The 52,084-nt window shown below is 63.4% G+C and carries 41 protein-coding genes; 13 read left to right on the forward strand and 28 right to left on the reverse strand.

Features of this window, described 5'->3' with window-relative positions; translation table 11 throughout:
• The 4 genes from CA951_RS31075 to CA951_RS31090 form a co-directional block, all read right to left on the reverse strand.
• A partial coding sequence (locus CA951_RS31075; RefSeq protein ID WP_143543128.1) for an aldehyde dehydrogenase family protein occupies positions 1 to 819 on the reverse strand: 819 nt, incomplete at its 3' end.
• 5 nt (positions 820 to 824) lie between these two features.
• Entirely contained in the window at positions 825 to 1,568 is a 744-nt protein-coding gene (locus tag CA951_RS31080; protein ID WP_087560530.1) for a class II aldolase/adducin family protein, read from the reverse strand.
• A 26-nt stretch (positions 1,569 to 1,594) separates the two neighbouring features.
• On the reverse strand, positions 1,595 to 3,376 hold the full coding sequence (locus CA951_RS31085; protein WP_087560531.1) for a thiamine pyrophosphate-binding protein: 1,782 nt from the start codon (positions 3,374 to 3,376) through the stop codon (positions 1,595 to 1,597).
• Between the two features lie 9 nt (positions 3,377 to 3,385).
• Positions 3,386 to 4,777 carry an SLC13 family permease gene (locus tag CA951_RS31090; protein WP_087560532.1) on the reverse strand — a complete coding sequence of 464 codons (1,392 nt, stop codon included), beginning with the start codon at positions 4,775 to 4,777 and terminating at the stop codon, positions 3,386 to 3,388.
• A 671-nt stretch (positions 4,778 to 5,448) separates the two neighbouring features.
• On the opposite strand from CA951_RS31090, the gene CA951_RS31095 reads away from it, so the two are divergent.
• Both CA951_RS31095 and CA951_RS31100 read left to right on the forward strand, forming a co-directional pair.
• Positions 5,449 to 5,772, forward strand: a complete 324-nt coding sequence (locus CA951_RS31095; protein ID WP_087560533.1) for a transposase — start codon at positions 5,449 to 5,451, stop codon at positions 5,770 to 5,772.
• Complete coding sequence (locus tag CA951_RS31100; RefSeq protein ID WP_087560534.1) at positions 5,772 to 6,689, forward strand: IS3 family transposase; 918 nt, start codon at positions 5,772 to 5,774, stop codon at positions 6,687 to 6,689. Before CA951_RS31095 ends, CA951_RS31100 begins: the two co-directional genes overlap by 1 nt.
• Before the next feature lie 49 nt (positions 6,690 to 6,738).
• On the opposite strand, the gene CA951_RS31105 is transcribed toward CA951_RS31100, so the two are convergent.
• The 4 genes from CA951_RS31105 to CA951_RS31120 all read right to left on the reverse strand — a co-directional run bounded on the left by CA951_RS31105 (position 6,739) and on the right by CA951_RS31120 (position 9,533).
• A complete protein-coding gene (locus CA951_RS31105; RefSeq protein ID WP_179220376.1) occupies positions 6,739 to 6,966 on the reverse strand; it encodes a DUF2510 domain-containing protein in 228 nt (75 codons plus the stop codon).
• A 321-nt stretch (positions 6,967 to 7,287) separates the two neighbouring features.
• A complete protein-coding gene (locus CA951_RS31110; RefSeq protein WP_256974159.1) occupies positions 7,288 to 7,566 on the reverse strand; it encodes a hypothetical protein in 279 nt (92 codons plus the stop codon).
• Positions 7,567 to 7,893: 327 nt separating this feature from the next.
• Positions 7,894 to 8,661 carry a hypothetical protein gene (locus tag CA951_RS31115; RefSeq protein WP_087560537.1) on the reverse strand — a complete coding sequence of 256 codons (768 nt, stop codon included), beginning with the start codon at positions 8,659 to 8,661 and terminating at the stop codon, positions 7,894 to 7,896.
• Positions 8,662 to 9,137: 476 nt separating this feature from the next.
• Positions 9,138 to 9,533, reverse strand: coding sequence for a hypothetical protein (locus tag CA951_RS31120; RefSeq protein ID WP_143543120.1), 396 nt, complete (start codon positions 9,531 to 9,533; stop codon positions 9,138 to 9,140).
• A gap of 641 nt (positions 9,534 to 10,174) precedes the next feature.
• On the opposite strand from CA951_RS31120, the gene CA951_RS31125 reads away from it, so the two are divergent.
• Positions 10,175 to 10,699, forward strand: coding sequence for a hypothetical protein (locus tag CA951_RS31125; protein WP_143543121.1), 525 nt, complete (start codon positions 10,175 to 10,177; stop codon positions 10,697 to 10,699).
• A gap of 355 nt (positions 10,700 to 11,054) precedes the next feature.
• Here CA951_RS31125 and CA951_RS31130 read toward each other — a convergent pair whose 3' ends face one another.
• Both CA951_RS31130 and CA951_RS31135 read right to left on the reverse strand, forming a co-directional pair.
• Complete coding sequence (locus tag CA951_RS31130) at positions 11,055 to 11,453, reverse strand: hypothetical protein (protein ID WP_087560540.1); 399 nt, start codon at positions 11,451 to 11,453, stop codon at positions 11,055 to 11,057.
• A 155-nt stretch (positions 11,454 to 11,608) separates the two neighbouring features.
• Positions 11,609 to 12,259 (reverse strand): hypothetical protein, encoded by a 651-nt coding sequence (locus CA951_RS31135; RefSeq protein WP_087560541.1) that lies wholly within the window; start codon positions 12,257 to 12,259, stop codon positions 11,609 to 11,611.
• 529 nt (positions 12,260 to 12,788) lie between these two features.
• Between CA951_RS31135 and CA951_RS31140 the strand changes: the two genes are divergently transcribed.
• Positions 12,789 to 13,463: a hypothetical protein gene (locus CA951_RS31140; RefSeq protein ID WP_143543122.1), complete on the forward strand. Its 675-nt coding sequence runs from the start codon at positions 12,789 to 12,791 to the stop codon at positions 13,461 to 13,463.
• Between the two features lie 118 nt (positions 13,464 to 13,581).
• Here CA951_RS31140 and CA951_RS31145 read toward each other — a convergent pair whose 3' ends face one another.
• Both CA951_RS31145 and CA951_RS31150 read right to left on the reverse strand, forming a co-directional pair.
• Positions 13,582 to 14,484, reverse strand: a complete 903-nt coding sequence (locus tag CA951_RS31145) for a nucleotidyl transferase AbiEii/AbiGii toxin family protein (RefSeq protein ID WP_087560543.1) — start codon at positions 14,482 to 14,484, stop codon at positions 13,582 to 13,584.
• A complete protein-coding gene (locus tag CA951_RS31150; protein ID WP_218780539.1) occupies positions 14,481 to 15,428 on the reverse strand; it encodes a type IV toxin-antitoxin system AbiEi family antitoxin domain-containing protein in 948 nt (315 codons plus the stop codon). The genes CA951_RS31145 and CA951_RS31150 overlap by 4 nt, the downstream gene beginning before the upstream one ends.
• 605 nt (positions 15,429 to 16,033) lie before the next feature.
• On the opposite strand from CA951_RS31150, the gene CA951_RS31160 reads away from it, so the two are divergent.
• Positions 16,034 to 17,746, forward strand: a complete 1,713-nt coding sequence (locus CA951_RS31160) for a hypothetical protein (RefSeq protein WP_256974160.1) — start codon at positions 16,034 to 16,036, stop codon at positions 17,744 to 17,746.
• 236 nt (positions 17,747 to 17,982) lie between these two features.
• Here the strand turns inward: CA951_RS31160 and CA951_RS31165 are convergent, their stop codons facing one another.
• The 8 genes from CA951_RS31165 to CA951_RS31195 all read right to left on the reverse strand — a co-directional run bounded on the left by CA951_RS31165 (position 17,983) and on the right by CA951_RS31195 (position 27,419).
• On the reverse strand, positions 17,983 to 18,810 hold the full coding sequence (locus CA951_RS31165) for a helix-turn-helix transcriptional regulator (protein ID WP_143543123.1): 828 nt from the start codon (positions 18,808 to 18,810) through the stop codon (positions 17,983 to 17,985).
• A gap of 241 nt (positions 18,811 to 19,051) precedes the next feature.
• Positions 19,052 to 20,224, reverse strand: coding sequence for a Wadjet anti-phage system protein JetD domain-containing protein (locus tag CA951_RS31170; RefSeq protein WP_087560546.1), 1,173 nt, complete (start codon positions 20,222 to 20,224; stop codon positions 19,052 to 19,054).
• On the reverse strand, positions 20,221 to 23,655 hold the full coding sequence (locus CA951_RS31175; RefSeq protein WP_087560547.1) for an ATP-binding protein: 3,435 nt from the start codon (positions 23,653 to 23,655) through the stop codon (positions 20,221 to 20,223). Before CA951_RS31175 ends, CA951_RS31170 begins: the two co-directional genes overlap by 4 nt.
• Complete coding sequence (locus tag CA951_RS31180) at positions 23,642 to 24,430, reverse strand: DUF4194 domain-containing protein (protein ID WP_087560548.1); 789 nt, start codon at positions 24,428 to 24,430, stop codon at positions 23,642 to 23,644. The genes CA951_RS31175 and CA951_RS31180 overlap by 14 nt, the downstream gene beginning before the upstream one ends.
• Complete coding sequence (locus CA951_RS31185) at positions 24,427 to 25,956, reverse strand: DUF3375 family protein (RefSeq protein ID WP_087560549.1); 1,530 nt, start codon at positions 25,954 to 25,956, stop codon at positions 24,427 to 24,429. Before CA951_RS31185 ends, CA951_RS31180 begins: the two co-directional genes overlap by 4 nt.
• 406 nt (positions 25,957 to 26,362) lie before the next feature.
• Entirely contained in the window at positions 26,363 to 26,536 is a 174-nt protein-coding gene (locus CA951_RS43580; protein WP_179220377.1) for a hypothetical protein, read from the reverse strand.
• A 9-nt stretch (positions 26,537 to 26,545) separates the two neighbouring features.
• The gene (locus tag CA951_RS31190) at positions 26,546 to 27,010 is read right to left on the reverse strand and encodes a cupin domain-containing protein (protein ID WP_087560568.1); all 465 of its coding nucleotides are present in this window, start codon (positions 27,008 to 27,010) and stop codon (positions 26,546 to 26,548) included.
• A 73-nt stretch (positions 27,011 to 27,083) separates the two neighbouring features.
• Entirely contained in the window at positions 27,084 to 27,419 is a 336-nt protein-coding gene (locus CA951_RS31195; protein WP_087560550.1) for a hypothetical protein, read from the reverse strand.
• 458 nt (positions 27,420 to 27,877) lie between these two features.
• Here CA951_RS31195 and CA951_RS31200 point away from each other — a divergent pair, with 458 nt between their 5' ends.
• Positions 27,878 to 28,957 (forward strand): hypothetical protein, encoded by a 1,080-nt coding sequence (locus tag CA951_RS31200; protein ID WP_087560551.1) that lies wholly within the window; start codon positions 27,878 to 27,880, stop codon positions 28,955 to 28,957.
• Positions 28,954 to 30,105, forward strand: a complete 1,152-nt coding sequence (locus CA951_RS31205) for a hypothetical protein (RefSeq protein ID WP_087560552.1) — start codon at positions 28,954 to 28,956, stop codon at positions 30,103 to 30,105. The genes CA951_RS31200 and CA951_RS31205 overlap by 4 nt, the downstream gene beginning before the upstream one ends.
• A 625-nt stretch (positions 30,106 to 30,730) precedes the next feature.
• Here the strand turns inward: CA951_RS31205 and CA951_RS31215 are convergent.
• From CA951_RS31215 to CA951_RS43010, 7 genes are all read right to left on the reverse strand, one after another.
• Positions 30,731 to 32,518 (reverse strand): ATP-dependent endonuclease, encoded by a 1,788-nt coding sequence (locus CA951_RS31215; RefSeq protein WP_087560554.1) that lies wholly within the window; start codon positions 32,516 to 32,518, stop codon positions 30,731 to 30,733.
• Positions 32,519 to 32,657: 139 nt separating this feature from the next.
• Positions 32,658 to 32,876 carry a KTSC domain-containing protein gene (locus tag CA951_RS31220; RefSeq protein ID WP_087560555.1) on the reverse strand — a complete coding sequence of 73 codons (219 nt, stop codon included), beginning with the start codon at positions 32,874 to 32,876 and terminating at the stop codon, positions 32,658 to 32,660.
• Positions 32,877 to 33,065: 189 nt separating this feature from the next.
• Entirely contained in the window at positions 33,066 to 33,818 is a 753-nt protein-coding gene (locus CA951_RS31225) for a TatD family hydrolase (protein ID WP_087560556.1), read from the reverse strand.
• Positions 33,815 to 34,969, reverse strand: coding sequence for a queuosine biosynthesis protein queC (locus tag CA951_RS31230; RefSeq protein ID WP_256974161.1), 1,155 nt, complete (start codon positions 34,967 to 34,969; stop codon positions 33,815 to 33,817). The genes CA951_RS31225 and CA951_RS31230 overlap by 4 nt, the downstream gene beginning before the upstream one ends.
• Positions 34,970 to 35,106: 137 nt before the next feature.
• On the reverse strand, positions 35,107 to 35,619 hold the full coding sequence (locus CA951_RS31235; RefSeq protein WP_143543125.1) for a hypothetical protein: 513 nt from the start codon (positions 35,617 to 35,619) through the stop codon (positions 35,107 to 35,109).
• Between the two features lie 320 nt (positions 35,620 to 35,939).
• Positions 35,940 to 37,661: a P-loop NTPase fold protein gene (locus CA951_RS31240; protein ID WP_087560558.1), complete on the reverse strand. Its 1,722-nt coding sequence runs from the start codon at positions 37,659 to 37,661 to the stop codon at positions 35,940 to 35,942.
• Between the two features lie 1,519 nt (positions 37,662 to 39,180).
• On the reverse strand, positions 39,181 to 39,408 hold the full coding sequence (locus CA951_RS43010; protein ID WP_143543126.1) for a hypothetical protein: 228 nt from the start codon (positions 39,406 to 39,408) through the stop codon (positions 39,181 to 39,183).
• A gap of 316 nt (positions 39,409 to 39,724) precedes the next feature.
• Between CA951_RS43010 and CA951_RS31250 the strand changes: the two genes are divergently transcribed.
• The 6 genes from CA951_RS31250 (at position 39,725) to CA951_RS31275 (ending at position 50,426) form a co-directional block, all read left to right on the forward strand.
• Positions 39,725 to 40,972 (forward strand): helix-turn-helix domain-containing protein, encoded by a 1,248-nt coding sequence (locus tag CA951_RS31250; protein WP_087560560.1) that lies wholly within the window; start codon positions 39,725 to 39,727, stop codon positions 40,970 to 40,972.
• A gap of 599 nt (positions 40,973 to 41,571) precedes the next feature.
• The gene (locus CA951_RS31255) at positions 41,572 to 42,702 is read left to right on the forward strand and encodes a hypothetical protein (protein ID WP_143543127.1); all 1,131 of its coding nucleotides are present in this window, start codon (positions 41,572 to 41,574) and stop codon (positions 42,700 to 42,702) included.
• Between the two features lie 1,064 nt (positions 42,703 to 43,766).
• On the forward strand, positions 43,767 to 45,221 hold the full coding sequence (locus CA951_RS31260) for a DUF3375 domain-containing protein (protein WP_087560570.1): 1,455 nt from the start codon (positions 43,767 to 43,769) through the stop codon (positions 45,219 to 45,221).
• Positions 45,221 to 45,820, forward strand: coding sequence for a DUF4194 domain-containing protein (locus tag CA951_RS31265; protein WP_087560562.1), 600 nt, complete (start codon positions 45,221 to 45,223; stop codon positions 45,818 to 45,820). Before CA951_RS31260 ends, CA951_RS31265 begins: the two co-directional genes overlap by 1 nt.
• Positions 45,820 to 49,227, forward strand: a complete 3,408-nt coding sequence (locus CA951_RS31270; protein WP_087560563.1) for an ATP-binding protein — start codon at positions 45,820 to 45,822, stop codon at positions 49,225 to 49,227. Before CA951_RS31265 ends, CA951_RS31270 begins: the two co-directional genes overlap by 1 nt.
• Entirely contained in the window at positions 49,224 to 50,426 is a 1,203-nt protein-coding gene (locus CA951_RS31275) for a Wadjet anti-phage system protein JetD domain-containing protein (protein ID WP_087560564.1), read from the forward strand. The genes CA951_RS31270 and CA951_RS31275 overlap by 4 nt, the downstream gene beginning before the upstream one ends.
• Before the next feature lie 368 nt (positions 50,427 to 50,794).
• On the opposite strand, the gene CA951_RS43585 is transcribed toward CA951_RS31275, so the two are convergent.
• Positions 50,795 to 50,950: a hypothetical protein gene (locus CA951_RS43585; RefSeq protein ID WP_179220379.1), complete on the reverse strand. Its 156-nt coding sequence runs from the start codon at positions 50,948 to 50,950 to the stop codon at positions 50,795 to 50,797.
• Positions 50,951 to 52,084: the final 1,134 nt, after the last annotated feature.

Consider the following 52,084-nt stretch of genomic DNA (forward strand, 5'->3'; position numbering starts at 1 on the left):
GAATACGACCATGGCGTTCTTGCCGCCGAGTTCGAGAGTCACATTCTTGACGCCGGTTTCTGCTGCTGCACGTTGGATTGCCCTCCCCGTGTTCTCGGAGCCGATGAAGCCGATCCGTCTGACCGCGGGGTGACGAACTAGTCTGTCCGGCACGCCGGGTCCGTTACCGACGACGATATTGAGCACACCCGACGGGAACAGGTCCCGAGCGAGTTCACCAAGTCGCAGCGTCGACAGCGGCCCTGCTTCCGGTGGTTTGATCACACAGGTGTTTCCCGCGATCAGTGGTGCTGCGATTCGACAGGCAAACATCAGTGGGTGGTTGAAGGGGAAGATTTTCGCCACGATCCCGACCGGTTCACGCACTGTGAGGTGAAGTGCTCCGGCCCCCGGGATTGTCTGTCCCTTCATCTCCAGGGCCAGTCCGGCGAACATCCGCATCTGGTCGAGGGCCATGCGGACGTCGTTGCGGGCGTTGGTGATGGGAGAGCCAACGTCGAGGCAATCGAGGAGAGCCAGCTCCTCGGTGTGTGCTTCGACGGCATCCGCAAGTGCCAGCACACAGCGAACGCGGTCAGCGACGGGCGTGCTGCGCCAGCTTTCGCGAGCTCGATCAGCAGCTTCGACGGCGGCATCCACGTCTGCCACAGTTGCGTCGGGCACGGAGGTCAGTGATTCCGCGGTGAAGGGGTCGGTTGTTGGAAAGCGTTTCCCGCTGGCGGCGTCGACCAGTTCGCCTCCGATCAGCATGCGGAAGTGTCGGTGCCGGAGCGCGTCGATCTCCGTCTGTCGTTCGGTTCGGGCACGGACCGTGGTCATTTCCGTCACTTGCTTTGGTTCCTCTCCTGCGTTACCTGGTCACGCCACACGTTCCACGCCCGATCTGCTTGTCCGCCGACGGTTTCGTCAGAAGATTTCGCCTCACCGGCGCTCAGGTAGCGCGGATTGCCGAGGGAGTGGGCCTCGAGTTGAATCCGTGCGTTCACCTCGGTGTAGACAGCGCGGTAGACACTCTCGCGCAGCGAAGATCCCGCGGTCACCGAGCCGTGTCCCCGCATCAGCGCGACGGAGTCGCCCGCGAGTGTGATGGCCAGCGATGCGCCGAGCCCTGCCGAGGTGATCAGAAGGTCACTGGCGTCCCCGGCGTAGTCACTGATCTCGTAGACCGGCGTCCGTTCCGAGGCCAGAAACCCAGCCATATGGATGACCGGCCTCAACGGGGTGGCGCATAGGCTGAAGGGGATGACCGACGGCGAATGACTGTGCACGACTGCCATCACATCCGGCCTCCGTCGGTAGATTTCGGCGTGGATGAACCGCTCGAGGTACAGGGGGCGGTCGCCCGACGCCCGACCGTCGAGGTCGTGAACTAGCAGGTCGTCGGCGGTCACCGATCCGGGCGCCAGGTTACGGGAGAGGAGGAAGGTATCCGCGCCGGCAGCGGTGCGTGCGCTCACGTGGCCGAACGCGTCCAGCACGCCCTGGCGCACCAAAATGTGGTTTGCGGCAACCAGTTGCTCGCGCAGTTCGGTCGGGTCGGGATCGATCGCACTGTCGGTGTCTGTCATATCTGCTCCTTGAAGCGGTTCGGTTTTCATTCGGTCTCCCTGGTGAGTGCGGCCGCCATGGCCGGGGTGTATCCGGTCTCGACGACGACGTCGACGACCACTGTTGCGCCGGCCTGCACGTCGCGGACAGCAGCGTGGAGCACGTCGGCGAGCTCGGACCGGTCGGTGACGGGTCCGTAGCCGATGGCACCCTGGGCGCGTGCGAGGCCCGCCAGATCCGGTGCAGGGTCGGCGATTCGCTGCCCGATCCACTTTCGACTTGCGTCGCGTCCGCGCTGGTGTGCGACTTTTTCCTGGTGGACCTCGTCGTTGAAGTATGAGCGGTTGTTCGCGACCACGATCAGGGCTGGTATGCGTTGGTTCACGGCCGTCCAGATGGCCTGCACACCCATCAAGAAGTCGCCGTCGCCGAGCACCGCGACTGGCATCCGTCCCTGTTCCTGCAACGCCAGGGCGGCCCCGACGGTCATACCCGGTCCTGACCCGATGCCCCCGCCGCCGTCATAGCCTAGGAAGGCGAGCGGATGGTCGAAGTCCCAGCTGTCCCCGTCCCACCCCAGAGGGAGCCGCACGAGTGTGGTGTCGATGTCCGTCAGGGCCTCCTGAAGAGAGGTGCTCAGCCGGGAAAGGTTGATTGGTCCTGGTCGTGTTGTCGCCTCGGCGGTCGACCGCGCCTTCCAGGCTGACTCCGGTGCCGTCGGTAGGTGCTCCAGCAGCGCCGTCACGGCGCTATCGGGCTCCGCCGGCAACCACACGTCGGGCTGGATGCGGCCTTGGTGGTCCTTGCTCCAGCCGTTCGCCAGAAGCGGTTCCAGCGTTGCAGACACGACCGGGACGGTGCCGGCGATTCCGGCTTGTGCGAGGGTTCCTGCCAGGTCGATCCAGTTCAGGGCAAGGATGGCGTCGGCGTCGCGTAGTGCTTCGCTGGCTTGCTTGCCTAGGAAGAATCCCGGTCCGGGGATGTGGGCTGGATGCCTTGTCGGGAACATCGACCCGGCCTTGAGGTCGGTGACAACTCGGGCACCGAGTGCCTCGACGAGCTTAATCCTGTTCGCCCACGCCGCCTCGTCTCGCTGCGCGGGTCCAGCGAGGACCACCGGTCTCTTGGCTGCCGACAGAAGCGTCGCTGCCCGGGCAAGGGACTCCGCAGAGGCGGTGGGTTGGTCGCGCAGACGCCCCGCTGTGATGAGCGGCTGCGGTGGCTCAGTGCCGAGCGCCTGCTCCTGGACCGTGGTGTCCAAGACGACGTAGGTCGGAGCGGTCGGCGCGGTGCGTGTGATGTCCCACGCTCGCGCAAGTGACTCCAGCGAGGCAGCCAACGAGGTCGGGGTGTCGTCCCACTTGACGAAGTTGCGGACGAGTGCCGGCTGGTCGGAGGAGGTGTGGATCCAGTCGATCCAGGGGCGGCGACGGTCGGCATCCAGCGGTCCGGTGGCGCCGATGACCAGCATGGGCACGCGGTCACACCAGGCGTTGTACAGGGCCATAGTGGCGTGCATCAGCCCCACGTTGCTGTGCAGCGCAACGGCCATCGGCCGGCCGGTAATCTTCGCCCAGCCGTGGGCAATAGCAACGGCGTGTTCCTCATGCAAACAGAGCAGCATGTGCGGTCCGGCGTCGCCGGCGTAGTTGACGAGGCTGTCGTGCAGGCCGCGGAAGCTGGCGCCGGGATTCAGTGTGATGTGGTCGATGCCCGCCCGTTGGAGGAGGTCGACCACGGCATCGCTTCCCCAGCTCGGGATACGCTCGGGGGATGTGGTGGTGTGCTGCTCGGCCGGAGCGGCGTAAGTATTGTCAGTCGTAGTCATGGCTACCTTTCATCGAAGCCCGGGAAGAACGAAAATCATGGTGAGAATTGGCGCCGTCACCACCATCAGCGCACCCCAGGCCAAGAACCCGCGATAGGTGTAGCTACGGTCTTCCTGGTCGGCGTTCGAAAGTGCGACAGCGCCGATCGTCGAGAATGGCGTCGAGTCCACGACGGTCGAGCTGATCGCGATAGCGATGGCCATCCCGGTTACCGAGATGTCTCCCTCCAACAGGAAGGGCATCGCAAGTGGAATGAGTACGGCGATGATGCCGGCGCTGGAGGCGAAAGACGAGACGACCGCCGCGATCAGGCAGATGAGAAACGCCGTCGCCAGCGGGGACCCCAGGCTGTTGGCCGCGTCGCCGACGAACTTGATTGTGCCGTTTTCGTTCAGCAAGCCGACGTAGGTGACCACTCCAGTGATGAGAAGCACTACGTCCCAGGCAATTCGCTTACTGCCTCCGGACGAGCTCTTGGGAGCGAAAATGGTCAGGACGACGCCGGCGGAGAGAGCAAGGACTCCGAGGTCGACCTTGCCCACCATCGCGATGACGCCGACAGCAACGATTATCGCGAGAGTCAATCCCTTGATCAGGCTGAAACGCTCGCCCCCCGAGGAATCGGAGCGCTCACCCTCTGTGGAACCCACGGCGGCCGCGTCGTCGCCGTCTCCTCCGGTTGTCGCGCCCCCTCGGTCTGCGACCGGGCCTTGACTGACCAGGGAAGACCCGCCCGCGTATGCAAGGGCCGGCGTGCGTCCCACCACGCTCGCGGCGACAGCGTCACGTTCTTTACGCAGCAGTTGCAGCCCGCCGAAGAGGCAGTAGATGATGATCCCCAGCATCACGTTGTACCCGACATTCGCTGCGAACAGCGCCACAGGGTTCGGCTCGAGTCCTGCCCGTTCGAGGGTCGAGTTAACCGTTGCTCCAAGCAGATTCACCGGCGAGAAGTTCCCACAGGACGCGCCGTGCAGGATCATCAGCCCGGCTAGCCGTGGGCTGATGCGATAATTCTTGGCCAGGCGCAACCCGATCGGCGCCACCAGCCCGACCACCACGGGCGCCAGCGCGCCAAGGCTTGTAACGACACCGGCCACGATGAAAAGAATCCACGGCATCACCGAGGCGCGACCACGCACCGCCCGTCCGAGCATGTCGACGACCCATTCGATAGTGCCATTGACCGTCGCGATGCCGAACAGGAAGGTAACCCCGACCAACAGAACGAACAGGTCGGCGGGAAATGCACTATAGAGCTGCTCGACCCCGCCATCGGATACGAGGAGAACTATGGCACCGCCGCCGACAAGCGCGGCGGCGCCGAGATTTATTCCTCGTGTTGCTCCGACAAGGAAGGAGAGTGCAAGCACTCCGATTGAGATCAGATGAACTTCCATAAGTAGATCCGTTTCGGCTAGGCGTCATTTCCTGAATAGCTCAGAACGCAAGGAGACGGCGGCTCGCCCGGCGCTCGGGATCCGATACAGACTCCGTCATACGTCATCGCAAAGCGCGCCTCATCGGCGGGCCAGTGCGCGCACATTTTGGCTTCCGGGCGCTGGCATACAACCCGGTCCGCGCGATTGGAAAGCTCGACCTACTCGTCGTCTTACGCGCTCGCCAGCGGGGGTGCGTTGAGCGCGAATTGAAGTCAGCGACCCCACGAGCCGCTGGCGCAATACCGGGGACTCCATGCATTCGGTTAGGCCTCCTCCTCGTGCGAAGAGCACAGTAACGCGCATCACAGTCTGTTGTCGATACCTTTTGTTCTGCCTAGAAGAATTATCTGATGGTATCGGCTGTGGCGGTCATCTAGGTGTACGCCCAGCGCCGTCCGAGACACGGCGCAGCAACCCACCTGCACAAGATCACTAAGGGGACGGTCAGCCATGGTTTACGCGCCCACTCGTTGGCGCATCACGGTACTGACGAGGAGGCTCTTCGCTAACCATCAGCCCTCTTCGCTACCCATCAGCCTCTGTTGGGGCAAGGGCGCGCACAGTGAGGTTCCCCCCGGAAAGTGGACACCGAATTGGCGGGGCGCCGGTCCCGCTGAAAGGATGTCCGTATGCCTCCTCGCAAGCGTCGGTCGTTCACGGCCGAGTACAAGGTCGAGGCTGCCCATCGTGTGATTGATTCCGGTCGCACCATCGCCGACGTCGCCCGGGAACTGGGCCTCAACGAGAGCCTGTTGGGTGAATGGGTCAAAGTCGAGCGACGCAGGATCGCCGCCGCCGAGTCCCATGGAGAGAAACCTCTGGACGCGGCCGAACGCGCCGAGTTGCTGCGATTGCGACGGCAGGTCGGCGAGCTAGAGAAGGACAACGCCTTCCTGGTAAAAGCCTCGGCGTACTTTGCCTCGATGCAGAAGAACCGACCCGGTTCGATCTGATGGTGAAGTACGCCGGCCCCGACGACATCTCGGAGACCGCCGGCACCGCCGCACCGGAAAGTGAGCGCTTCTCGATCACGCGGATGGCGCGACTATTGAAAGTGTCCACATCCGGTTACTACCAGTACGTCAAACGCAGGGCGACCATGGTGTTGACGCCGAGGCAGCAGCGTCGCGCCGACCTCGAAGTCAAGATCATCGAGATCCACAAGGATTCGAAGGGTACCTACGGGTCACCGCGGGTCACAGCCGACTTGCGCGCACGCGGTGAGGTGGTGAACGAGAAGACGGTGGCCAAGATCATGGCCTCGATCGGTGTGGAGGGCATCTCTCCACGCACGTTCAAGGTCAAGACGACGGTGGTCGATCCGCAGGCGTCGTTCCCGCCGGATCTGATCGATCGGCACTTCGACCAGGGCCGGCTCGACGCGGTCTGGCTCACCGACATCACCTATCTCACATCCGGTGAAGGTGACATGTTCTTGTGCGCGATTCGGGATGGGCATTCTCGGAAAGTGTTGGGATACAGCATTGCTGATCACATCGGTGCCGAGCTGGTCACCACGGCCATCGATCGGGCCGTGGCCGTACGCGGTGGGTGGTGTCGTGAGACGATCCTGCACTCCGACCGGGGCGGGGAATACACTGCCCACCTGACCGCGGCCTCGTGTGTCCGGCACGGGTTGCGTCGGTCGATGGGTGCGACCGGGATCTGCTGGGACAACAGTCCGTCCGAATCGTTCTGGTCGACGTTCAAGCATGAGGAATACTATCGGCACGTTTACGCGACGAGATCCGATCTCGTTGCTGCAGTTGACAGCTGGATCTTCTTCTACAACACTGTTCGACGGCACTCGGCAGTGGGGATGCAAAGCCCCGACAGTTACGAGAAGTCACTTCAGGCGGCAGTCGCCTGAAGTATGTAACCCCCTTGTCCACCGTTCGGGGGGAACCTCACAGTGCGGGCTATCGGTTTTGAACGTGGTCGGTCCAGCGGTGACCGCCGTGCCAGCGGATCAACCGTGCATCTGCGGTGTCGGGATACCACCCCGGCAGCACCGGGTGAGCGGTCGCCGCCTTACTGCCGGACTTGACCACCCGCACGATCAGCAGGATGACGCCGATGATGATCGCCAGCATCACGGCCAACGCGGCGCACACGAGCATCCAGTGCCATGGACTCATTGCTCCCATAGCCGTGAGTATGGGCCCCGGAGTCAGTGACGGAGCTAGACACGACAGAGGTGGGCCGAAGTTCATTCATGCGAACGACAGCTGCGGAGTCGCCCCGGGGGCGGTAACACCGGACCACCGTCGCACGCGGCGTCGGCGCCTGTGAACCCACCCGATGCACGAAAGAGTCAGGGGCGGGACTTGGGTGATTCGATGGTCGAACGGAACCGGCGGCTCGGATCGCGCGGTTCGTCCAGCGCGAATCGATCACCGTGACGGTACGCAAGTGTCTCGGTGGGTGGGTGCCGGCTGCTGACGAACGCCGACCCTGGACTGCCCGCTTCATCGCATGGAAGCGAGAACGATGACGGCAGTCAGCACGACGGCGACCAGTTCGATGGCGCCGAGGATCAGTGCGGCAACGGCGAGGCCGGAGCCGGTTTCGTGTTCGCGTCCGCCGGTTTCGACGTATCCGATCGCGCCGAATACCAGCGCCGGGACGAATAACCCTGTCAGGGCGCAGAACAGTGCCACGATCGCGCACACGTTGGTGCGCTCCGCCACCTCGATACCGAGGTCGGTCTCGTCGAATGCCACCACGGTCAACTTCCTCTCATTCATTGGTGCACCGGGCGCGGGCGGGTCGGGCCAGTGAGCCTGTCGACGCAAGCGGTCACTGTCATGCGCCGCACTTGGCGCCGGGTCCCAGGGGGAGGTGTTTCACCGTGCCGTGGTTGGCGCGTCGCCGGTGCTACTCGGGATGGAACTTCGCTGGTTGTGGCAGAAGGTTGCGGACTCGGCCCTCTACCCACCAATTCCCCCGGGAATTCAACGTAGAGGTCCCGGTAACTGATCCCTTACCCGTCCAGTGCGGGAGTCACTGCGTCCGCTACGCGTGCGGCAGCCAGAGCACCCACTGCCAGCAGCAGGGGGTCACCGGGCGGATCCCTACTTGCTCCCGGTGACGTCGACGATGTTCGCGAAGAACTTCGGCACGGTGGTGTTGCCGCCGATCTGGGTGTCGTAGGAATAGGAGCCGACGACCTCGACGTACAGGGTGACCATGTCGTCCTCGACCACATTCGCGGCGGTGGTGGACAGCACTCCGACCATGGAGTTCACGTCGTAGTCGTAGTAGTCGCCCGGGTTGGCGCCGGTCTCGGCGCGGAACGTCGTCTTCCCTGTTGCGGAGTCGAATTGGGTGACCACCACTCCGTAGATCACCAGCTTGCGGCCCTTGTGGGCGTCCGGGTCCTTCGCCAACAGGGCGAAGTCGCGGTCGCCGATCTGCTCGTAGGTGCCCCGGTCCATCTTGGCGGCCAGGACTTCCGCCTGCCGCTGGCGTTCCGCCTCGGCCTCGGCGGCGCGGCGGACCTGTTCCTCCTCGTGCTGCCGCTTGATCTCCTCCTGCTCGAGCCGCTTCGCCTCGGCCTGCTGAGCTGACAGGGTCGCGGCGGCGGCGCTGGTGCGGGAGGCGAGGGCGGTCTCGGACGCCGTCGGGGTGTTCTCGTGCTGGTTGGCGGCGATGCCGAGGAAGAGGGTCGCGGCGGCGAAGGTGCCGCCCATCACCCAGGGCCAGCGCTTCTTCTTGTCGCCGGTGGCCCACGGCTGCTTGGGAGGCTTCGGCGGCTTGGGGGCCTGGCCGGGGCTGGGCTGCCCGAGCTGGCCCGGTTTGGGCTGGTTCGGGTCCTGGTGAGGGAAAGGCGTGTCGTTCACTGGGTGGCTCTCTCGATAGTGGACGTCTACCGCGTCCTGTCCTTGACCGTCGGGGTGTCCCCGGCGCTTCTGCAGTGACGGAAGGGTCTTTGATGTGCACCGTCGGGTGGGATGCCGGGGAGTTCCACGGTTCGGCCTCCGAGGCATACCGGTCGAGGAGGTGGTCCTCCACCATGGCCAGGGCGGCGTCCGCGTGGACCCGGTCGGACTCGATGATTTTCCCGCGCTGCTGGTGCTTGTTCAGTTCCGGAGCTTGCTTGCCATCGATCAGTCTCCACTCCTTGGAGATTCCCTGCTCACTGGCGCTGGTGATGACGCGAACGTCGAGGTCGAGTCGAGCTGTATTGCCCCTGTCGTCACCGTCCGTACGCTGGGGGTTGCGGCCCCGGACACGACCCTCCGATCTGGGGCCGTGTCTCGGGGTCTCTCAGGCCGTGCGGTCTTGCCCGTTGTGGGTGTCCGGGAAAGGGTTTGGGTCAGGCCTGGAACATGCACATCGGCGGCGGGGGCCCGAACAGCGACCCGAGCGAGCCTGAGTCTGCGTAGTCCTCGTCCCAGTACTCACCCTTGGAGACGATCGTTTCGTAGGTGCGCAGGTTGAAGGTGTGGCAGGAAACGTACAAACCGGCGGCCGGGGTGGGCTCGATGCCGAGCCAGTCGCCCTTGTTCACGATCTGGTCGACCTCGACGACGCCCCGGCAGGTGTAGCCGTCGAACTTGGAGCCGTCTTCCTTCCAGATGACGTAGTTCATGCAGTTGGTGCCGGAGTAGTAGATCGACGAGCGAACCTTGTCCCCGCAGTAGGTGGTGGCCTGGGCCGTACCGGCGCCGGCGGTGGCGATGGCGGCGGCAGCGACAGTGGTGGTAGCCACGGCCGTTGCGAGACGTGTGAGACGCATTGGGCGCCCTTCCTGTTCAGTGTGGTACCCCTGGTGGGAGTGGATGTGCTCCCCGGCCAGCCCTCCGGCAGGGGAACCAACCACCCACATTCCTGTTCTTGGGGAAGCGGTCCTTGGTGAGTTTTGGGTCCTCTTCCGGGCCGCCTGTTTCGAGGGTGGGGAGTCACTCGCACTGCGCCATGAAGGCGCGCAAGCCCAGGTTGCGCGCCGTTCATGAGTGCGATAGTTGAAACTAATACCAGACGAACCGGGCGATAACACAATTCGGAACGATCTCCCGCGCGGAGCGAACTATCCGCGCAATGTGTTGCGCTTCAAGATATCCGAGTCAATAGATCATTCGACCGACAAGGGCGGTAGAGCAGGGGCCTTGTCCTCTAGCGGCGACGGGAAGCGGTGGTGCGGGCGGTATCGCCGATCTGTCATTGCTTGCTCCTGCGGGAAGGTCCGACACCGGCTCACCTCATGTGGCAGCGGCACAGACATTCTGAGCCCTGGGGGTGGATGTCACGCCGTCCCTCTTACTCACGACGGAGGTGCCGCACCTTGCTCGGGGTGTGATGGATAGGATTCTCAACATTTGCTGAAGTGCTCTGATCCGGAGGGGAACCACAATGGGTACATCGAAACTTGCTGAACGCGGCATCCTGGGGGTGGCGTTCGCCATCATCGCCGCTGTCGCGCTTCCCGGATCTGCGTCGGCGGCGGAGAAGGCGGCCGCGGAGGTGACCGTTAACGGTAACTCCGCGACGGTCACGATCACGGTCCCGGAACCTGAGGGCGACATTCAGTGCTCGGGACCCTGGGTGCACACTGCCGCGACCGCAGACCTCATCGAAAAGAGCCCGCTGCTCGATCTTGCCAACCATCCCGAGCATTGGCTCCATGGTGCGCCGGTACACCCCACCTTGGGATATCGCGACGGCGAACCGGGCGGAAACGTCTACATTCACCTGAACAAGGGACAGACCGGCGTCGCGAACATTCCGGTCATCGCCGACGGTGACTATGTTGCCGGGATTCACTGTGTGAGCGCGGTGAACGGCGGCCCGGTGTCGACGTCGCTGACACTCGTGCCGTTCACGGTGGGCACGGGAACACCTGGCGGAGGAACACCGGCCCCGATGTTCGGATCCTGACCGTTCATCGACACACCCTGTGGCGGTTCACCTCCGCCGCACCGGTCCACAGGGTGCTCGACGGGGCTGGCCAGACCGACAACCACTCCGCTGACGACAACGACGACCGCGTCATCAGCTACTACAACCCTTCCCGCCACGGCAACGACCAGAATCGAGCAACCCTCCACCCCCGACCGAGAACCCGATCTTCGGCAGCCTAGGCGGATGAGAACCGAGTGCGTTCGCCCGCCAGCGTTTGTGCGGCCGGCGAATTGGCACGTGTGACCGGTGCCGGGACGGGTGGGCGCGGGAGATGCCGGTCTGCCCTGCCGTGCAGGAGAGTCAGCCCCGCTCGCGGCCGCGGACGGGTCTGTCAGTCGTCGGCTTCGTTCTTCTTCTCGTCCCGAATGAGGATCGTCCAGATCGACTTCGCGAGCTCACCGACGACGAACGCGGCGATGATGGGAATGATCCAGCGGAAGACCGAGTTCGCGGCCAGCATGTTCCACAGCTGCGCCCCGGGGCGGCCGACGACAGAGACGGCGGAGGCGGTGGCGGCGGCGAAGACGTCGTCGTTGAAGTACATGTGGCTGCAGTCCGCGACCTGGCAACCGGGCCATCGAAAGTTGCGGTAGATCGCATCGGGGTCGACCGGGGCGCCCTGCCGCCACCATTCACCGGGATCGGTGGTGCCCGAAGGCATGCCCCACACGACACCGATGATCATCGACCCGATGATCGCCAGGCCGAGCACACGGAGCGCGATCCGCATGTGCGATCACCCCCACCCGGAAGCCCTGTTGGTACCGGATTCATTGTCCCTGCCCGCCTGTGCACTCACCGGTAATCGGCGGCACTCGGGTGGCCAGCGACGACAGGGGGTGCTTAGACCTCTCGTTCGGGGCAGTGAGCTCTCGGCATCTCATCTCAGAAGCCGTTCGCGGCTCCCGGCGAGCTGCCGGGGGCGAGTTCGGCGGGAATCGCCCATTCCCAGCCGATGTCCTTACCGAGCATGTCGAGGTACAGGCTCTTCGTGCCGGCGGGCACGTCGAAGACGAAGCTGCCGCGGTAGGTGGAGGCGGGAGCGAACGGCTCCCGGAGTGCGTCGTCGTTCATTTCCTCGCAGTTGAGCGCTGCAGTGGACACCAGGTCCGTCAGAACGACGTCGTCGGGTCCCACGGCGCGCCAGTTCGCGGCGCTGAGGTTGCGGTCTGCCATCGTCTTGATGCTGCGGTTGTTCGCACCGGTGACGGCGTCGGCGTAGTCATCGGTGGTGGAGACTTCGATGTCGACGAACAGGTATTGGTGGTCGGGGATGAATTTCCAGAAGCCGGTGCATTCGGGGTTGGTGCGGGGGTTGCTGAGGGTGAAGGTGAGGGCGGGCTGTCCGGTGGCGGTGTCGTTCAGTCCGGCGGGTTCGCCGAATCGTTTCTCGATTCGACCCTGCGCATTTCGCTTCGGCCCCTCGGTCGCTGCCTCGGTCGAGGCGGGCGACGCGGTGGCTGGTTCGGGCCCGTCGGCCGTACAACCGGTCAGGACGGCAACTGCTGCAAGTAGGCTGATGCTCGACGCTCTCACGGTTGTACCTCCACTACGACGGGCGGCCCGGCAGAGGCGGGCAGTTCTCGGAAATTGTTCCAGGAGATCGCCCGGCGCGCGGCAAGACGATCCGGTGGCCGCCGTAGGAAACTGTTGTGCGTAACGGTCGGTTACAGGAGGTGTCAGCGGAGCACACGGACATGGTGCGCATGAGCCCGCAGCCATAAGCCGCAGTCGTCACCAATGCACTCACCGTGAAGACGACCAGCACGGCCCACAGCATCGTCGGGGAGTAGCCCGGTCTCGGCGGAGGCTGCGGTGCGCGGACCAGATCCGGTGACACTGGGTTACTGGGCGGTGGAGTCATGCGTCGCCTCTTCGAGGCGTGGCGGTTCAGGCATCCCAGACCGGCGCTCTGTATGGCGGCCATGTGACCAGAAGCTGTCAGGGCAATCGACGAGCAAACACCACATCCGCTAGGGCGAACGCAATCTCACCCTTCCCCCTGGGCAGCAACACCACGGACTCTCCTCGGCTGACCGCCCAGCGTTGTGCCATGCTCCTTCGCATGAGGTTGTGGAGTCGTCTTGTTGTCGTCGCGGCGACAGGCATCTGCCTGTCCGGGTGTGGATCGCCTTCTGCTGACCAGACCGTCGATACGACCCCGACCTGCGGCCCGGGTACGCCGATCTTTGCGTGTCCGGGTGCGCCGATCTACACGCCGACATCTGAAGTCGCCTCGCCTGCGGCAACGCCGGAAACGACGCGAGGGCTGGTGGTAGCTCGGCACGAGGAGTGCGACTACGGCGCCGCGCTTCTGCACTACCTGACCACCGGCGACAACCTGGGCGACCCTTGGTACGACCGGAACTTCGCCGACTCCGTCGGGGTATCCCTTCCGAAGGCCCGTGCGATCGTCGACAAACAGATTTCGGATTGCGACGCCCAGTATGACTGGGCGGAGGCCGGCAGGGTCGCCGCGACGTCGGCGCGCGCCGCTGAATCGAGCCGTGAACAGGCTGCCGCGCGGCTGCACGAGGAGGAGATCGACAATTGCGCGGCGATCGGCGCCACCTATGACGAGACGTGGGGTTGGTGCAACTCAACAGTTGCGGGAAACCCGAGCGGGAAGCCCGGAAGCGACTGTGCGAACGCCCATGTTCAGGCGGTCTCCGGTGCGGAGATGGCCCGAGAACTCAAGCATGAGGCGCAGTGGTACCCCGGGTGTTTTCCGACGGGGTAGAGCCCCTTTTCCATATGACCCGATGTACCGGACGGCGGTGGGCGAGGAATTCGACGGGATACGACTTCTCAGCTGCAGGCTCGTCCGACTGTGCTGTGATCCCCGTAGGGCAGCAGGCTTATCCGGTGTTCCAGGTGCTGGTCGCGGGGTCCCAGGTGCCGTCACTAACGGTGCCGTCGAGGATCGGATTGAGGCACCGCCCGACGGTGTTCAGGGCCTGGTCGATGGTCCTGGCGGTGGGACTGAGAGCGGCGACGGTTTTCGCGGTCGCGGCGTAGCCGGTCGGCCATTGTGGGCCTGGTGCGATGACAGACGTGGGGAGCGTCAGTTGTCTGCGTTGTGCCTCGCTGCGGAGTGCGGCCGTGAGGTGGTCGGCGCGCAGTGTCCAGGTGTCGATGATGAGGACGAGGTCGACAAGGTCGCGGTAGCGGGACGACGGTGCGGTCCCGTCGCGTCCGTGCCGTTCGTACATGGCGCAGAGTTTGTCTGCGACCTGTTGTGGTAGCGGGTAGAGCGCGAACTGTGGGTAGGGTGCGATTTCCGGCAGGTCGATCACCGGGCGGGGTGTGTATAGCTCGATGTCGCCGATCGGGACCCGTTCGGTGGACAGGTCGATCGGGAACCGGGTCATCAGGAGCGGTCCGCAGCGTGCTTCGACGGTGATCTTCATGCCGGTGGTGTTTCCTTGGAAGCGTTCCTTTTTGGTGATGAGGAACGTGAACGGGTCGCGGCCGGCGTGGTCGTCGACGACGCCCTCCAGCTCGGCGGCGGCGGTGAGATCGGAGCTCAGGTGCAGCAGGTCGATGTCCTGGCTGTACCGGGCGTCGGGGAGGCGGGTGACCAACGAGCTGCCGCCCTTGAGAACGAGATCGCCCTCCTCGGCGGAGAACACCCGCCCGAGGAAGACCTGCAGAAACAGCTCCCGCATCAGGTGCTGTTGTTCGCGTCCGCGGCGGGCGGCCTCCGCGCGAAGCAGGGCGTTGAGGGAGCGTTTGAGTGCTTGGGGTGCCCGCGGGTTCACTGTTCGGCCTCGTTGCTGTCGCCCACGTGCTTTGCGGGTGCACTCACAGATGGCAGGTCAGCGAAACGAAGCGACACCATCTGGCTCATGTCGTCTTCGATCGCGCCGAGTGTGGGCTGCAGCGCAGGTGCATCGGTGGTGTCGGCCGTCGCCCCGGGGGCGAGCATGCGCACTGCAGCCGCTTGCAGCACGGCATCGGCGTTGCGCCCCAGACGTGCCCGCAGACTCTCGGTGAAGGCGTCGGCGAGCTTACGGCCCAGGACTTCGGCCTGCACCGAGGCCAGCGCCACCGCGGATTCCGGAACACCGGACAGCGCGATGAACTGATCGAGGAGGGCGGCGCCGTCGCCGGGCGGCGCACCGTACCGATGTGCGGATTCCTGAAGGGCCCGGGACAGCTGGCCGTGATCGGCGAGCCCGGACGCCAACGCGTCGCGGGCGATGCCGGCCAGGTGCCCACCGTCGCAGTGAGCCCGCGTGAGGTCGAGGACCGTCCGCGCGGCCGTGGTCACGGGAAGTCCGTCGACCACCGTCCACTCCGATCGGCCGAGTGTGCCACGGTGGTACCGCAGATCGGCGAGCCTCGATTGCTTCCGGTGCGGGAGGCTGAACTCCATGATGTCCGCGTCCAGGTCACCCAGGTTCAGCAGCCGCGCGGCAGACCGATGCGACACGACCGCGACGGTGCCGCTGTCGAGGCGCTCCCATGCTGTCACCGCCGGGTCGATCGCCAGCCACGCCGCACGCAGTTCCTCGTTGTCCACGCTGGGGGAGCCGGCCATGCGGTAGACGCCGTGCCGGATTCGTTCGATCGCCCCGGTAGTCGCGGCGCGGGCGAGGCGCTGCGCCGGTACGCCGACGGCTCCGGCTTGGTTGGTGGTGAACAGGCCCCACTGGCTCGCGGCGACGTCCACCAGCGCTAGCATGCGGTCATCGTTCTCCATGCTTCGATAATATCATTGGTAGATAGTTTTGCAGTATCAACCGGAATTTTGCAGATCAAGAGGGTGGGATGCACGTGGCCCTTCGCCGGACATCTACCGAGATCGTGATCGGCACGATGCTCAACTTTGCCTGTGCGGGTATTCGAACTGGAGCCCGCTGGCCTGGTGACTCAACCGTGGATGTGCGGTCGATGGAGGGGAACTCGGCGATCACGATAGCTAGCGCCGAACCGAAGGGTGCGCCAACGCCACCATCGCGGCAATTGGGAACAACCGGGTGCTGACGCTCGGAGCCGGAACCAACACCAGTTCCGCCCGTGTCGCAGTGGCCGAAATCGGAAGCTCGCGCAGGAGGAACTGTTCGACGGCCCCGTATCGAAACGGCGGGGCGAGCCGCATGCGTTCGTTGTCGACGGTGCTTGGTGCTTCAGGTACGGCCGCTCTAGCCTGCGTGGCGGCGGGGATGATGCGCGCGGAAAGTAGCATCTGCAGATGTGAAGGATCGGCCTTTGTGTGGGCGTGAGACGAAGTCGGGTGGCCCCTGTCAGGCCCCGGTGCGGTATTCGAGGCCGTTGGATCGGTTCGCACCGGCATGTCGACCGCATATGACGGCGGAGGAAGCCGCGGAGTTCGACGCGGATCCGTTGTGGTCCCACCAGGGGCAAGTGCTGTGGTGTCTGCAGCAGCAGACGGAGGAGGCCGATTTGGTTTCTCCAGGGCAGATCGCCGCGCAATTGGGCTGCCAGGTGCCGGTGGTGGCTTCTGCGTTGGACCGGCTCGAAGCCGCCGGGGAGGTGGCGAGTCGCTCGGCGGGTCGTCGCAGGATGTGGGGTGTCTCGGAACGGGTGCGGCGTCTGGACGAAGAGAGTCGGCGGGCCGATGAAGACCGGGCGGCCTTCGAGCGAAGGATCGCCGACGGCAACGCTGTGCTGGCTGAGGTTGGTGAACAACTCGAGGAATTGTTCGATGGGCAGGAGATTGCCGTCACCAGTTTGACGCGGATGGTCGGCTCCCGGTCTGCGCAGATACGCCCGGATCCGTTGATCATCGCTATCGACGATCCCGAGGCGGCGGAGTGGTTGCTAGGCCGGCTTCGCGCGCCAGATGCGGTCGAGGACAGGCTCACCGAGGTGCCGACCTCGCAGCACTGGGAACACTTTTACGACCTGTTGGATGCTCTGTCCTGGGCAGGGTGGTCGGTCGACGAAGAGGCGTCGTGGGGTGAGGTCGACCCGGACATCGGACCGATCCTGACGGCGCAGATGTATCGGACGTGTATGGCCTTCGAGGTCGAGCACCGACCCGCGCAGGGCGAATTGCGGTTCCAATCATTCGGCGGTGCCTGCGACGACGAGTCGTCGGAACTGTTCAGCATGCTCGACGATGACGTGATCATCGACCTCACGGGCGACGCCGGCCAGCAACGGCGGGCGGTGACCGAGGTGGCTGGTGAGCGGGGGTGGCTCGATGCCACCCGAATCGCGCTCTCCGACAGCGATGGTGTGCCACTGTCGGACTTCATGATGGGCCGATACGCCGAATGGATCTTCGCCACGGCCGCGGTCGAACGCGACGTCACAGCCGAACAGGTGATCGCTGACTTGGCTACATCGGACGAACTGTCCACCTTTCTGACCGTGGTCGTGGGAATGCTGGCCAACAACGTTCTCCCCGACTGCGTACCGAGTGCCGCCGCGCTGGGGATCGCTGCATGGTGTTGGCGCAACGACACAGCGGTCGAAGCGTGGCACCTTGCCGACGACGTCTTGATGGCCCGAGTCAACATCGCGGTCACTACAGCGATCCGCCCCCACATCGACCCGATCGACGGGATCGACTGGGACGGTATACGTGCGGTGCTCACCGACTCCCACTGGAGCCTGCCTGACGGGCGGGTCATTGCCGCACTATTCGGTGACGGATGGCCACAGGTCCACGACACCGTCGGCGCCCGACTGGATGCCTGGCAGCACATTGACACTCAGATCTTGGGAAGCGAGGCCACCATGCGGCTTCTGACGATTGGAGGCTCGACCGAATACACCCGGCACTGGTGGGGGCAGGGACGCTGGCGGGCGATCTGTACCGAAATTGTGCGCGATGCCATGGAGGCGGGGATCGCGCTGCCATCGCCGTACGATGAGCGCGGCCAGGATGGTCTGCTTGAAGACCTGGGCGATCCGAGTCAGCTCTCCGACGATGTGCTCGCCTGGCTGATCGATATGCCCGATGCAACGGACGACGGTCCACGCGGGCTGCGAATGCACGAGTCGTCGCGTCCTCCGACTCGGTTGATTGCACCGGTTCCGGATTCCTGAGTTGTCGATCGCTGCTGGGGCGTTGGCATGGATGCACAGGTCTCGAGCCCGATGGGGAGCGGGGACGCGAGCGCCCCGAACGACACGAACTCGCGTTAACGATCGGGGATCGAATTGTCGTGAAGCGCGAGGATATTGCGTCCCGATATCGTGGCGTTCGAGTCCGGATCTGCGACCATACTCAAGCAACATCGCCATGGGCGGGGTGATGGTGCTTGCGCACACTTGCCTTCGCTTTACTCCGCGCCGTCGACAACCAGGCCCGACAGTCTCTGGAGGTAGCCGGCGCCAGTGCCTTCTTCAGGGTCGAACCAGTTGAACGGGTTGCGTTCGGCGAGTATAGCCGGAAGCAAGTCGTGGTCCGCGTAGAAGGGTACCTCCCACTCGTCCCATCGACACAGATCGTCGAAGCGGGTGCTGACCGCCGCCCACTCCTCGTCGACCATGTAGAAGTCATCGTCATCGACTTCGTTCGTGCAGTCGCGGGACGGCCGAGGCGTGATCTCCTCGAAGAGTTCCGGTAACTGGTCCATGATGTCCGGTGCTTCGTGGAGAGCGGCGGCCATCAGGAGCTCGTCGAAGAAGCATCCTGGCCGGTCGAACGGGAGTGTGCCGTTTTCGATCTCAATTGCGACTGCTCGGCAGCGTTCGAGTGCCTTTGCTGCCCATGCCTTGTTGCCGTCGACGTAGAACATCGCACGTCGGTCGATACCGGCGAAGGGGCCAACCTCGTGCAGAGGGCAATCTAAAACTCCATCGATCCACATCGTCAGATCGGTGTCGGCCCATCCGTGCAGTACGACCGTCAGCGCGTAGGCCTGTCGTGGTGTCACGGTGACGGAGTCATTCCAGGTCTGTTCATATTTGTGAGCGATCTGCTTGGCTCGTTCCTTGGCGGCGGACTCGCGATCGATCACCTTCTCGCACTTCGCGCGAGTGGCACTGCTTACCGACGTGGGGTCGTCCTCCCATCGTCGCCAGGTTGCGATGCTTACGCCAGCCCTTGTTGCAGCTTCTGATTGCGTCATATCGAGGTCTTCGCGTAGTTGTCGAGTGCTCGGCATGCCGAAAACTGTAGTGAGCGCTCAGTGAGTAGTCAAGAGCGGCAATCTGTCGTGCGCGATTGGCATCGATCGGAGTTGGTGCATGGGCCGCAGGTCTCGGATGGACCCCACGAGAGTCGCCAGTCGCGGGTGATCGGGGGTTCACGACACTGCCGATGCGCCGGACTTTCCTAGCCGATCACCGACGCCGACTGGTCGAGCCCCACATCTGACGTCGGCCCGTGCTCTGACGTGCGCGAAGCTAGTCGGCTGGTTGGCGAGGTGTGCAGGATCGGACGACTTGCTCTGCAACATCGAGTGGAATGCGTTCTTGCTCGATTCGTAGTGGACCAGAGTGTTCTGCGTCGGTGATGCGGTTGTAGACAACTCTTTCCGAATCGGTGAGATTCGGAAGTGGTTTACGCTGAGCGGAGATCGGGTTTCCGCGCCGATCAGTGCGCACACCGAATTGGTGGTATTCGTCGTAGGTTTGTGGGCCCATGAGTATCGAATCGACGGCGTTGTGTTCGGAGCGGAGCTTGTTGAGGATTTCGTAGCCGTGGGCGTCGATATCGCCCCAGTAGATGATATGTGGGCAATGCTGGAACCAGGGGTGGCGGGTGATGCGATGGGTGATTGCCCATCCGCCGCCCTCGACGGCGATCCCTCCTGGGAGGGGAGGGAAGAACAGTGCGGTGTCCTTGTTTTCGGTGATGATGATGACGTCGGGTGAGTAGGCGACAGTGGCGTGGGTGTCGTCAGTGGCGAGGCTGTCGCGCATCCGGGTTTCCTTTGCGCGCCAGTTCGGGTCCAGGTAGGTCAGGTCGATACGCTGGGGCCGGTCGATCAGGTCGAGGCTGTCCCGGTCAAGGAGGGTCAGGACCAGCGCAGCGTGGTTGTCGAGCCACTTCGCGTCGAGACCGGGGATCGGGACCTGCCGGGTGGTGAGGCCCGTGGCGTAGTGGTGGTGGAACCAGTCGACGGTGCGACAGAGCAGCGTGAAGTCGATGTCGGTGAGGGCAACTATCTGTTGAAGTGTGCGCGGCTGTAGGTCGATGTCGAGGGTGTTGGAGAGGACCTGGCGGCGGTCGCGGGCGCGGGCGATCGTGTCGGACCAGTCTATGGCGGCGAGAGCGGCGGCCGTGTCGAGGTCGGAGATGTCGAGATGTGTGGGGATATTCAGGAGAAGCCGGCCCACACGGCGGCGCGCGTAGCGGAGACTGCACGAGAGGTGGTCGTGCTGAGCACCCCAGTGGTCCCAGGCCTGCATGACCGGCCGGTGGGTGGTGGCGTAGTTGGTTTCGAGGTCGCCGCGTGCGGGTGTGCCGATCGGGTAGGTGCGTGGCCATCCCGTGGGCTCGTCGACAACCCAGGCCGCCCAGTGCTTGGTGAGCGCCCTGGTGAGGTCGGTGGTGACGGCGTCAGGGTCTTTCATGATGTCGGCACCGGTGCGTCTGCGATGAATGCTGATGCCGTGGAGTAGCCCTCGGTGTCCTTGTTGATGAGAATGACCCGATCGACCTTGCGGGAGATCGCGGAGACCTTGTCGACAACCGATCCGGCAATGAGTTGGAACCCCAGAGTGATCCAGGCTTGCACGGCCCGAGAGGCGAACTGGGAGTCTGCCTTGATGAACGCCTCGTCGAGGATGATCGGGGCAAAGGTCGGGCGGGAGTTCTGTTCGTCTCCGAGCTGGTATCGCAGCGCCGCACCGACGATGAACGCCACCATCTCCTGCATCTCGCCACCGGACTTGGCATCGAATTCGGCGTAGGTGCCCTTGATGTTGTCGGGGTCGGTGGGGTCGACCTTCTGGGCCTTGATGCTGATGTGGCGGCGCACGTCGAGGATTTCCTCTCGCTGGGAGGACTCGCCGCGCGGCAGTTGGTCGGCAGGCATGATCTGCCGGATGAACTGCGTGATGGTTTTGTAGCGCGCCTTCGCCACGTCGAGGGATATTGGTGTTGCACTGCTAGATGTTTCGATGAATAGCTGCAGGCTGGACCAGAAGTGGCGCGAGGTAGGGGTCTCGCGTTCGGCGGGGTCGATGCGGAGGCGGTCGCCGTCACGACCGAACGGGATCCTTTCCAAGATCGCGTTCACATCGTGCAGCCGGTCGAGGATGCGCCGCCTCTCGGTCTCGAACTCGCTACTGAGCAACCCCAACTCCATTCCGGTCCACTTGTTGACCTCTCCGAGGAAGTCGTCTCGATGTCGGATGACGTCGGAGTCCACGAGCCTGCGGTAGTGGTTGTAGTAGTTCGGGTAGGACGCAATGTCGGTGCCCCACTCGTAGTTGTCCCAGTCGGCCTTGAACCGCTTGAACATATCCTCCAGTGCTCGGCGTGCATTGACGGTTTCGTCAGTGAGGTCGGCCAGCCGGTCGGTGATACCTTCCGCGACCTTGCCGAACGCTTCCTGCAGGGTGTTGGCATCACCGCCGTAGGACAGTCCCAGCATCTTGTCGAGCTGACCCTGCTGTGCATCGGTCACGGTGACCGAACCAGCGGTCACCAGCGCGGCGTGGGTGATGGCGTAGCGTTCGGCCAGCGGCGCGAGGTCGGCGATCGTCGCGTTGAGGGACTGGCGTTCGTTGCGTGCCGCGGCCTTGGCGTCGCCGGCGGACTCGCGGTCCTCTTCGGCCTGTTTCTGCTGCCGCTTCAACTCGGCGATTCGGTCGCTGGCAGCGAGGATTGCGTCGCGTTCTTGCTCCAATGTGTCGATGGCGTCGCGGACGGATCCGGTGTCGATCTCGGCCCAGTTCAAATCGAGCACCGCCTCCCAGGTGACGCGGTGATCAACCAACGTCGACCGCTGGCCGTGCAGTTGTTCCGCCCGTTGGTGGGCTGCGTGTAGCTCGGCGGTCAGGCGTTCGATCTCCGTTTCTAGTTCGGCGATGCGCTCGGCGTTGCTGAATCCGAGGACGTAGTCCTTGGGTAGCGGTGCACCGTGGGCACCGGACCGTCCCTGCCGGGTCTGCCCGTGGGCGGTGATGCGTTTGCGCCCGTCGTCGATGAGCAACGCGTCGGCAGTGTCGACGCATTCATGAGTGAACGTGGCGTTGATGAATCCTTCGAGCCAACCGATGAAGGGGCTGCCGGGCTTGTACTGGATCTTCCCCGCAAGGGTGGAGGGATCGGGGATCGTTGTCGGGGCGGACGCGTTGAAGGGGACCGCTTCTGACCGTAACCGCATGCCCTTAGAGAGGCGGTCAGCACTTCGGACGAACTGTGCCCGGATGTTCTCGTTGTAGAGAATGTGCCGGCCGATGCCGCCCATCTCGGCTTCGGCAGCGGTGCGCCAGTGCTCGTCGTCGGCGTGCAGATCGATCAGTTCTCCGATGAACGGAAGATCGCGGCGCGGATCGGTGATACCGCACAACTCGGCCAACTCGGTGCGCCGCTGGTGGAGATAAGCTGGAATGTTCGAGTCCGGACGGGTTCGGAGATCATCCAATTCGCCCGACACGGATCTGTGTGCGCGCTGCGCGTCGGCGTGCCGAGCGTCGGCCTCGCGAGCTGCCGCGGTGACAGCCTCCAGTTGTCCCGGGAGTCCGTCCATGAAAGCGCGTGCTCGGAGCTGTAGCGACGACATGTCCCTCGCGTTGGCCGGAGCCACGACGTCGTCGAGATTGGCAATGCGGGAATGGAACTGGGCTTCCTTGCGTGCCCGCTGCTCGAGCGTCTCGCTCCAGTTCTTGAGCTCCGCGGTGATGTGGTCGAGACGTTCCCCGCCCTCGGTGCGGATTGCGTTCTTCAGCTCGTCGACCTTGCGGTCTGCCGCCTCAAATGCTGCTGCGGTCCGCCGGCAGTCGTCTTCGGCCTCCTCGAGGTCCTGTTCGGCCGAGTTCAGGGCGGCCCCGTACTCGGCGTCACCGACGCTGCTCTGCCACAGCACCCACGGAGTGTCCCCCGAATCCTGGTGCCGCAGAGCGGCGATGTCGGAGGCGTTGTCCATCGCGCGCTGGTACCGGTCGTGGCGCTCCTCGATATCGGAGAGCACCTCCACCTGGTCGTACGCACGCTGCATCGTCTCGTAGCTGTTGGACAGCTCCGAGAAGTGATCGAGTGCCTGCTTGGCCGTATCAAACGTGGAGGGCTGCTCGAAGACCAACTTCTTGTATAGGTCATCAATGGTGGCTTCTTGCTGACCGGCCTGGATGCGGGCCAAGAGGGCCAGCGCCTTATCGCACTCGCCCTTCCTGCCGATGCTGAGGGTGCTCTGGGCGACAGTGAGGAACTTGGTGTAGGTGTCGTGCACCTTCGACCCAGTGAACGTGGCTTCCAGTTTCCGCTGATAGCCCTGCTGCCCGAGACCCTCGACAAACAGGTTATAGAGCAGCTCGACGTCGACGGTCCCGTCGATGGTCAGGCGCAGCGGGTTTCCCAGTTCCCCGTCGGAACTGATCGATGCTCGAACGAAGAAGAGCCTTGCGGCGGTGAAGTGTGCGCCGGTGTCGTGGCGGAAGGTGACCGCCACAACTGCCGCGGCATTGCAGGGCAGGCCCCGGGCATCGATTCCCCGAAGCCGGCGGTCGGTGAGTTCGCCGCTGGTGTTTTGCACACTGTCGGTCTTACCCCGCACGTAGGAGACCACATTGCGCTGGTTGCCGCCCCGGGCACGTCCCTGACCGGCATTGGAGGCTCCGTTGAACGGAACGTTGCTGGGCATCATCAGCGCGGTGTAAGCGTCCATCAGGGTCGATTTCCCGACCCCGGACGGTCCGGAGATCATGGTCGATCCAGGTGAGAAGTCGATGCGGTGGTAGCCGTCGTAACCGCCCCAATTGAGCAGGTGCAGGGATTCGATCCGCCATTGTGGACTGCCGGTGTCGGGGAACAAGGTGCCCGTCTCAGTCGAGGTCATCGTCTGATCCTTCGCCGGGGCTCAGGTCGACCGCGGTGATCTCTCCGTCGGTGTCCGTGGGCGCTGCCGTGTCGTCGGCATCCAGGGTGTCGAGGTAAGTGCTGAGCGCCTTCAGTTTGTCCAGCGATATCAGTGGCACGATCACCGGGGAGATGCGGTAGCGGTCCGCGCCGGTGTCGCGCGTCGAGACGAGAATGCCCGCGCTCTCGATCCGTTCGAATGCCTTCTCCGCATTCTCGCGTTGCTTCTTCTCGTCGTTGCGCTGGATCGACTTGTCTGCCTGCAACCGCTCTACCATCTCCGTCTTGGAGATGACGACGTGCGCGTTACCGTCCCGGCCCAGTTCGTTGGCATAGGTTTCCCGCAGATGCCGAAGCAGGATCGTCTCGGTCCAGGTGTAGGCACGGTTCTGTGTCGACATCAGCGTGGGGAACCGGGTGCCGGGGACCTGGACCTTATAGGCGACCCCGGCGTCGGTGTCGCACACCAACATCAGGAACAGGTCGTTGAGCCGCGATTCGACGTCATAACGGTGTTTGAGCAGCAACGGCCACAGCTTCGTATGTTGGTCCGCCGACAGGTAGTTGCGTTTGAGAATTGCCGTCAGCACCGACCGGGCCTCATACGTCAACGTGCCCTGATCGCCGGTGAACAAGATGGTGTCCGACGGCCGGAACCGAAACTCTTCAGGTCCGTCGTCGGACTCGGCGGGCTCACCGTCGTCGACGACCTGCGACAGCAGGTCATCCCACTCGTCCAAAGGGTCGGTACTCATTGTTGTGCTCGTTCCATGTGGGCGATCAATACGCTGCGGTCTTCATCGGTATAGGTCAGCCGTGGCGCTTCGAAGACACGCTCCTCGATCCCCAACGGATGTACCGTGAGATACCTGTCGGTCATTCCGACTGTGTGGGAGCGACGAAGGGCCATCGTGTCGGCCGACGCCTCGAACAAGGCGAACAGGTCCACTAGCCTCCGGTCCTCTCGGGGCAAGGCATTGAAGACCTCGGCGACGGTGGCGCGTGGGGACGCCTTCAATCGGGTGATCAGGATGCCTCGCATCTTTTCCACGTCCGGTCCACCCATGCGCAGCAGCTCGCGCTGTTCTTCAGCCGACATGGGGATGGCCAGATGTGGACGGGCCGCCGGGGGTGCGGCGAAATCGGCGGGGTCAGCAAGGTTTGTGCGCAATCGGTCGAGCTCGATCGTGGCGGGTATGAAGGCGATCGGCACCCGACTGCGCACCTTCGCCACGGCCTTTCGCTCTGATAGTCGACGATCCAACTCCCGCAACAGAGTCCGCAGCTCTGTTGCTTGGATTCGATCCGGGGCACTCAGATACGAGTAGATGGTTTGCATGATGTGCCGATGCGAGACCATCACCTGCTGCACCTCCCGGCTCAACTCCCTCGAGGTTCGCTTCAGCCGTCGTCGCTCCTCCGGCTTCAACCCCTGCGCGGCTTCGTGCGCCAACACGATGTCCATGTCCGTCGCGAACGCCCGCATCATGCCGGTCCTCTGCAGCAACTCGACCGCGCCCACGAACGCCCGCCCACGGTCGTCATTATTGAGCAACGCATCCATGCGCTGCCGATATAGATCCAACACCTCACCGGTAGACCGGTCGTCGTCACGGAACTCCTGGCGTAACTGTTCACGCATATCCGCGAACAGCTCGCCGACCTTACGAATGTCAGACGGCAAGTTGTTGACTTCGGAGAGTATCTGGTCCAAGACCTCGGTGACCTGACCCGTCCCGGCGAACTCCAAATCACCACCGGCGAGCAGACGGTCACGTTCCTCCGTCAGCTTGTCGATTTGGATGCTCAAGATGCCGATCCGCCGCTCCCGATCCTCGCTGATCATCAGCGCGGTGTCCTGCACCTTTGTGATGAGGTCCTTGACCCGAGACTCGGACACCATCGCGTGACGACCGGTCTCGCGCACGTACCGCAACGCGTCGAGCGCCTCATTGGTGATCTCATACGTGGTGGGTCCACTCGGCGTCGACCCGTCCTTGTAGCGCAGCCACCCGCGCGCTGCGCCCTCCACCCACGAATAGGCCAAGGCACGACCCCGCTGCTGCGGCAGTTCAGTCTCGGGAACAGCGTCGCCGATCTGCTCCAGCAGGAAGTCCACCTGATCGTGCAGGTCGTCTTCGGCCACCACGCGCCGGTCGTCCTCGGAGAACACCTCACCCAGCACCGCCACGATCACCGGCGCGTACTTCTGATGTAGCAGCCGCAGCGTGTCACGATCAAACGCGCCGGAAACATCGTGATAGCGAGCAATGACCGACATATCCGAAAGTCCCTGTCAAGTGCGGTGTTGAGCGTCAACTTGTGCAATCCCGTCAGACTGTAGCCCGCAACCCCGACACTCGGCGCAGACCTAGTCCCTGCGCATCTGAGGCCCTCAGCCCGGTCAAAGCCGTCTCGGAGGTGAAGTCGGACCGATCGGTGCTACAGGATTTCTGTGTGTGAGGGGAGAGGGTGGTCGTGTAGGGGAATGATGTTGAGCGAATTGGCGTGCTGGAGTGGCCGGAGACGGTGGCTTTGGCGGCAATACAGGTGTCGCGACGGTGCAGGAGCCCGGTCTTCCCTCGAAAAGTTGGGCGGGGCTTCGCCTGCCGCGGCTGTGGGTGCCTGCCGGCAGTGAGACCCCACCAGCAGCGCGTCACGGTTCGGCCGGTGGGGTCTCTGTGCGGTCAGCCGTCGATTGGTTCGCAGATCGCGACAGGCCCGGGACAACCCCGGGTGGCGCATTCGTACAGATCAGTCTCGATGAGCACACCGCCGAGGCTGGCGTAGATGTAGTGCCGGAACGCGGCGTTGCCACACGTCACGCAGTCCTGATCGATCTGGATCCACTCGCCTCCCATGACCGGACCCTAGCTGGACAAAGTTCGGCGGCGGCCGGCAGGTGGCAGCGCGCTGACGACCCGGTAGAAACGCATCAGGATCTGAATCGGCCGTGGTGCGTGGGGCCGCAGAATCGCGTGTTTGCGCACGTATCGCGGGATATGCCATTGCGCCCAGGTGTGTGCCGGGAAGACTGCTGCGTCACCAGCTCGAAGCGTGCGAGGAGCCTGATCCGCCGAGGAGACGGTCACCTCACCCTCGAGGATCTGGACCGTCTCTTCGAGCGCGAAGTACCAGTTGAAGGTTCCTGCTGTGCAGTCCCACACCCAGTGGGTGGTGGTGCCGTCGAGGCTCTGCGTCCATCGCCCGTCACGAGCCACGGGCATGCCGTCGAGGATCCAGGTTGGATCGATGGGGCTGGGCTCGAGTGCGACGTCGTCGAGGCATACCGCTTCGATACGTGATGGCGTGCGGCCGGCTACCTTCTGCGTCATGCGGTCATCAAACCAGACGAACCGGACGTAACGGATATCCATCTGGTTGGTAACCTTCTATTTGCTGCCCTTGTCATTGGGTGGCGCCGGGCCCCACCAGTCGCGTCAGTCGTGTTTCGTGCTGGTGGGGTTCCTTCGTTCTTGCTCGCGCACTGGCGGTAAACCCGAAGGTAACCACTACGGTCGGAGGGTCCCGAAGAGTCACGTCCACGTCGAGTCGGTGACGGGAATCGGCGTAGTGGTGTTCGTCAGGCACGTACAGGCTTTGAGCCTCGGATTGTTTCCCGAGCAGGATCCGCCAGTCGACGAACAGGTCACCCACCTCGTCGGCGACGTCCCGGTACGGGTCGAACCTCGCATCCCACTGGGCGTCGGTGTACTCAGGGGAGTCGACGTCGGGGTGAGGCATGGAGGTGAGCCAGAACTGACGCGTCGGAGTTGTTGGCGTCGCGGCAGAAGTTGATCATGTCGCGGTAGTTCTGCAGCCCGGTCTCGATCGAAATGTCCTGGACGAGGCCGTTGCCGCCGAACCCGATGCGCAGCAGGTCGTCAGGGTAGGCGAGGAGCCGCTCGTGCAGCCAGTAGGCGTCGTCCGGGTCGGTGAGGATCGACTTCCACTAGTTGGACTGCCACCCGGAGCGGGCCGAGGTTGATGGTCTCGATGCCCACTCCCCAGCCGAGGTGTACGGCATTACCGAGCAAGGCGCCACGGGTCGTCGCCGTCGCCGATCGTGTGCAGTGTCATTTGAGTGAATGACATTGAGGTGCAGGCTGACTGACACCCCACCGTGGTCGGGGGTGTCTGGGCCGCGGTGTCGGACCGGTCGGTGATACTTGCTCTTCTGGATGGGTGGGAAGGGGGCGGTCATGTCCACGAGTGATGTTGATCCGGTCGGTGTGCTGGAGTGGTCGGAGTCGGTGGCGTTGGCGGCGATGCAGGTGTCGTTGATGCGCTCGGACATCGACGCGACGAAGCCCGACATGACTGTGGCCGTCAAGGCGGCGGTGCTGGGCGATGCCGTCGCAGGTTTCCGTCAGGTGGCGGCCGAGGATCGGTCGGACCGCCCGGACTGGCTGACACCACTGCTGGTGGACATCGGCACCCAGATGGACGCGGCGGCGGATGCCATTGCGGCCCAGGGCCGGCGCCTGCCGCAGTGCTTCGGCTCGCGGGAGCGGTCGTTGCTGTTGCTGGTCGACCTCATCCTGTTCGACCCGTGGCCGGCGAAAACCTCCTGGCACACCGCGACCCACCGCGCCGCACTGGAGGCGCTGGCGGACGAGTTCCCGAACCTCGACCGCACCGATCTGGACCGGATGCGGGAGGAACATAAACTCCTGCTGAGGCGGTTGCGGCGCAAGGGTGTGCACTGGGGGAAGGTGGCGGTCATCGGTGCGGCCGGGTTGGCGGCCGGCGTCGCCACCGGTGGGTGGGCGGCACCGGCGATCGGCGCCGCGATCGGCAGCGCCGCCGGACTGACCGGAGCGGCAGCAACCTCCGCGGGTTTGGCCACATTGGGCGGTGGGGCGATCGCGGCCGGCGGGTTCGGCATCGCCGGGGGCACCGCCCTGGTTACCGGGCTCGGGGGCATCGCCGGAGCGGGCGTCGCCGCGGCCGGCGCACGCTGGACGCCGTGGACGACCGGTCAGGTGGTGGCCGAGGCGATGCGCCTGGACCTGATTGCACGGTGTGTGCTGATCGAGGGGGAGAACCGGGACGAGAAGCAACGCCGTGTCGTGCAAAGTCTGCAGGAGCGGCTCGAGAAGGTCGTCGCCGACGGTGAGCGGCTCCTGGACCGGATTAGGGACCTCTCAGGTGAGAACGCGCGGCTAACCGTAGAGAACAAGGAACTGCGGGAGGAACTGCGCAGGCAGCACGCGGACGCCAAGCGGGCGGAGGGGGCGCTCGAGGTCATCCTGGATCGTCTCCCGGAAACCGCCGCATGAGCAGAAGGGACGACACGGTGGATCGGAATCTCGACACGATCAGCCGTCGGCTCGCCGAGTTGGAATCGGCCACCGAGACCGCCCTGGCCGGTGGGGTCCCGGACCGGCTGCCGGACAACGACACCGCCGCCCTCACTTCGTATGCGGAACTGACCGCCACCAATGACCGGCTCCGCACCCAGCGTGGCTGGACCGACATCGACCTCGACGCCGCCCTGACCCCCGAACAGCGGGCCGGGTTCGACCGGTGGCGGGCCCGGCAACGCACCCCGTGGGACCGCGACGACGTCCTCGCGGTCGGGTTCGCGACCGTATTGGGGGTGGCAGCGGTCTGGTACGACACCACCCTCGACGGCAACGTCGCCCACGCGCTCGGTGCCACCAGGAAGACCGGATGGATGCGGGCCTGGGAGCGCGCCGGCAAGAGGTTGCCGATCGACTACACCGGTCCCGGGTTCGGCGGCCGCGCCCACCGGGTCCGCTCCCCGGGTCATGATCTGGGCCGACCATTCGAGGCGCTCCAGCAGATCCGGGCGGGCGAGTTCCGCGGCGTCCGATGGGACTACGGAAACACGCACGACGTCACCGTCGGGGGCCGGTTCCGGGAGGTCGACTCCCTCCCGGAGGCCCTCGTCCTCTGGGCCCAGCATCTGGCGGCGGATGTGGTGACCCCGATGAGCCTGCCGATGCCCGGCTCCTCCTGGCTGTACGAGCTCGACAACCGGGCACTGCGTAAGTTCGCGCACGAGGTGTACCTAGGGACCTCGGCGGGCAACGGGCTAAACGTGCGATCCGGGATCCTCACCCCCTCGCTGAGCGTGATCACCACCGAGGCCATCCTCCGCACCCACGTTCATGCCCGGGTGTACGCGGCCACCGGCAGCGCCCGTCTCGACGAGCGGGAGCAGGCCCGGCGTAACGAGTTGCTTCTCGCCGCGCACTCGCTGGTCGGTCTCGCGTCGGCGGGTAAGACGCTGGCGCGAATGATCGTCCTCGATGACCGCAAGGGTATGGCGATGCGGCACGTCAACGTTCCGGTGCTCCTCCGCATGGGGTGCCTGGCACTGCAGGTCGCGCATGATCGGCGGACACGAGGTCGTGCATTGGCTCAGGATTGGGACACGTTGGCAGCCTGCCTGCTGACGTAAAGGCGATGCATGTCAGGAGAACTCGGCGATGCTGGAGTGGTTTGATCGGGAGATCCGAGTCGACCTCAGCCGTCCACAACGGAGTCTGGTACCAGCAAACCCAGTGGCCGACGGGTTGCTGGGTTCGCTGGCACCACCGTTGGACGACGGCAAAGCCGATGAAACTACTGCCGCCGCCGGACCCCTCATATCGGTGACTTGCGTCAGAAGAATCACGCACCGGGATCTCCGACGTCGCCCGACTTGGAGCAGGACGACATCAGGTGAGCCTCATGAGCTGGACATGCACAGGCTGCGGAACTGGTGGTATATCAATCATCCGCTGGTCGGCGCCCCTTAAGGAAACCTGAAGGAGTGTGCCAAGGTATGTTCTGTCGCATCTCCTGTCGGTGGTGCATGATCTCATGTGGGGAAGAGAGGAGTGGTTCCGAATGTCCGTCACATATAGCCCGACCGACTCGACAACCCGTGTTCGGTCATGGGAGCCGTTCCAACCGAATGGGTGCCGCTGGTGCGGTTCGCCTGAGCGTACGCATGGCTACGTCTTTGCGAGGTCCGTCGGGTTTCACGCCTGGGCAGAGCCGACAGTAGCCCAGCGGAAAGCCAGAATGAAGGCGCGCTGACACTAGGTTGCTCGGTCTTCCAGCAGCCGGAAGACTTCGGTCAATTGATCGGGCAACTTGTCGCCTTGCTGGAGGGATAACGCGAGCGTGGTCATCGCTTCCGGCTTGCTGCTCGGCCCCTGCTCACTCGCCTCGCGCGTCATGTCAAGGAGTTCTTTGCTGAATTTCTTTCCTCTGAGCTCTGCGAAATGGTGGGCGGTCCACTCAGCCCCGTCGACTCTGGGCCACTTGGCATTCGCTGTCTTTGCCCATACTTCGTCGGAGAACAACTCTTCGAGCTCGTTAGGGTCCCCGATATATATGGCGTGCTTCTCGGGGGACAGGCCTCGCTGCTGAAGCTTCTTGTCGGAGAAGACGTGTCTGGCCTGTTCTTTGGAATCAGAGTCGACTAGGAATGTGACGTTACGTTCGTGGTCGACAAGGAACCGTGCGAAGTCCATCGCGCCTTCGTTGTTTCTACAAGCCCAGAGAGCTATGCCCGCTGATTCTAGGTGTCGTCCCGTAGCATGGCGGAAGAGGATTGGTAGAGAGGCCATCTCGGTATCGCCTTCAACACCGACAAATAGGCGTTCGTGAAGGAGGACTGTGTTCCGCAATCCTAGCGACGAGGCGATCGCTCCTAGATGGGAGCCAGTCGGAGTCTCGTCGGTCATGGAATCTGCCACGGTTCGGTGGTCAACATGCTTGACGTGAACAACGTCCGAGATATCGACGCCATCAATGAGGTTCATTGAGTGAGTTGCAATCAGCATCCGAACGTTTGGGTACGCGCTTTGCTGCTGCACCAGCTTCATGAAATCGCGCTGATGCGCGTAGTCGAGATGATTATCTGGCTCGTCGTACACGAGGACGACGTCTCCCGAATCCCTGAGCATCCCGGTGTTGAATTCCCATACGGCTAGGGATACGCGTCTAGCCCTTCCTGCACCGGCTTCTCCGAGATGTATATGCTCGCCGGACTTTGATGTGACGCTGATCTGGGTTGCTTTGAGCCCAGTGTTGAGCTTGACGGAAGGGAGGATGCGGACATTGCCGATGTCGCCGCAACGGCGCATGATGTGCTTACGGATCTCTTCCGCGTCTTCGGTTAACTTTTTTTCAAGTGCCTTTTCCAAGCCCTTAATGCTGCCCTGAAATTCTGCATGGTTTGAATGTGAGTTGTATGCGGTCTGCAATGTTGCGCGGATGGCATCTTCGGCATCGGTATTACCGTTAGGGTTGAATCTAGCGATCCGAGGCAGTGCATTCACAACGGCGGACGGGGCTATTTGCCATCGATGGATTGTTGTGGCGGAACGGGCCGCTTCCTCAAGGGCTGCCTTCAGGGAGGCTTTCAATGAACTTTCAGCTTTCAGTCCAAGCTCTTCTACTCGTGTCTTCAGGTCGGGCACTGTGAGCGAGTCCAGATCGCGGAGTCTTTCGTCTCCTGGGACCTTGGTCCATACTTCGTAGAGCGCCGAACGCCCGCGCGCTGTGTATCGTCGAATCTTGATGGACGCCGGAAGTCCAAGTTCGTCGGATTCTGTGGTGCTCAATGTGAACTCACCGACCACGACTGTTTCATTTACCCGCGGAGTCTCGGTGCCGTCCGCCTCGGCTACATTTTTGCTCGCGAAAGTAGGATCGCGATCACTCAAGTTGTAATCATTCAACAGAAAGCGTACGGCGTCGAGAATTGTTGTCTTACCTGCGTCGTTGTGGCCTGTCAGCAGTGTGGGGGAGGCGATCCTGAGGTCGTTCAACTCTGCGATCGAGCGAAATCCAATAATCGAGATTCTGTCGAGTTGCATCGGTATTATCTCCCTACGATATCGGTACTTGCTCGACTGTTCGTATGCTGCGAATAGTGGACGCCGAGCTGTATATTAGTCCCATCAAATGGGGGGTGGTTTGGGTGAAAGGGTCCTTAATGTCCCTATATCATCCCAATCATTGGTGACGCCCCATTGGTTTGTAATTCAACGTCTGATGAATGAACTTTCCCCGCGACTGACCCTGCGCGGTGAACGATTTCCAGACATCTGGTGAGCACGCGGTGTAGTACCATTCGACTCCATCCGGAAATCTGACGTAGATCGTCTCAGTTTCTAATTCGTAGGCTTCGGCAACGATCCAACTGGACTCGACGGCTTGCCAATTCAGCGGCATTCTGATGCTCCTTCGTCTTGTATTTCGTGGGTATCGCGCAATCGCATGGAGGGTTGACGTGTCTGCGGTGCGCAGAGAGTTCAGGGTCGTGGCTTCCGAGGATGGGTCCTGGAACTCCGCACTTTCGGTGAGGCCGGTTTGGCTTTCGTTGGGAGTCCGGTTCGGGCGCCCGAATTTGTCCACACAGTCCTAGATTTCGAGTAACTGATCCGCCAGGGCGTCGGGAAGTTTGTCCAGCACACCGGCTCGAGCGGTCAGTACGCGCAGGTTGGTCCACACCTGGAATCTGACTTCATAAACGTTGCGGCCCCATATAGTGGCGAGTTTCCGTTCGATAGGTGCGATTTGGCCGGGACGGCGGGCACTGGTACGCCGCGCAGGAAAGTCGGTTTCCGTCAGTACACGCGCTGGATCGAGTGCTCCTAGTTCGACGTCTGTCATAGCTGCGTTCACCGAGAAGAAAGGGTCGAAAGGGGCAGCGCGACTTAGGTCGTTGGTCGTACCGCGAAACCAGTGCAGGATGATCCCAGGGTGCGGATTGTCTGCGAGTTCGTTGACCACAGCGCTGGTCGCGCCAGCGCTGTGCACCGACAAGAGCAGAGGTTCTTCTTGAGCAGCCCCGAGGATCGTGCGCAGGATCTTCTTCTGGTCCGCCATGGCACCAGCCCGTCGATCCAACCCGATTTCACCGATGAAGGCGAAGTTTGGGAGGAGACGTCGAAACTCGGTCTCATCGAATGTGTTGCGTGCTGAGGCCGACGCCGGGTGGCAGCCAACACCCCAAATCAGGTTGAGATCTTGGCGAGTGGCCACGTATGAACTCTCAGCCAGAGACCGTGTTACTGCGAAAACCCACGCGGGTTCGAGCGCGCGCACTTGGGTGGGTGTGACATCGGGAGCGATGTGTGCGTGGCAATCGAGTGGAGGTAGTTCGCGGGTCATGGCAGGGGCACCTGGGCTATCTCATCGAGACCGCGTTGGACTAGATCGGCGGCATCGTCGAGGTCGTAGTCGGGCGGCCAGGTGTCGGCATCGACGGCATCTTGATCGACTCCGCGCGATATCGCGTATCGGACGGCGTCGATGTCGCTGGCACGGCGATCCAATAGCACCGTGCGGGAGGTGCCAGTCAAGGTCTCACACAGGTATGCGGTCTTATCAGTGATACCCGACGCAATGAAGGTCGCTCGGCGGACTATGCATGGGTAGCAGAGTCCACAGTTGAGGTTGGCGTTGCCTCCGGGAATTCGGGCACCGTCGAGCTTACTGCACGAAATGGTTGCGGCGGCAGTTCGCTCCCATGCGGTTGGAGGTATGCCCTGGGCGACGTGCTTCATGGCCTCCCCCTTTGTCATTCGGACGAATGGGTTTGTCACCGATGCCGAGATTTCCAACGAATTGAGCAGTTCATTAAAGCGGTAGATCGTGGTCGGATGCGTCGATCGTGTAGACAAGGCCCCGCCGCGGTTGACGTGCAGGGGTTGGTTGATGCTGGTATATCCATTCTCAGGCACATACACGCTGGAGGGTGTTCCGCGACGGCTCGGGGTGGACGCGGCGACCGCGAGGGAGAGGAACATAAGTGACCTGGTACGGCTGGACGCTTCGCGTTTACGCCCTTGCTGAGCGAGCCGAAGCCGGGTATACGAAGGTGTCGGGGTGAAGGCGTCGGCTAGGAAGGTGCCGACATGCTTTTGCGCTGCGACTACGGCGTTGGCAGCGTCGGCGTGTCCGATGAACATCGTGTCAGGATTTTCCGGCAAGATGTTCAAGGCGCCGAGAAACGAATCCAAGCCTCCGCTAAGCAGGCTAACAGGGTGAGAGTCGATGTTGGAGTGAGTCGTTGGGATGGGTGCCGGTCGGGGGGTGGTGTCTTTTGTCAGGACAAGCGACCAGCTGTCACCGGTAAGCCAGTGCAACAGATCGCAGATCTGATCGGCTGGCCCGCTTATCCAAGTATCTGGGGCAGCTAGCTCGACGTTGAGAGAGATGTCGCGACTGAACGTGAGTCCGCGACGGGTGAGACGATCGGCGATGTAGGCCCCGGCCGCAATCCTGAGTAGATCGATGGCGGCGTCCGGTGGCGTGGCCAAGGGGGTAAGCCACCATCCGAGATCGGACGCGATGGTCTCGGTCCGACCTGGCTGAGACGGCCAGGTCAGTGTCGTTTCATGTGGGATGGCAGGAGTCGAAGAATCATTGCCGCGCACGGAATATCGGTGAGTTGTCATCATCGGGCCGCCAGGAGGACGAGCGCGTCGCGAGTTAGGTTGGCTGCGACCTGATGGCAAGTAACCGCGGTGACTTTGCCGTACGCCGCGAGGTCGAGGTTGCGCAGTTTCGCGGTAATCCACTGGCGCAAGCCGCGTTCTTTGCGGGTTGCTACCTGAGGGCTTGTAACCCCCGCGAGGATCTGATTGCGCAATTCGACCAGCGACAACTGTAGGGTCATCTCGCCGACGAAGGACCGGATGGATTCTCCGGCGCTGGGTGCAGGCGCGTCCGACCCGGCTAAGATAATCTTCTTCACCTGCTCGCCTGCTGCCTTCCGTAGTGCTGCGTCATCAGGATGTCCAGCGTCGCCGAGGACGATGTCCAACAAACGTGCGCATCGATTGCGGGGTGTCAGTGCATCGAGTTCGTCCAGTGTTACGCCAAAGCGGCTGAGGGCGTCGGCATCGCGCCGTTGGTAAGCGCTTGCAGCGCCGATTGCCGCCCCACCGCGAGCCGCTTGATTGAGCATCCGCCGGCCTTGGCGAGGGGACCCACTGCTTCCTGCCCCACCACCCCCACCACCCCCAGCGGCGGCGCCACCTCCGGCGCCGCGCGAGCCTCGTATTCCCAGTCGACTAATGAGGGTGCTCAGGGCGGGTACTGTTCCAACACTCGGAGAAGTCGAGGGAAGTAGGGCGGTGGCGATCGCCTGACCGAGCGAGTCGAATCCCGGATCGGGCGAATCGGAGTCTCCATCCCAAGTTGTGGGCTCTGGTGCTACCTCCCACGCCTCCCTGACGGTCTCCCATGACTGCGCACCGCTGCCGCCGTATGCTCCACTGGTGCCCATTAGCTACTCGGCCCCATCTCTGCTGCCACTCTGGTCATTGGGTCGATGCTCGAATCATTAGCAATCTCTCGCACGAGGTCCCGTAGTTCATCGGTCTGACTGTTTTGTAGTTCGACGACGGCCCCAGGGGTCAAGTTCCGCCAGTGATCGCGAATCGCCCGCACGGCCTTCGGAACGAGCGCGGGTAATTGGTCAGCCCACCGAATAATTGAGGTGAACATCGGATCGAGGTCGGTGAGACGACGCGACGACGAAACCAAGTAGTCAAAAGCGCTTTCCTGCTCAGGGACAGGAAGGGACGAGAGTTGGGTCAGTGCTGCGTCGCGGGCTGCTTCACCCTCTCCGAGTAGACTGCTTACCAGTGTGCCGGCGCGGTCGGTGGTCTGGCCGCCGACAGAAATGCTGAGCAATGTCGCGGCCAGACTCAGGTAGGGGCTGAGATCTTCGTCGGCGAGACTGGGCTGGGATCGTGCCCAGTTCTGGGTCCGCTTGTCGATTCCGTCGGGTGGCGCCGCCTCCGTATCGGTGGAGACCGCCCACTCCTCCCAATCTCGAATGAAATTTCGGTGGTCGGGTGCGCTCACGCTGGCGAGGATTTCGAAGCTCTGCCGATGCTGGTCCTCGAGCAGCAGAATCTTCATCAGTACGGCGGGCTCGATCGTGACGCCGCGGGCTCGTGCGACCGCGCTGCGTATTCCATATGCATTGAGAAAACGCTTGATCTGTCGCGGGCTCGAGAGGGTGTCCGCGGACAGGCCTTGGGTTAGCTGAGCTGCCAATGCAAGCAGGTCGGATGATGGCGCCCACGGTAGCGCGTTGAAGTCGCTGAGCAGTGGCAGGGAGTTAGTTCGACGTCGAGTTGCGCAATGGTCGATCAATGCTGGCAAGTGCTGAGGCTCCGGGCAGTACTGATGGGAAAGAAGTAGACCCACGTACGCTTCAGCCTCGTCTTCGGACAGACGCGGCAGGGAAACGGGGATCTGAACGATCTTCTCGAGGTACCGATCCGCAAAACGCTCGCTTCGGTTAGTGGCGCTGAGGCTTGCCGCGATTGCGTCCTTCACCATGTCCTGGTCGGCGGCCAGAATGAAGACCATCTTCGGTACCGCGAGAAACAACTTGATTGCCTCTAGAGTCGCCATGACAGCGTTCGGTAAGCATCGGTCGAGATCGTCCACCATCACGACAACTCGGTCAACATCAGGAAGGTACTCCACGAGTTCACCGAATGCGCTCTTGAAGCCACTCATCGACTCGGGTGACGAACGCTTCCGAGGGGTGAACGCTTTGACCAGCTCCGCTGGATTCCATACCGAAGTCAGCGCCCCCTTCGCAAGGGCTATCGTGACTCGGCTCCAGCTCACCCGCATGAGTAGCTCGTCGGCCTTCTTGACGATGGCTGCGTTGTTGTCGAAGTGCTCGCGGAAGGTGTCGAGCACTTCGGCGATGAGGGTGCCCCGCACGTCGTCGTGGTCGTCGTACTGCCACGGATCGGTGCGAACCACTACGTATCGCCTGTTTGGGGCGAGTTCATCGGCGAGTAATTTCAATGCTGTCGACTTGCCCCCGCCCCAGGGGCTTTGAATTCCGACTGTCAGTGGATCGAGGTTCGGTGTTTGGATCGCATCGAGGACGGGGCGTATGACGGCGTCGAAGCCCAGAAAATCTATTTCGCTGGGATTGTCGTCCCAGAGCGGTGTGTTGGGCGAAGGCTGTGGCATCAGTTGATTCCTCCCCGTGGCGACCCCAGGCCAAGACGGGGCGCGTGATCCAATACCGGGATGATAGTTGCCATTCAACGGGAGATTGAGCCCGGTATGCATTGTTCGAGCTAGGTGATACCCGTAGTATCGCCATTTTTGCGACGATGTCGCTTGTTTGAATGTCATTTGTGTGAATGACATTTGGGAAGGGCGAGGTGGCTTCTTCGGTCAATCCAATTCCACCGCGTCGCCGGCGCGGTGCCGAGCGACTCGCCGACGTGGCGACGAGCGGCGAACTTCGATCCGCCGTGCTCGTCGGTCCGGTTCCGATACATTCGAACGGCCCGTTCCCGGGGTCTTCGCGTCATACTCCTTCCAGCTTTGGATCAGCAGCCACCACGAACACTTATCAGACGGTTCACGTGGCCGACGCTTTGGCGTTTGCCTGCTGAACTTCCTTTCGTGGTCGCTCTCGATGCGCCGTTAAACGATCGGCAGCTCAACGTGCTGCGATGGATTGGTCAAGGCTGTCCTGAACGCGAATGGCCAGATGTCGGACATAAGACGGTTACTGTTGCCCTGCAGAACCGTCGATTAGTGACGATCTCGCGCAAGGGCGGGCACTGGACCGCGCAGACCCTGGATGCTGGTCAACACTATCTTGCATACGGCGCGTACCCAGCCAGCCATCGACGCACGAAGAGGCTTCACTCGAGGCGTCCGTCGGCCACACCTGTGCCCGAGTCAGCGAAACGCCGCGGCCTTCGCTCTCATCCTCAGCCGACGGGCGGCACGCTGCCCATGAGTGTGGAGGCCACGTTGCCCGCGACGACGGATGTCGCCAACCCATCCGGATCGCCCCGCTCAGCGCAACGTTTGACGCCCACTCGGCAACTCCTTTACGACATCGTCGCTGCGGGTGGTGTTCTGCGGCGAAATGTCAAGGACGACGTGACGAACTATGGCAGTCTCGTGACGATCATCAATCGTCGGGGAATGGCGCCGGCGGGCCAGCGACTGAGTATGACTAATTCTAATACCGGCACCTACTACTTCAGTTCGGACCGCTACCACCTTGGCACACGGTGCCGCCGCGGGACCTGGTTGTAGCCGAACGGATTGGCCAATGGCATCCAGTAGTAGCGCAACTTCGTGATAACACGCGCCTCGGTGCGAGCTCGGAAATCCGGAGGCGGATGGTTCGCGTCCTGCAATCAATCGCTCTCGAGGCAGAGGCGCGCGGGCACACCGTCGTCGAGCCAACCGGGCATACCGACCATCGCAGGTACCAGCAGCGGAGCATCGAACCCGGGCAGCTGGTCATCTGTGTTGGCCAGTACTGCTTTGCCGTGGGTGTGTAGCAACGCGATTCCTATACACCACACGTCCCGACCCCGGCCGAACTCGAACGAGAGAAGAAGTGGTCATGGAGTCGACCGCCACGTTGGGATAATGCTCCTGGCGACCGGCTTCGGCTGCGCATCGACAGCGAGGCTTTCGCGGCGGGCACCGGGACTGGTCCGATACGAAGTCGTTATCAACCCGAGTGGAAGATCACCTTGCGGAGGCGATGGAAGGCATTGAGGCCGCTGCTCAGCGTGAGGATGAACGGCGCGATGCCGAAGTGGGAGCCCGCGACGACGAGGCGCGCCGTCGAGCGACTGCCGAAGAGCTCGCGGTCGAACGGCACGCTGACAATGTGCGAGCGGAAGTGCTTCGTGAACAAGTTTGTGCCTGGCAACCAGCGGAAGCGCAGCGTGGCCACCTCGGCGCGATGGCGGCACAGCGCGACTCACGCGCAGACGAAGACGCGCGGGAAGCGGCCACGGAGTGGTACCGCTGGGGCTGCGAGTATGTGGGGCGGATCGATCCGCTTGGGAGTCGGCTCGCCATGCCGACGATCCGGCGGCCAACCTGGGAAGAGCAGGCCGCCTTGATTCGAGCGCTTATGAGAGAGCTTGACGGATGGAGGGAACTGCTTGGCGCTGGTGGTGATGGCGGACAGTCCCGGTCGGTGGACAGCAAGCAGGAACTAGTCCGAGATGAGGTTGTGTCGGTGCCGTACCGCACAATGATCTGTTGTGAGCATCTATGACCGCGTGCGGTACAACCCTCGCCTGCCAATTGAGGACGAGAAGTCGCTGGTCGCGGCGATGGAGGAGGGATTGCTGACCGAAAGTCACTACCTAGATCTCAAAGCCGAAATCCCGAAGGGTAGCAGCAAGAATCGTGAACTCGCTCGGGACTTAGCGTCGTTCGCCGTTGACGGTGGGACGTTCGTCGTCGGGGTTGCCGAACGTGGCGAGGACAGTGTCGCGGTTCCGGTGCTACTTGATGGCCTCGCTGAACGGATCGATCAGGTCGCGGCATCGATTCCCGACCCGCCTGTCACGATAGCGACACAGTCGATTCCGTGCGAAACGCCTGCGGGGTACGGCTACCTGCTAGTGCACGTCCCGCCAAGTCCGGAAGCGCCGCACATGGTTGATGGCCGTTACTGGGGCCGGCGCGATATAACGAAGTACCAGCTGGCGGACGCCGAAGTGGTGCGCCTGCATGAGCGACGTCGCACCCACGAGCGTGACATTGGTGAACGGATTCGTGCGGAGTTCACCCGCGATCCGATCCCCGAAGGAGTACGGAAGCAGGCGCATCTGTTTCTGCTCGCAGAGCCGGTTCTCGGGGCACCTGACCTCTTGGCCCCGGTCACCAACGCGCCACGTTGGCAGGAACATGTGCTGCGTTTAACCAACGGCGCCAGGACGTCTGCGATCGAAGATCAGCTCCACCACCTCGCCGGAACCAGTCCGGACTGGGGCGCGCTCTCCCAGTTTGATCGTCGGCCGGCCGGGATTGCGGTGACGTCCTTTGGTCTGGAACCGGGTCGTCTGCTGCGTCCGAACCAGAAGGATGAGGATGCCCTGGAAATCGAGATCGACGAGGATGGCGCAGTCCGACTGTTCATGAGTCGGCTGAGCGACGCGATTACACCGGGGCAGCAGGTCGTCTTTGCGGATGCCCCGGTCATTCATTTGCACCGCCTCCTTGCTCTGGTGACGTCGCTCGCGACCGAATCGGGCTACCACGGCAACTGGCGGCTTGGCGTTGGGGCCACGGGCCTTGCGGGTCTTCGGGCCTACTTTCGTGAGGTACGCGACCAGAGTTCCGGTTACATCTATAGCGATGACCAGTACATACGGGGCACAGTCGCGCCGCTTCGGGACATCGCCGAACGGCCCGCGCGAGTAATTCAGCAGTTGGTCGAGCCCCTCCATCGCGCGCTCGGCGTCACGGCTCGCTTCGGGCCGCCGGACGCACAGCCTGTCTAGCGCTGCCCATACCGCTTGTCCGTTGCTCTGCAGGGCAACAACCAACCGATGGGACAGGAGAGGACGAGATCGCCACATGAGTCTTGACTACCATTCCGATGCCGTCGAACACGCGGCGTTTGCAGGCTCCCTGGGTTCGGCTGCCCTCGGCCTGTGGACGCGATGCGGCAGTTTGGATCTCCGCGAACGGGCGTCACGGTGTCGTCCCTACTGGACATTGCCGAGTACATGGGTGACAGTGAACTGATTGAGCATCTCCTCACGCACGGGCTGTGGATCTCACGGCGGATAGATACGAGATGACGCACGGACCGACCTCGGACTAGCTGCTGCCCCTCTGGCGCTACGACGACAAACCAGATGACGGCCGCCTGATCTCCATTGACGAGGATTCGCTTCGCTCGCCCTCCCTATTTCTTCGCCGGCGATGCGCGTCTCCGCAAGCGCTGTTGCACAAAGGTCGAGGCGGAACCCTCGAAACGAAGGTACGTAGGGTGCTGTCCAAGAAGTGCACGCGGCGATGACCGGATTATAGAGCGCGTTAGCGATATATTGCAGCACACGCCACAGCGTTGGCCAAATGCGGCATGCTGCCAGTCATGACTGCAAACACCAGTTTCCGCAATTCCGGAGGCGTGCTTCGGCATGACGGAATGCTGTGGAAGCCTCGCCCAGGGACATCGTCGATTCCCGAGGACTTCATCGAAGCCCGAGCCACTTTTCGAGCGATCGCCGCAGAAATACATTGGAACCCGTGGGTTCGTGACGACCGGGCGAACGAATGGGAGCAGGCCCTCCAGATCATGGGCGAATGGCAGCGAGCTGAACCCGGCCACCGTCAACTGACCGAAGCCGAGTGCGAAGCTCGGTGGAAGCACGACGACGAAGACGTCCGCCAGAAGCTCGATGCGAGGCGGCAGCGATTTGAGCGGGAACGCTCGCACTACGACCCCGACCGGGCACAGTCGCGGCTACATCTGATTGAACTGCAGTCGTGTCTGCAACACGAGCAGGCGGAGCTAAGCGGGCTTCGTGACAAGGCCAGCTCTCCGGCCATTCCGACAGGCAGGAGCGCAGAGCGCATTGCGGCACTCGAGAACGAGGTCGGGGAGATCGAAGGACAGATTGCGATGTTGGAAGCGACGGTCGGTGACCCCGAGACGGTTGTTGACGCGCACGGTCGACTTCCGCGCGACCGACGGGAGATCACGCTCTGTCTGTACTCAATCCACCGTACGACACGAGTTCGTGAACTGCGTGCGCAGCTGGCGGACCTAAGCGCGAACCTGAAAGCAGCTCAAGATAAGTCGCGACGCATCGAGTGTCGCCAGCTGCTCGCCGATGCCACCGGAGAGCTGGAGGCGCTACTGGCCATTCCGCGACTGGCGGTTGACGACATGTGCTCGGAATGTGCTACACCCGCGGCTGACCACGGATGGGTGGCCCGACAGACGGCGGGTCCCTGTCCGGCGTGGCCTGGATGGGCAGCGAAGATGGAGAAGGTGCGCACAATAATAGAGAGAGCTGCGCAACGCGAGCGGCCAGTCACCGAACCGGCACAGGCCTCTCAGCCCCTGGCGATCATTGCGTCGGGTCTACCGATCACCGATGTTATTGCGCGGCTAGAGGAGTTGCGGCAGGAATTTCCGGACGCTGAAGTGCGCCGTGGTCGGGCCAACCGTTGGGAATTGTGGCCGCGGAAGAAGCACCAGCCTGACACAGCCACGTAACGATCTACCCGTGGTGCGGCCACTCCAGCGCGGCACACCCGTCGCAACCAGCCGATGTCAGCGGTGGGTGTGCGTCAGTCACACGAGGTAGAAAGTACAAGCGGTGTTGTCGCAGTTCTAACCCGGCATCACCGCTATTGTCCTGAGCCGTCCGCGGCATGGGGAGGTGGCGTGGGCAGCGTGGGCGATGTTGTCTGGTGTAGGGATGGATTGGATTTCGCCGTCTCCGTCGACTGAGGCATCGGCTCCGCCGGGCGAGTGCGGACCAGGTGGCGTTTCTTTGCCCGCCGACGTGCGCAGGTGCCTCGGATGTGTGGATGGGGGGCGATGAGGCTGAACACTCTTGTCACCGGCGGGTACCTGGCGGCCAAGTGCCAGTGCCATGAACCATGTTCAGGGGCGGCGGCCCGGTTCGGTTTGTCGGAGATGGGTGGTCGCGCGGTGGACGGGTATGTGCTCGACGACGAACTTTCCGGCGCGTGATCGATACCTTCGCTCTGGTCGCGAGGCAGTGTGCTCGACGTATGCCCCGACCGTGAATGGGTCTACGTCCGTGGGGCGGCCCGCGCCATCACGGACGGGACCGGAACGATGTGCCGTCGGGACCTCTCGTCGTTGGTCGCCGAGCGGATCTCGGGAACACGTGGCTCAATGCGGGCGGCTTGGTCGATGACATCATGACCGTGGTGGCTGCTGAAAGTGGCTACGGCGCAAGGATTAATTCTCGAATTGCACAAGCACCCCGGGGCGCTGCCCACCGCGCAGGCGGACACCCGCGCCGGGTCGCAGTGATGATGCCGTTGCGTTGGTAGAGCAGTATGACACCGGCAGGCCTGCGGCGACGGCGTCGCGGCGATCCGGGCGCCGTTTTCAGCCGCCGTCACGGCCGTCGGTCGCGGACAGCGTCCGGGACCTTGAGTTTCCCGAGGTCCGGCGTCCACAGATATCGAAGGCCATCAGTTCTTGGCTCAGCGGGGCCGACAGCTCCCGAATCGATGGGCAATATCGTCGTCGAACAGAGCGGGCACCATACCGTGTCGGTGCCAGCTCCTACCATGTGCACCGTGAACTTCGACGAGGTGGCGGCGCTGCGCGCGCACAGTGCCGCGTGGCGGCTGCTGCGCGCGGACAACGCCGCACTTGTCGTCGGTTTTCTCGGCAGGGTCTTCGTGGACGAGAACGTCCGGGAGATCTCCCGGACCGCACTGATCACCGGACTCGACGACGAGCTTTACGCTCTGAACGAGCGGCTCGGCGCGGGCACCTTCCCCAAGTCGGCGCGCGCCTATCTCGACGACTGGGCCGCACCCGAGGCCGGCTGGCTGCGCAAATACTATCCGCCCGACTCCGACGAACCGCACTTCGACGCGACACCGGCCGTGGAGAAGGCCGTGACCTGGGTGCGGAGTCTGCAGGCCCGCTCGTTTATCGGCACTGAGTCCCGCCTCAACACTGTCTTCGAGCTGCTTCGGCAGATGGTGTTCGGCACCGAGACCAGCACCGAGGTCCGCCTCGCCGAATTACACCGGCGCCGCGCGGAGATCGACGCCGATATCGCCGAGGTCGAGCGCGGCAACGTCGCCGTACTCGACGCCGCGGCCCAGCGGGACCGCTATCAGCAGTTCGCCGGTACCGCCCGGGAACTCTTGTCCGACTTCCGCGAGGTGGAGGCCAACTTCCGGGCCCTCGACCGAGACATGCGAGAGCGTATCGCCGCCTGGGACGGCGCCAAAGGGGAACTGCTGGACGAGGTGCTCGGCGATCGCAGCACCATCGCCGACTCGGACCAGGGCAAGAGCTTCCAGGCTTTCTACGACTTCCTGCTCTCACACCAGAAGCAGACCGAGCTCGCCGACCTGCTCGAGCGTGTGCAGTGCCTCGCGGCGATCACCGACACCGATCCGCGACTGCGACACATCCACCACGACTGGCTCGACGCGGGGGAGCGCACTCAGGCCACGGTTCGCCAGCTCTCGGAACAGCTGCGCCGGTTTCTCGACGACCAGGTGTGGCTGGAGAACCGGCGCGTGATGGACATCCTGCGCAGCATCGAATCGCACTCGCTGGCACTGCGGGACCGGTCCGGCAGTGCACTCACGATGGATCTCGACGCCACCGCGCCGGCCGTCTCCCTACCCATGGAACGCCCCCTCTACGCGCCGTCCACACCCACCGTGCTCGACAGCGGCGACGTCATCTCCGGCGAGGATGACTTCGAGGCCACGCCACTGTTCGAGCAGGTGTACGTCGATCCCATCCGGCTTTCGCACTCGGTGCGCCGGGCGCTGCAGGCGACCCGACAGATCGGGCTGGCGCAGATCGTCGCCGCGGCGCCGCTGCAGCAGGGCTTGGCGGAGCTGGTGACCTACCTCTCGCTCTCCGACGACACGTTCCGCGCGGTGTTCGACGAGTCCGCCGAGGATCGGCTGACGTGGACGGACGACACCGGCGCCGTCAAGGTGGCCACCCTGCCTCGGGTGACCTTTGTGCGCACCACCCCAACGACTGGAGGCACCTGATGAACACCGGGACCATCCCTCGCGATCAGCTCGATCTGCCTCTCGTGGTCACCCATCTGATGAAGGGTGTCGTCTACCGCGACAGCCACGAGAAGCCGTGGGCGCATCTGCAGGCACTCCTTCCTCAGGTCCGCGATTACGTGGCGACGATGAACCTGATCGTGGTGGTCGACGAGGCCGAGGGGTACGCCTTCCTGCGCTCAAAACCCGATGCCGAGGACGACGAGCGGCACGTACCCCGACTCGTGGCCCGGCGCGCGTTGCCGTTCCACACGAGTCTGTTGCTGGCCCTGCTCCGCAAGAAGCTCGCCGAGTTCGACGCGAACAACGCCGACACCCGGCTGATCTTGACTCGCGAGCAGATCGCCGAGACCGTGAGGGTCTTCCTGCCGTCCACCAGCAACGAGGCCCGTATCGTCGATCAGATCGACATGACCATCACGAAGGTGGTGGACCTCGGATTCCTGCGTAAGGTCAGCGGTCAGGCGGGCCTCTACGAGGTGCGCCGGATCCTGAAGGCTTTCATCGACGGACAGTGGTTGTCGGAGTTCGACCAGCGACTGTCCGAATACGCCGCCCAGTTCGAGGAGGACAAGTAGTGGCCGGGCTGTTCAGCACCACCGAGTTGGCGAATCCAGGGGCGGACTCGCGTTCCGGATACCGGCTCGAGCGCCTCGAGGTGTACAACTGGGGCACATTCGACCGGCGAATGTGGGCGCTGAACCTCGACGGCCACAACGGATTGCTCACCGGCGATATCGGCTCGGGCAAGTCGACCATGGTCGACGCCGTCACCACGTTGCTGATGCCGGCGCACCGCATCTCCTACAACAAGGCCGCCGGCGCCGATACCCGCGAGCGGAGCCTGCGCTCCTATGTGCTCGGCTATTACAAGTCCGAGCGCAGCGAGACCACCGGCACCTCCCGCCCGGTCGGGATCCGCTCCGCCGGGACCTATTCGGTGATCCTCGGGGTGTTCCGCAACCGTGGCTATAACTCCGAGGTCACGCTGGCACAGGTGTTCTGGATCAAGAACGGCAACACCGGCCAGCCCGACCGCTTCTTCGTCACCGCCGATGCCGACCTGACCATCGCGGCGCACTTCGCCGACTTCGGCAGTGACATCGTCGGCCTGAAAAAGAAGCTCCGCCGGTCCGGCGCCCGGCTGCATGAGCACTTCCCCGAGTACAGCCGGGACTTCCGGCGCCAGCTGGGCATCGAGTCCGAGCAGGCACTGGATCTGTTCCACCAGACCGTGTCGATGAAAGCGGTCGGCAATCTCAATGACTTCGTGCGAAGCCACATGCTCGAACCCTTCGATTCGGCGGCGTGGACGGCGAAGCTGGTGGCCCACTTCGACGACCTCACCAAGGCGCACGACGCGGTCCGGCGCGCCCGCGAACAGCTTGCCGACATCGAACCGATCCTCGCCGAGTGCGGCACCCACGAGGAACTCACGGAACAGACCGCGGCGCTCGCCGCGCAGCGGTCCGCACTGCGCTATTACTTCGCCGAGCACAAATCCGGACTGCTGACCGCCCGGATCGGCGAACTCGACGCCGCCATCACGACGGCCACCGATCGGCTGCAGGCCACCACACACGAGCTGGCCGAACTGCGCGACAACGAGAACCGACTCAGGCTCGAGCGCGCCGGCCACGGCGGGGATCGGCTGGCGCAACTCGAGCGGGACGTGCTCGAGGCGTCCCATGCGCGCGACGAGCGCCGCGACCGGCAGGCCCGCTATGCCCAACTCGCGGGCGCGGCCGGCCTGGATCCGGTGCGAGGCGCCGAGCAGTTCGCGGCCCAGCGCGAGCGTGCCGGCACCTGTGTTCAGGCGCTCGAGCAGTCGCTGTCCGATCAGCAGAACCGGATCACCGAGATCCGTTTCGAGCAAAGGGATCTCGAGCGGGCATCCGCCGAGCTCAACACCGAGCTGGTGAGCCTGCGGGAACGCCGCAGCAATATCCCGGCCCGCAATCTCACGCTCCGTGAATCCCTCTGCACCGCCCTGGGTATCGACGAGAACGACATACCGTTCGCCGGCGAGTTGATCCAGGTCCGCCCCGAGGAGGACCGTTGGGCGGGTGCGGCCGAACGGCTGTTGCGCGGATTCGGCCTCTCGCTGCTGGTCTCGCAGGAGCACTATCGGCGTGTCTCGGATTGGATCGATGCGCACCACCTCGGCACCCGGGTGGTGTACTACCGGGTCCCGGCCACCGTTGCGGTCGGTCCTCGCGGCGACCGCTCCGCACCGAACCTGCTGCTGCACAAGATCGAGATAAAGGACGGACCGTTCTACAACTGGCTCGAGCGGGAACTCGCCAAACGAGCCGACCTCCTGTGCGTGGATTCGATGGACGAGTTCCGGCGTGCCGACAAGGCCATCACCCGATCCGGACAGATCCGCACCACCGGTGGGCGGCACGAGAAGAACGACACCACCCGGATCGACGACCGCAGCTCCTACATTCTCGGATGGACCAACGACCAGAAGATCGATGCACTACTCACCCGGGCACAGGCCGTCGCGACCCGCACCCAGAGTCTCGCCGAGAACCGCACCCAGCTGCAGGCCGCACTCGATTCCACCACCCACCGGCGGCGCGCGCTGGACAAGCTGCTCGAGATCGACCAGTTCAAAGACATCGACTGGGAGTCGATGGTGAACCGAATCGCCACACTCGAACGGGAGAAGGCGGAGCTCGAGGCCTCGTCGCGCGAGCTGGAGCGGATCGGGCGCGAACTCGACGACACAGGGCGGGCGATCGCCGAGGCCGACGCACGCCGGGACGGGCTTCAGAAGGAACTCGGCCGCTTGGAAGCCTCTCGTAACAGCGCGCGCGCGGAAACCGATGCGACGCGCACGGTGCTCCGCGAGGAGCCGTGTGGGGCCGCACGGGCCGAGTTCGACGCGATAGACCGGCGCCTGGGATCCACAGTCCCCACCGAGCCCGACCGGTGCGACGCCCGGGAGTTGGAAGTCAACCGGGCACTGACCGAGTCCATCGACAAGCTCGCTACCAAGAGCGCAACCGTAGCGAACCGGATCGTGGTCCAGATGGGGAATTTCCGCAAAAAGTACCCCGCCGAGACCGCGGAGATGGACGACAACGTCGCCTCCGCTGCCGAATACCGGGAACTGCACCGCCGGCTAGTCGGGGACGACCTGCCACGGTTCGAGACCGACTTTAAGGAGTACCTGAACACCAACACCATCCGCGACGTGGCCGGATTCCATTCCCAGCTGAACAGACAGGTCGACCTGATCCGCGAACGCATCGATCGGATCAACGAATCGCTGGTCGGCATCAACTACAACCCGGGCCGATACATCCGACTCGAGGGGGCGCGCACCCCCAACACCGAAATCCGCGAGTTCATTACCGATCTGCGCGAGTGCACAGACAGTTCGATCGGCGGCGGCAACTCCGAGCAGTACTCGGAGGCCAAGTTCCTTCAGGTGAAGCAGCTCATCGAGCGATTCAAGGGCCGCGAGGGGCAGACCGAATCGGACCGGGCCTGGGCCAGGCGCGTCACCGATGTGCGGAACTGGTTCATGTTCTCCGCCTCCGAGCGGTGGCGCGAGGACGACACCGAGCACGAGAACTACACCGACTCCGGCGGCAAGTCGGGCGGGCAAAAGGAGAAGCTGGCGTATACGATCCTGGCGGCGTCCCTCGCGTACCAGTTCAAGCTCGAATGGGGCGCCACCCGGTCCAAGACGTTCCGATTCGCAGTGATCGACGAGGCTTTCGGTCGCGGCTCGGACGACTCCACAAAGTTCGCGCTGGAGCTATTCCGCACCCTCGGGCTGCAATTGCTGATCGTGACGCCGCTGCAGAAGATTCACGTCATTGAGCCGTACGTGTCGTCGGTCGGGTTCGTGGACAATCCGGACGGCAACAATTCCCGGCTCCAGAGTCTGACCATCGAGCAGTACCGCGAGCAGCAGCGGCTGCGTGGACTCGTGCGCGTGGAGGCCACCCCCGGCGCGTCGGCATGACCGGTGCCCGAGGCTGGTCGACTCCTCGCGAGGTCAGCGCGACCCTGACCAAGCGCTGGAACACGGGAATCTACCTGTCCGCCCACGCCCGCGCGGAGCCACTCGATCCGATCGGCATCGTGCTGCGCGGACCGTCAGCCGTGGACCTGGGTGCGCGCTATGGCGAGGTGCAGGACTGGGCGCAGACGTGGACCTCCCACCGGGCCCGCTCGACGGCGTTCCGGCTGGAGTTCAAAACCATCGGGGGCCGGTCGGTCGGAGCCAACTCGATTCCGCACCGGGTGTGGATCGACGATCACCAGTCGCTGTGGGCGCTGCTCGGGGTCGACACTCAGGTCCGCACCTTCGACGCGCTACGCAACCGGATCGACGCCGCCGGATTGGGACTGTCCGACTGGGCAGTCGCGCACCCGCGGAAGGTCCTTGTCCACGAACACGACTGGAATGCGCTGCTCGCCGCCGTCGAATGGATTCGCGGGTGTGGCGATAGGGGCGTCTATCTGAGGCAGGTCGATGCGCCCGGTGTGGACACCAAGTTCATCGAGACACACCGCCAGATCCTCGCCGAACTCCTCGACGCCGTACTGCCCGAACACCGGATCGATCGGTCCCGTCCCGCCTCGGACTTCGTGCGGCGCTATTACTTTCGTACGAAGCCCGCTTATGTGCGTTTTCGGCTGCTCGGTGCGACCACTCCGTTTCCCGCAGGTCTGAGCGAGGCCACGGTCCGCGTCACCGAATTGGCGAACCTGGCACCCGCGGTGGATCGGGTTTTCATCATCGAGAACGAGATCACCTATCTCGCGTTCCCCGAGAACTCGACCGGCATGGTGATCTTCGGCAGCGGGTACGCACTGTCGTCGTTGACCGCGCTGTCCTGGCTCGAGCACGTCCAGGTGGTCTACTGGGGAGACATCGACACCCATGGGTTCGCGATCCTCGATCGACTCCGGGCCCGCTTCCCGCACGTCGAGTCGCTGCTGATGGACCGCACCACGCTGCTCAAGCACGAAACCCGCTGGATCCAGGAGCCGACACCAATCAATGCTCACCTCGAGCATCTTCGTGCCGAGGAATCTGCGCTGTACCGAGACTTGGTCGAGGACGTACTGGGAACTGCGGTGCGGTTGGAACAGGAGCGAATCGGCTATTCCTGGCTGTGCAGGGCGCTCCACTCGGGTGGCGACCACTCCGGGTGATGGATCATCAACGTCCCTTGATGCGGCGGAACGCCTGCACTAGAGCCGGGTAGCCAGTCGAGCCGACCATCCCACCGAGTGTCGCAACACGTCCGGGGTAGCGGTGTGGCACGGTCCGTGCCGACCCGGAGGTGTATATGTCGCAGGCCGAACCTGCACTCGCGTGCGGTGCCCACTACTAGAGGAATCAGTGTCGGCGTATCTGATGCGCGATTGGGACTTGAGGACAAGTGGGTACTCGAACCGCACTCCCGTATTCACGTGCAACTCCAGTTCGCGACGGGCGTCACAGTCCGAAAATCCCTGCTACACAGTGAAAATATGCAAATTAGGAGGCGCGTCGACCAACTCCGCGACGAGCGCGACAACTACCGCACTGCGAACGAGGTGTGGGAGATCGAGATGGCCGCCAGGTCCCCGATCTCGCACCGCGGGGAGTTGATCGGCACCACCGCGATCGGCCGGCGGATGAAGATGCTGCAGCCTGACGGTTCGGTGGAGCTGGTCCCGGTGAGCTCCGGCAACTCCTTCGCGGCCGTTGATCGCGATGGTCGCAGGCCGGGGTGCTCGAGGTGCTGTCCGAGCGCAAGCGCAACCAGATCTGGGCCGCCACCGCCATGCTCGCCGAACTCGACGCGCTGAGCATCACGATCGGCAGACGCACCTCGGAGCAGCTGTAACCGATGCCGCGGGTGCCTACCTGCAGATCCTTGTGAAGGTCCCGGAATGACCTCGTATGTGACACTCGGACAGCTCCATACGAGCGTCCTGGGTGCGGGATGGACGGTAAGAACCGCGGCCTGGGGCGGACGCGCTGACTTGGGAAGGTGACACCCGTGGAGTCCGGGAAGGGGCTGCGGATTTCACTGGGCGTTACTGTGTTGATGCGGGTGCGGGGTGGGACTGGAAGGTGCACCGGGATGGGATGCTCGGCGGTGCTTGTTGTGCGGCTCGTGAGCTGATGCTTGGGCTGCTCGAGGATCCGCCGGGCGGGGGTTATGTGGAGGGTCGCGATGATCGGTTCTGGGTGGACCTCAAGGTGTTGATCGCGACCCTCCGTGCGCGGCCCGCACCCGACTTCCGGGGTGCTGGCCGTGTGCTATGTGGGGGGCGTGATGGTGTTGTGACTTGTTGTGATGTCGTGTTCCCGGTTTGTGATGTGGGGGTGCCGGCGACCTTATCGGGGGAGTTCCGGCGTCGGGGTGTCGGCGGGCGCGTGGGGGTTTCTTGTCGCGTTCAGATGAGTGGATTTTAAAGATGTTGATCTACAGTAGGTTTGGGAAATTACTTGATAAATATGCATTTACAAGATTTATGCACGAATCTTATATTGTAAGGTGTGTAATGCCTTGGTAAATAATAGATCTAGCTGTTTTATGATCTTTTGATGTTTGGATAGAATGGGAAATGGGTGGTACGACGTGGGTATGACATCGAGCGGAGCGAGAAGTCGAGTGAGAGGCGGGTCGGGCGCGCCCAACAGCCTCCCAGGCGTCGTTGGGGTGCGGGGGACCGGTTGGAACATGACGACGAAAAGTGCAGGCGATAGCCTGATTTCGGAAACTCAGAGGAGCGAAGCGACTCGATCGACGGCAACGGAAATGGACCCACCGCGAGCCGCGCAGCGGCTCCCTGGCGGGGAGCGAAGCGACTCGCCC

The organism is Rhodococcus sp. NCIMB 12038 (assembly GCF_002165735.1).
Taxonomy (GTDB): domain Bacteria; phylum Actinomycetota; class Actinomycetes; order Mycobacteriales; family Mycobacteriaceae; genus Rhodococcus_F.

Coding starts and splice junctions, on each gene's coding strand:
- CA951_RS31180 (WP_087560548.1), bottom strand. CDS start 24,430: ATGAGTACCGACCCTTTGGACGAGTGGGATGACCTGCTGTCGCAGGTC.
- CA951_RS31090 (WP_087560532.1), bottom strand. CDS start 4,777: ATGGAAGTTCATCTGATCTCAATCGGAGTGCTTGCACTCTCCTTCCTT.
- CA951_RS31185 (WP_087560549.1), bottom strand. CDS start 25,956: ATGTCGGTCATTGCTCGCTATCACGATGTTTCCGGCGCGTTTGATCGT.
- CA951_RS31080 (WP_087560530.1), bottom strand. CDS start 1,568: ATGACAGACACCGACAGTGCGATCGATCCCGACCCGACCGAACTGCGC.
- CA951_RS31175 (WP_087560547.1), bottom strand. CDS start 23,655: ATGACCTCGACTGAGACGGGCACCTTGTTCCCCGACACCGGCAGTCCA.
- CA951_RS31130 (WP_087560540.1), bottom strand. CDS start 11,453: ATGCGGATCGCGCTCCGTGTGCTCGGCCTGGCGATCATCGGGTCGATG.
- CA951_RS31275 (WP_087560564.1), top strand. CDS start 49,224: ATGACCGGTGCCCGAGGCTGGTCGACTCCTCGCGAGGTCAGCGCGACC.
- CA951_RS31240 (WP_087560558.1), bottom strand. CDS start 37,661: ATGCCACAGCCTTCGCCCAACACACCGCTCTGGGACGACAATCCCAGC.
- CA951_RS43580 (WP_179220377.1), bottom strand. CDS start 26,536: ATGGGAGGCGAGTGGATCCAGATCGATCAGGACTGCGTGACGTGTGGC.
- CA951_RS31160 (WP_256974160.1), top strand. CDS start 16,034: ATGACGGCGGAGGAAGCCGCGGAGTTCGACGCGGATCCGTTGTGGTCC.
- CA951_RS31125 (WP_143543121.1), top strand. CDS start 10,175: ATGGGTACATCGAAACTTGCTGAACGCGGCATCCTGGGGGTGGCGTTC.
- CA951_RS31170 (WP_087560546.1), bottom strand. CDS start 20,224: ATGAAAGACCCTGACGCCGTCACCACCGACCTCACCAGGGCGCTCACC.
- CA951_RS31225 (WP_087560556.1), bottom strand. CDS start 33,818: ATGACCCGCGAACTACCTCCACTCGATTGCCACGCACACATCGCTCCC.
- CA951_RS31100 (WP_087560534.1), top strand. CDS start 5,772: ATGGTGAAGTACGCCGGCCCCGACGACATCTCGGAGACCGCCGGCACC.
- CA951_RS31235 (WP_143543125.1), bottom strand. CDS start 35,619: ATGCTCAATCAAGCGGCTCGCGGTGGGGCGGCAATCGGCGCTGCAAGC.
- CA951_RS31205 (WP_087560552.1), top strand. CDS start 28,954: ATGAGCAGAAGGGACGACACGGTGGATCGGAATCTCGACACGATCAGC.
- CA951_RS31095 (WP_087560533.1), top strand. CDS start 5,449: ATGCCTCCTCGCAAGCGTCGGTCGTTCACGGCCGAGTACAAGGTCGAG.
- CA951_RS31165 (WP_143543123.1), bottom strand. CDS start 18,810: ATGCCGAGCACTCGACAACTACGCGAAGACCTCGATATGACGCAATCA.
- CA951_RS31150 (WP_218780539.1), bottom strand. CDS start 15,428: ATGGAGAACGATGACCGCATGCTAGCGCTGGTGGACGTCGCCGCGAGC.
- CA951_RS31110 (WP_256974159.1), bottom strand. CDS start 7,566: ATGAATGAGAGGAAGTTGACCGTGGTGGCATTCGACGAGACCGACCTC.
- CA951_RS31255 (WP_143543127.1), top strand. CDS start 41,572: ATGACTGCAAACACCAGTTTCCGCAATTCCGGAGGCGTGCTTCGGCAT.
- CA951_RS31265 (WP_087560562.1), top strand. CDS start 45,221: ATGAACACCGGGACCATCCCTCGCGATCAGCTCGATCTGCCTCTCGTG.
- CA951_RS31105 (WP_179220376.1), bottom strand. CDS start 6,966: ATGGGAGCAATGAGTCCATGGCACTGGATGCTCGTGTGCGCCGCGTTG.
- CA951_RS31085 (WP_087560531.1), bottom strand. CDS start 3,376: ATGACTACGACTGACAATACTTACGCCGCTCCGGCCGAGCAGCACACC.
- CA951_RS31140 (WP_143543122.1), top strand. CDS start 12,789: ATGAGGTTGTGGAGTCGTCTTGTTGTCGTCGCGGCGACAGGCATCTGC.
- CA951_RS31195 (WP_087560550.1), bottom strand. CDS start 27,419: ATGCCTCACCCCGACGTCGACTCCCCTGAGTACACCGACGCCCAGTGG.
- CA951_RS31220 (WP_087560555.1), bottom strand. CDS start 32,876: ATGCCGCTGAATTGGCAAGCCGTCGAGTCCAGTTGGATCGTTGCCGAA.
- CA951_RS31215 (WP_087560554.1), bottom strand. CDS start 32,518: ATGCAACTCGACAGAATCTCGATTATTGGATTTCGCTCGATCGCAGAG.
- CA951_RS31200 (WP_087560551.1), top strand. CDS start 27,878: ATGTCCACGAGTGATGTTGATCCGGTCGGTGTGCTGGAGTGGTCGGAG.
- CA951_RS31190 (WP_087560568.1), bottom strand. CDS start 27,010: ATGACGCAGAAGGTAGCCGGCCGCACGCCATCACGTATCGAAGCGGTA.